57 protein-coding genes and 1 tRNA gene are annotated in these 55,417 nt (G+C 69.4%); 30 read left to right on the top strand and 28 right to left on the bottom strand.

The genetic code is table 11. The features are described 5' to 3' along the window. Positions 1-80: 80 nt before the first annotated feature. Positions 81-770, top strand: a complete 690-nt coding sequence (locus ACBY01_RS06590; protein WP_416459998.1) for an NnrU family protein — start codon at positions 81-83, stop codon at positions 768-770. Positions 771-839: 69 nt separating this feature from the next. Here the strand turns inward: ACBY01_RS06590 and ACBY01_RS06585 are convergent, their stop codons facing one another. The 4 genes from ACBY01_RS06585 to ACBY01_RS06570 all read right to left on the bottom strand — a co-directional run bounded on the left by ACBY01_RS06585 (position 840) and on the right by ACBY01_RS06570 (position 6,746). Then, positions 840-1,292, bottom strand: coding sequence for a hypothetical protein (locus tag ACBY01_RS06585; protein WP_416459997.1), 453 nt, complete (start codon positions 1,290-1,292; stop codon positions 840-842). A 121-nt stretch (positions 1,293-1,413) separates the two neighbouring features. Beyond that, positions 1,414-2,613 carry an NnrS family protein gene (locus ACBY01_RS06580; RefSeq protein ID WP_416459996.1) on the bottom strand — a complete coding sequence of 400 codons (1,200 nt, stop codon included), beginning with the start codon at positions 2,611-2,613 and terminating at the stop codon, positions 1,414-1,416. Between the two features lie 69 nt (positions 2,614-2,682). Then, on the bottom strand, positions 2,683-4,959 hold the full coding sequence (locus ACBY01_RS06575) for a nitric-oxide reductase large subunit (protein WP_416459995.1): 2,277 nt from the start codon (positions 4,957-4,959) through the stop codon (positions 2,683-2,685). Positions 4,960-5,126: 167 nt separating this feature from the next. Continuing rightward, entirely contained in the window at positions 5,127-6,746 is a 1,620-nt protein-coding gene (locus ACBY01_RS06570) for an NAD(P)/FAD-dependent oxidoreductase (RefSeq protein ID WP_416459994.1), read from the bottom strand. A gap of 115 nt (positions 6,747-6,861) precedes the next feature. Here ACBY01_RS06570 and ACBY01_RS06565 point away from each other — a divergent pair, with 115 nt between their 5' ends. From ACBY01_RS06565 to ACBY01_RS06530, 8 genes are all read left to right on the top strand, one after another. After that, positions 6,862-7,539 (top strand): HAD family hydrolase, encoded by a 678-nt coding sequence (locus tag ACBY01_RS06565; protein ID WP_416459993.1) that lies wholly within the window; start codon positions 6,862-6,864, stop codon positions 7,537-7,539. Between the two features lie 268 nt (positions 7,540-7,807). Continuing rightward, complete coding sequence (locus ACBY01_RS06560) at positions 7,808-10,792, top strand: TonB-dependent receptor (protein WP_416459991.1); 2,985 nt, start codon at positions 7,808-7,810, stop codon at positions 10,790-10,792. A gap of 54 nt (positions 10,793-10,846) precedes the next feature. Beyond that, the gene (locus tag ACBY01_RS06555) at positions 10,847-11,839 is read left to right on the top strand and encodes a phospholipase C/P1 nuclease family protein (RefSeq protein ID WP_416459990.1); all 993 of its coding nucleotides are present in this window, start codon (positions 10,847-10,849) and stop codon (positions 11,837-11,839) included. 93 nt (positions 11,840-11,932) lie between these two features. Then, complete coding sequence (locus tag ACBY01_RS06550) at positions 11,933-13,159, top strand: multidrug effflux MFS transporter (protein ID WP_416459988.1); 1,227 nt, start codon at positions 11,933-11,935, stop codon at positions 13,157-13,159. A 90-nt stretch (positions 13,160-13,249) separates the two neighbouring features. Continuing rightward, positions 13,250-13,666, top strand: a complete 417-nt coding sequence (locus ACBY01_RS06545; protein ID WP_416459986.1) for a cupin domain-containing protein — start codon at positions 13,250-13,252, stop codon at positions 13,664-13,666. After that, on the top strand, positions 13,663-14,634 hold the full coding sequence (locus ACBY01_RS06540) for an SDR family oxidoreductase (RefSeq protein ID WP_416459985.1): 972 nt from the start codon (positions 13,663-13,665) through the stop codon (positions 14,632-14,634). The genes ACBY01_RS06545 and ACBY01_RS06540 overlap by 4 nt, the downstream gene beginning before the upstream one ends. Further along, positions 14,631-14,975, top strand: a complete 345-nt coding sequence (locus tag ACBY01_RS06535) for a hypothetical protein (RefSeq protein WP_416459984.1) — start codon at positions 14,631-14,633, stop codon at positions 14,973-14,975. Before ACBY01_RS06540 ends, ACBY01_RS06535 begins: the two co-directional genes overlap by 4 nt. Positions 14,976-15,371: 396 nt before the next feature. Then, entirely contained in the window at positions 15,372-16,184 is an 813-nt protein-coding gene (locus ACBY01_RS06530) for an SPFH domain-containing protein (protein WP_416459983.1), read from the top strand. Positions 16,185-16,240: 56 nt separating this feature from the next. Here ACBY01_RS06530 and dnaN read toward each other — a convergent pair whose 3' ends face one another. Both dnaN and ACBY01_RS06520 read right to left on the bottom strand, forming a co-directional pair. Then, positions 16,241-17,359 carry a DNA polymerase III subunit beta gene (gene dnaN, locus ACBY01_RS06525; protein WP_416459982.1) on the bottom strand — a complete coding sequence of 373 codons (1,119 nt, stop codon included), beginning with the start codon at positions 17,357-17,359 and terminating at the stop codon, positions 16,241-16,243. 185 nt (positions 17,360-17,544) lie between these two features. After that, entirely contained in the window at positions 17,545-18,201 is a 657-nt protein-coding gene (locus ACBY01_RS06520; protein WP_416459981.1) for an outer membrane protein, read from the bottom strand. A 133-nt stretch (positions 18,202-18,334) separates the two neighbouring features. Between ACBY01_RS06520 and ACBY01_RS06515 the strand changes: the two genes are divergently transcribed. The 4 genes from ACBY01_RS06515 (at position 18,335) to ACBY01_RS06500 (ending at position 21,536) form a co-directional block, all read left to right on the top strand. Continuing rightward, entirely contained in the window at positions 18,335-19,006 is a 672-nt protein-coding gene (locus ACBY01_RS06515) for a histidine phosphatase family protein (RefSeq protein ID WP_416459980.1), read from the top strand. Then, on the top strand, positions 19,003-19,494 hold the full coding sequence (locus tag ACBY01_RS06510; RefSeq protein WP_416459979.1) for a hypothetical protein: 492 nt from the start codon (positions 19,003-19,005) through the stop codon (positions 19,492-19,494). Before ACBY01_RS06515 ends, ACBY01_RS06510 begins: the two co-directional genes overlap by 4 nt. 66 nt (positions 19,495-19,560) lie before the next feature. After that, positions 19,561-20,775, top strand: a complete 1,215-nt coding sequence (gene rlmN / locus ACBY01_RS06505) for a dual-specificity RNA methyltransferase RlmN (protein WP_416459978.1) — start codon at positions 19,561-19,563, stop codon at positions 20,773-20,775. Between the two features lie 5 nt (positions 20,776-20,780). Beyond that, positions 20,781-21,536: a TSUP family transporter gene (locus ACBY01_RS06500; RefSeq protein WP_416459977.1), complete on the top strand. Its 756-nt coding sequence runs from the start codon at positions 20,781-20,783 to the stop codon at positions 21,534-21,536. 3 nt (positions 21,537-21,539) lie between these two features. Here ACBY01_RS06500 and ACBY01_RS06495 read toward each other — a convergent pair whose 3' ends face one another. Both ACBY01_RS06495 and ACBY01_RS06490 read right to left on the bottom strand, forming a co-directional pair. After that, positions 21,540-22,202 (bottom strand): hypothetical protein, encoded by a 663-nt coding sequence (locus tag ACBY01_RS06495; protein ID WP_416459976.1) that lies wholly within the window; start codon positions 22,200-22,202, stop codon positions 21,540-21,542. 42 nt (positions 22,203-22,244) lie between these two features. Further along, positions 22,245-22,856: a flavin reductase family protein gene (locus ACBY01_RS06490; RefSeq protein WP_416459975.1), complete on the bottom strand. Its 612-nt coding sequence runs from the start codon at positions 22,854-22,856 to the stop codon at positions 22,245-22,247. 59 nt (positions 22,857-22,915) lie between these two features. Between ACBY01_RS06490 and ACBY01_RS06485 the strand changes: the two genes are divergently transcribed. After that, the gene (locus ACBY01_RS06485) at positions 22,916-23,629 is read left to right on the top strand and encodes a cytochrome b/b6 domain-containing protein (protein ID WP_416459974.1); all 714 of its coding nucleotides are present in this window, start codon (positions 22,916-22,918) and stop codon (positions 23,627-23,629) included. After that, a complete protein-coding gene (locus ACBY01_RS06480; protein ID WP_416459973.1) occupies positions 23,626-24,387 on the top strand; it encodes a molybdopterin-dependent oxidoreductase in 762 nt (253 codons plus the stop codon). Before ACBY01_RS06485 ends, ACBY01_RS06480 begins: the two co-directional genes overlap by 4 nt. On the opposite strand, the gene ACBY01_RS06475 is transcribed toward ACBY01_RS06480, so the two are convergent. From ACBY01_RS06475 to ftsE, 4 genes are read right to left on the bottom strand one after another with little or no spacing between them, the layout of a single operon-like run. Then, the gene (locus ACBY01_RS06475) at positions 24,363-25,091 is read right to left on the bottom strand and encodes a lysophospholipid acyltransferase family protein (RefSeq protein WP_416459972.1); all 729 of its coding nucleotides are present in this window, start codon (positions 25,089-25,091) and stop codon (positions 24,363-24,365) included. The two genes, ACBY01_RS06480 and ACBY01_RS06475, sit on opposite strands and share 25 nt — an antisense overlap. After that, positions 25,088-25,627: a YdcF family protein gene (locus ACBY01_RS06470; protein ID WP_416459970.1), complete on the bottom strand. Its 540-nt coding sequence runs from the start codon at positions 25,625-25,627 to the stop codon at positions 25,088-25,090. Before ACBY01_RS06470 ends, ACBY01_RS06475 begins: the two co-directional genes overlap by 4 nt. Beyond that, positions 25,624-26,505, bottom strand: coding sequence for a cell division protein FtsX (locus ACBY01_RS06465; RefSeq protein WP_416459969.1), 882 nt, complete (start codon positions 26,503-26,505; stop codon positions 25,624-25,626). The genes ACBY01_RS06470 and ACBY01_RS06465 overlap by 4 nt, the downstream gene beginning before the upstream one ends. Beyond that, positions 26,505-27,215 carry a cell division ATP-binding protein FtsE gene (gene ftsE / locus ACBY01_RS06460; protein ID WP_416459968.1) on the bottom strand — a complete coding sequence of 237 codons (711 nt, stop codon included), beginning with the start codon at positions 27,213-27,215 and terminating at the stop codon, positions 26,505-26,507. The genes ACBY01_RS06465 and ftsE overlap by 1 nt, the downstream gene beginning before the upstream one ends. A gap of 172 nt (positions 27,216-27,387) precedes the next feature. Between ftsE and ACBY01_RS06455 the strand changes: the two genes are divergently transcribed. Further along, positions 27,388-28,176, top strand: a complete 789-nt coding sequence (locus ACBY01_RS06455) for an MJ0042-type zinc finger domain-containing protein (protein WP_416459967.1) — start codon at positions 27,388-27,390, stop codon at positions 28,174-28,176. A 38-nt stretch (positions 28,177-28,214) separates the two neighbouring features. Here the strand turns inward: ACBY01_RS06455 and ACBY01_RS06450 are convergent, their stop codons facing one another. Beyond that, on the bottom strand, positions 28,215-29,588 hold the full coding sequence (locus ACBY01_RS06450; protein WP_416459966.1) for an MATE family efflux transporter: 1,374 nt from the start codon (positions 29,586-29,588) through the stop codon (positions 28,215-28,217). Between the two features lie 135 nt (positions 29,589-29,723). On the opposite strand from ACBY01_RS06450, the gene ACBY01_RS06445 reads away from it, so the two are divergent. After that, positions 29,724-29,810, top strand: a tRNA-Leu gene (locus ACBY01_RS06445). A 215-nt stretch (positions 29,811-30,025) separates the two neighbouring features. On the opposite strand, the gene ACBY01_RS06440 is transcribed toward ACBY01_RS06445, so the two are convergent. From ACBY01_RS06440 to crtY, 4 genes are read right to left on the bottom strand one after another with little or no spacing between them, the layout of a single operon-like run. Further along, on the bottom strand, positions 30,026-30,985 hold the full coding sequence (locus tag ACBY01_RS06440) for a phytoene/squalene synthase family protein (protein WP_416459965.1): 960 nt from the start codon (positions 30,983-30,985) through the stop codon (positions 30,026-30,028). A 2-nt stretch (positions 30,986-30,987) separates the two neighbouring features. Further along, on the bottom strand, positions 30,988-31,569 hold the full coding sequence (locus ACBY01_RS06435; RefSeq protein ID WP_416459964.1) for an LOG family protein: 582 nt from the start codon (positions 31,567-31,569) through the stop codon (positions 30,988-30,990). A gap of 25 nt (positions 31,570-31,594) precedes the next feature. Beyond that, positions 31,595-33,073, bottom strand: coding sequence for a phytoene desaturase (locus ACBY01_RS06430; protein WP_416459963.1), 1,479 nt, complete (start codon positions 33,071-33,073; stop codon positions 31,595-31,597). Continuing rightward, positions 33,070-34,251, bottom strand: coding sequence for a lycopene beta-cyclase CrtY (gene crtY, locus ACBY01_RS06425; protein ID WP_416459962.1), 1,182 nt, complete (start codon positions 34,249-34,251; stop codon positions 33,070-33,072). Before crtY ends, ACBY01_RS06430 begins: the two co-directional genes overlap by 4 nt. Positions 34,252-34,502: 251 nt before the next feature. Here crtY and ACBY01_RS06420 point away from each other — a divergent pair, with 251 nt between their 5' ends. The 3 genes from ACBY01_RS06420 to ACBY01_RS06410 all read left to right on the top strand — a co-directional run bounded on the left by ACBY01_RS06420 (position 34,503) and on the right by ACBY01_RS06410 (position 36,622). After that, complete coding sequence (locus tag ACBY01_RS06420) at positions 34,503-35,321, top strand: sterol desaturase family protein (protein WP_416459960.1); 819 nt, start codon at positions 34,503-34,505, stop codon at positions 35,319-35,321. After that, positions 35,254-35,676, top strand: coding sequence for a DUF2141 domain-containing protein (locus tag ACBY01_RS06415; protein ID WP_416460048.1), 423 nt, complete (start codon positions 35,254-35,256; stop codon positions 35,674-35,676). The genes ACBY01_RS06420 and ACBY01_RS06415 overlap by 68 nt, the downstream gene beginning before the upstream one ends. 70 nt (positions 35,677-35,746) lie before the next feature. Next, positions 35,747-36,622, top strand: a complete 876-nt coding sequence (locus ACBY01_RS06410; RefSeq protein WP_416459959.1) for a MipA/OmpV family protein — start codon at positions 35,747-35,749, stop codon at positions 36,620-36,622. A gap of 57 nt (positions 36,623-36,679) precedes the next feature. Here ACBY01_RS06410 and nth read toward each other — a convergent pair whose 3' ends face one another. The 3 genes from nth to ACBY01_RS06395 form a co-directional block, all read right to left on the bottom strand. After that, a complete protein-coding gene (gene nth, locus ACBY01_RS06405; protein WP_416459958.1) occupies positions 36,680-37,345 on the bottom strand; it encodes an endonuclease III in 666 nt (221 codons plus the stop codon). Beyond that, entirely contained in the window at positions 37,342-38,070 is a 729-nt protein-coding gene (gene dapB, locus ACBY01_RS06400; RefSeq protein WP_416459957.1) for a 4-hydroxy-tetrahydrodipicolinate reductase, read from the bottom strand. Before dapB ends, nth begins: the two co-directional genes overlap by 4 nt. Positions 38,071-38,194: 124 nt before the next feature. Then, a complete protein-coding gene (locus ACBY01_RS06395; protein WP_416459956.1) occupies positions 38,195-38,524 on the bottom strand; it encodes a hypothetical protein in 330 nt (109 codons plus the stop codon). Between the two features lie 179 nt (positions 38,525-38,703). Between ACBY01_RS06395 and ACBY01_RS06390 the strand changes: the two genes are divergently transcribed. Further along, positions 38,704-39,036 (top strand): hypothetical protein, encoded by a 333-nt coding sequence (locus ACBY01_RS06390; protein ID WP_416459955.1) that lies wholly within the window; start codon positions 38,704-38,706, stop codon positions 39,034-39,036. Between the two features lie 125 nt (positions 39,037-39,161). Here the strand turns inward: ACBY01_RS06390 and ACBY01_RS06385 are convergent, their stop codons facing one another. Both ACBY01_RS06385 and ACBY01_RS06380 read right to left on the bottom strand, forming a co-directional pair. Next, positions 39,162-39,407 (bottom strand): hypothetical protein, encoded by a 246-nt coding sequence (locus tag ACBY01_RS06385; RefSeq protein WP_416459954.1) that lies wholly within the window; start codon positions 39,405-39,407, stop codon positions 39,162-39,164. A gap of 171 nt (positions 39,408-39,578) precedes the next feature. After that, a complete protein-coding gene (locus ACBY01_RS06380; protein ID WP_416459953.1) occupies positions 39,579-40,364 on the bottom strand; it encodes a metallophosphoesterase family protein in 786 nt (261 codons plus the stop codon). Between ACBY01_RS06380 and ACBY01_RS06375 the strand changes: the two genes are divergently transcribed. Further along, positions 40,269-41,486, top strand: coding sequence for a M48 family metalloprotease (locus tag ACBY01_RS06375; protein WP_416459952.1), 1,218 nt, complete (start codon positions 40,269-40,271; stop codon positions 41,484-41,486). The two genes, ACBY01_RS06380 and ACBY01_RS06375, sit on opposite strands and share 96 nt — an antisense overlap. Before the next feature lie 80 nt (positions 41,487-41,566). On the opposite strand, the gene ACBY01_RS06370 is transcribed toward ACBY01_RS06375, so the two are convergent. From ACBY01_RS06370 to lepB, 5 genes are all read right to left on the bottom strand, one after another. Continuing rightward, positions 41,567-41,824 carry a hypothetical protein gene (locus ACBY01_RS06370; protein WP_416459951.1) on the bottom strand — a complete coding sequence of 86 codons (258 nt, stop codon included), beginning with the start codon at positions 41,822-41,824 and terminating at the stop codon, positions 41,567-41,569. 506 nt (positions 41,825-42,330) lie between these two features. Continuing rightward, complete coding sequence (locus tag ACBY01_RS06365) at positions 42,331-42,579, bottom strand: hypothetical protein (protein ID WP_416459950.1); 249 nt, start codon at positions 42,577-42,579, stop codon at positions 42,331-42,333. A 258-nt stretch (positions 42,580-42,837) separates the two neighbouring features. Continuing rightward, positions 42,838-43,740 carry a GTPase Era gene (era, locus tag ACBY01_RS06360; protein ID WP_416459949.1) on the bottom strand — a complete coding sequence of 301 codons (903 nt, stop codon included), beginning with the start codon at positions 43,738-43,740 and terminating at the stop codon, positions 42,838-42,840. Positions 43,741-43,946: 206 nt separating this feature from the next. Beyond that, positions 43,947-44,660 (bottom strand): ribonuclease III, encoded by a 714-nt coding sequence (gene rnc, locus ACBY01_RS06355; protein WP_416460047.1) that lies wholly within the window; start codon positions 44,658-44,660, stop codon positions 43,947-43,949. Next, positions 44,615-45,421 (bottom strand): signal peptidase I, encoded by an 807-nt coding sequence (lepB, locus tag ACBY01_RS06350; RefSeq protein ID WP_416459948.1) that lies wholly within the window; start codon positions 45,419-45,421, stop codon positions 44,615-44,617. Before lepB ends, rnc begins: the two co-directional genes overlap by 46 nt. A 124-nt stretch (positions 45,422-45,545) precedes the next feature. Between lepB and pgi the strand changes: the two genes are divergently transcribed. Then, entirely contained in the window at positions 45,546-47,045 is a 1,500-nt protein-coding gene (pgi, locus tag ACBY01_RS06345) for a glucose-6-phosphate isomerase (RefSeq protein WP_416459947.1), read from the top strand. Positions 47,046-47,151: 106 nt separating this feature from the next. Beyond that, positions 47,152-48,501, top strand: coding sequence for a glutathione-disulfide reductase (gene gor, locus ACBY01_RS06340; RefSeq protein ID WP_416459946.1), 1,350 nt, complete (start codon positions 47,152-47,154; stop codon positions 48,499-48,501). 139 nt (positions 48,502-48,640) lie between these two features. On the opposite strand, the gene ACBY01_RS06335 is transcribed toward gor, so the two are convergent. Then, positions 48,641-49,927: a dicarboxylate/amino acid:cation symporter gene (locus tag ACBY01_RS06335; RefSeq protein ID WP_416459945.1), complete on the bottom strand. Its 1,287-nt coding sequence runs from the start codon at positions 49,925-49,927 to the stop codon at positions 48,641-48,643. Between the two features lie 71 nt (positions 49,928-49,998). Between ACBY01_RS06335 and glmM the strand changes: the two genes are divergently transcribed. The 6 genes from glmM to ACBY01_RS06305 all read left to right on the top strand — a co-directional run bounded on the left by glmM (position 49,999) and on the right by ACBY01_RS06305 (position 55,140). Then, positions 49,999-51,339 (top strand): phosphoglucosamine mutase, encoded by a 1,341-nt coding sequence (glmM, locus tag ACBY01_RS06330; protein WP_416459944.1) that lies wholly within the window; start codon positions 49,999-50,001, stop codon positions 51,337-51,339. Further along, positions 51,339-51,563, top strand: coding sequence for a DUF1272 domain-containing protein (locus ACBY01_RS06325; RefSeq protein WP_416459943.1), 225 nt, complete (start codon positions 51,339-51,341; stop codon positions 51,561-51,563). Before glmM ends, ACBY01_RS06325 begins: the two co-directional genes overlap by 1 nt. Then, complete coding sequence (thiD, locus tag ACBY01_RS06320; RefSeq protein ID WP_416459942.1) at positions 51,560-52,750, top strand: bifunctional hydroxymethylpyrimidine kinase/phosphomethylpyrimidine kinase; 1,191 nt, start codon at positions 51,560-51,562, stop codon at positions 52,748-52,750. Before ACBY01_RS06325 ends, thiD begins: the two co-directional genes overlap by 4 nt. Continuing rightward, positions 52,743-53,351, top strand: a complete 609-nt coding sequence (locus ACBY01_RS06315) for a ribonuclease HII (RefSeq protein WP_416459941.1) — start codon at positions 52,743-52,745, stop codon at positions 53,349-53,351. The genes thiD and ACBY01_RS06315 overlap by 8 nt, the downstream gene beginning before the upstream one ends. A gap of 183 nt (positions 53,352-53,534) precedes the next feature. Beyond that, entirely contained in the window at positions 53,535-54,665 is a 1,131-nt protein-coding gene (locus tag ACBY01_RS06310; protein ID WP_416459940.1) for a site-specific DNA-methyltransferase, read from the top strand. 268 nt (positions 54,666-54,933) lie between these two features. Continuing rightward, on the top strand, positions 54,934-55,140 hold the full coding sequence (locus tag ACBY01_RS06305; RefSeq protein ID WP_416459939.1) for a hypothetical protein: 207 nt from the start codon (positions 54,934-54,936) through the stop codon (positions 55,138-55,140). Positions 55,141-55,417 lie beyond the last annotated feature (277 nt).

Here is a 55,417-nt window from a genome sequence, read left to right as displayed (position 1 = left end):
GCCGCCGGCACAGATGGATGAGGTCCCTAGGGGCTCTACCGGAGGCGAGCGGGAGCGCCGAACGCGGCATAGCCGGCGCCATGACCGAGTTCTTCGCCGCGCTCGCGCTGTTCCTGCTCAGCCACAGCATCCCCGCCCGCCCCGCGACTCGCGCGCGCCTGGTCGGCGCGGTCGGGCTGCGCGGCTATCTGATCGGCTATTCGATCCTGTCGCTGGGGTTGCTCGCATGGCTGATCGGGGCGGCGACGCGGGCGCCGTTCGTGCCGCTATGGGACCTCACGCTTGAGCAGTATTACGTGCCGGTCGTGCTGATGCTGCCGGCGTTCCTGCTGTTCGTGGGTGGGGCGATCGCCGCCAATCCGCTGTCGATCCGCTTCCGCGGTGCCCGCTTCGACCCCAAGCGGCCGGGGATCGTCGCGATCACCCGCCACCCGATCCTGTGGGGGTTCGTCCTGTGGGCGGCGAGCCACGTCGTGCCCAACGGCGATCTGGTGTCGGTGATCCTGTTCGGCGGCTTCGCCCTGTTCGCGCTGCTCGCCATGCCGCTGATCGACCGCCGCAAGCGCCGCGCGCTCGGCCCCGAGTGGTCGGTGCTGGCCGCGCGCACCTCCCGCCTGCCCTTCGCCGCGCTGCTCGCCGGCCGCACCCGGCTGCGCTGGCGCCGCGGCGACCTGCTCGCGACGCTGGCGCTGGGCTGCGGCCTCTACGCGGCGATGTTGTGGCTCCACCCGCTGCTGATCGGCCCCGACCCGACGATCGTGTTCGGGTGAGGCAGCGTACAGGTCGCAGGTTAACGCTCGCCGACGATCCTGAGCCGGCGGATCGCTAGCGCCGCGGGCTCAAGCGCATAGGTGGCCGACGCAGTCGCCGCACAGCGTCAGGAGCGGCGCGTCGCCTTCCGGATCCTTTTCCCAGACGACGGCATGACAGATCCCCGCCTCCTTCATGGCGTGGAGCGTCCTCACATAGTGCCCGAAGGTTTGCGCCTCTCCCAAGCCCACGAAGAGGATCGGCCCGTCGCGCGTCATGTTGCCGCTCGCCACAGCAGTCTCGTCTGCGAAGCGCCGGAGGTCCGGCACGGCGCGGCCGGAACGCTCCCAACCGCCGTCAGCCAGGATCGGCCGGTCGCCCGGCGGCGGGACGGAGAATCCTACACTCTCGATGCGCAGCGACAATGCCGGACGGGCTCCAGCGGCGGGCGCCGGCATATGGGCGAAGAGAAAGACCGCATTTGCCGCGAGCAACACGCCCGCGGCCACCAGGAGCACGGTACGCCGCGAGCGGTGGATCATCGCTCCATGCTACAGCTTCGGCGCGTCCGACAATCGGGTGCGTTCGCTGCTGATCGCGCGGCGTTTACGACGCCGTCCCCTCTGGGAACCACCGGCGCGGAGGCGGCAGCGAGCCGCCGCCCTACGGCTTGCCGTCCGGCCGTGCGCCGAGCAGCTTGGGCGCATAGGCGACGGCGAACAGCAGGAAGGCGCCGCCCCACAGCGTGCCCGCCACCTCGATGCTGCGCTGGTAGTCGATCGGCAGCGCCGGCGCCGCCACGCGCAGCGCCGCGCCCAGCGTCACCAGCCCGTAGATCGCCCTGGTCCAGCCGTCGGCGCGCAGCGCGCGGCCGGTATGGCCCAGCGTCGCGCGGGTCATCACCGCCAGCGTCATCGACGCCATCGATCCGGCGCCGAGCGCGTGCAGCGCCGCCGACGCCGGGATGCACCAGACGAAGGCGCTGGCGCCGAGCAGCAGCAGCCCGAGCGGCAGCCACGCGTAGGACAGGTGCAGGATGAAGACGAGTGGGTCGCGGAGCGTCCGCAGCCCCGACCAGCGCGCCAGCCGCACGGTCTGGAGCAGCCCCGCCGCGATCAGCAGCACCGCGACCAGCGGCGCCTCGGGCAACGCGACCCAGCCGAGCAGCGCGACGCCGGTCGCCACGAGCGTCGCGATGTCGAACCGGTCCGGCTGCGCGGGGAGCCCCTGCTGCCGCCCCTGCTTGGCCAGCCAGTTGCGAGTGAAGGAGGGGATGATGCGGCCGCCGATCAGCGTCACCAGCTGCAGCACCACCGCGAAGCCCAGCCGCCAGCCGAAGCCCGTCGGCACCGCGGCGCCCAGCGCCTCGGCATGGTCGAGCGCGCTCGCCAGCGTGAACAGCGCGACCGCGACGACGATCGGCAGGTTGCGGTTCTTGGCGGCGAGCACCTCGCGCGCGGCGACGAAGGTCAGCGTGGCGAGGAAGCCGATGTCGAGCAGCAGCGCCGGGACGATGCCCGTGTGCGCGGAGAACAGCACCGCCAGCCTTCCCGCGAGCCACAGCCCGGCGAGCGCCGCCAGCCGCGCGCCGGCGATCGGCAGCCGTCCGGTCCAGTTCGGGATGGCGGTCATCAGGAAGCCGGCGACGATCGCGCCGAGATAGCCGAACAGCATCTCGTGCCGGTGCCAGGCGAGCGGATCGAAGCGCGTCGGCAGCTCGACCGCGCCCGAAAGCGCGGCCACCCACAGCAGCACCACCACCAGCGCCCACACCGCGCCCCCGAAGAAAAACGGTCGGAAGCCCCCGCGCAATAGTGGCGGGAGCCGCATCAGCCGGTCGTGGCGGGCGTTCTCGGCTCTCATCGTCTCAATCCCGTTCGCAAGAAGAAGGAAGGCCGGCCCGCTTCCGTCACGAGCCGGCCCCGTGGTGCCTTATTCGGCAGGCACCAGTGCCGGCTCGTCGCCGGTGGCGCGGCGCGCACGCCCGCCGACCAGCAGTCGGGTGAGGAACCACCCCAGCAGCAGCGCGCCGCAGCTGAACACGATGTCGCCAGGCACGCGCATCCACACCAGCGTCTCCATGACCGGGCTGTGGATCACCTCGGGCGAGCGCGCGTACCAGAAGCCGTGGGTCACGCTCTGATAGGCCTGGTACAGGCCGGCGGGCACGAGGCTCAGGAACACCATCCCCGCCAGGCCCAGGTTGAGCGCGACGAAGGTCGGCCGCAGCAGCGTGTCCGACCAGGATGCGCCGCGGTAGCTGGTGCGCAGGCAGAACAGCATCAGCCCGATGCCGAGCAGGCCGTACACCCCGAACAGCGCGGCATGGCCGTGGCTGGCGGTGAGGTTGAGCCCCTGGACGTAGTAGAGCGAGATCGGCGGGTTGACCGCGAAGCCGAGCACGCCCGCGCCGACCAGGTTCCAGAAGGACACGCCCACGAAGAACAGGATCGGCCATTTGTAGGTCTGCACCCACGGCGCCGCCCGCGTCGCGCGATAGTTGTGCAGCGCCTCGACGCCGAGCAGTGCCAGCGGCACGACCTCCAGCGCGGAGAACATCGCACCCCAGGCGATGATCGGGGTGGTGGTGCCCGAGAAGTAGAGGTGGTGCAGCGTGCCGAGGATGCCGCCGGTCAGGAACACCGCGGTCGAGAAGACCACCGCCGTGTTCGCCGCCCGTGCGCGCACCAGCCCCAGCCCCGAGAAGATCAGCGCGATCACCGCGGTCGCGAACACCTCGAAGAAGCCCTCGACCCACAGGTGGACGACCCACCAGCGGAAATACTCGATCATCGAGAGCGGGCTGTGGCGGCCCCAGGTGAGCGCGGCGCCGAAGAACAGGCCGATGCAGACGGTGGACACGAACACCATGCCGATCAGCCCGCGGCTTTCGGACGCGGTCTTGAGCGCGGGCCACAGAGCGCGCCCGACCAGGGTCAGCCAGATCATCAGCCCGGCGAACAGCAGGATCGCCCAGAAGCGGCCCAGGTCGACGAACTCATAGCCCATGTGGCCGAACCAGAAGTTGGTGGCGTGGCCGAGCTTCTGCTGCACCGCCAGCCATTCGCCGACGAACGAGCCGACGACGACGACGAGCAGCGCCACCCACAGCACGTTGACGCCCAGCCGCTGGTACTTGGGCTCATGCCCCGACAGCATCGGCGCGACGTAGAGCCCGGTCGCCAGCCACGCGGTGGCGATCCAGAAGATCGCGAGCTGGGTGTGCCAGGTGCGGGTCAGCGAATAAGGGATGATGTCGGAGATGGCGATGCCATAGAAATCCTGGCCCTCGACCGCATAATGGGCGGTGATCGCGCCCATCAGGATCTGGCCCAGGAACAGCGCGACCACCGTCACGAAATATTTGGTGGTGGCACGCATCGACGGCGTCGCGCGCATCTTGAGCAGCGGATCGCCCGCGGGCGCCTCGACATGCTCGTCCTCGCCCTTGCGCGCCTGGTACCAGGTGAGCCAGCCGACGCCGGCGATCAGGAACAGCACGCTCGCGACAGACCACATGCCCAACGACGCCGACGGGGTGTTGCCGACCAGCGGATCGTGCGGCCAGTTGTTGGTGTAGCTGATCGTGTCGTCGGGACGGGTCGTGACGCTGGTCCACGCCGTCCAGAAGAAGAAGGCGCCGAGCTCGGCGCGGTCGGTGGGGTTCACCAGCGATCGTTCGGGGATCGCGTACTGGACGCGCAGCGGCCGCAGTTCCGGATCGCTGCTGAACAGCCGCGCATAATGGTCGGCGGTGCGTGCCATCGCCTGCGCGCGCGCGTCGGAGACGGTGATCGTCCGGGTCGCGGGATCGTAGCGGTTGGTGCGCAGCTCGGTCCGGAGACGCTCCTTCAGCCCGGCCTGATCCTCGGCCGACAGCTGGTCGAAGCGCGTGGCGCCGCGCTCGCCGGCCCAGATGTCGAGCAGCGCGAGCGACTCGCGGTGCAGCCAGTCGGCACCCCAATCGGGCGCCACATAGCCGCCATGGCCCCAGACCGACCCGAGCTGCATGCCGCCCAGCGTCTGCCACACCTCGCGACCGGTATCGATGTCGGCGCGGGTGTAGACGGTTTTGCCCGATTCCGTGACGATCGTCTCGGGCACCGGCGGTGCCTTGACGTAGATTTCCCGGCCGAGAAAGCCGAGGACTGCGAAGGACGCGACGAAGATCGCCCCCAGCCACAGCCATAGTCTCTTGGAAGATAACATTGGTCCCCCCTTCAGGTCCCAGTGGATTGAGGAGGACTCGTGCCTAGGCCCGGGCGGGGGCGACCGGAATTTGGGGGACCGACCTAGGGGCTGCACCGGAGTTGCCGCGGACGGCGAACAGGCGTTGGGGAACGTCCCCGCCTGCGCGTCGCCGCGACCGGGGCGTTTCAGCCGCCGGCGACGATGCTGTGCGCCACCGCCTCGGCGACCTTGATGCCGTCGACCGCCGCCGACAGGATGCCGCCGGCATAGCCCGCACCCTCGCCCGCGGGGAACAGCCCGACGGTGTTGACGCTCTGCAGGTCCTCGCCGCGCGGGAAGCGCACCGGGGAGGAGGTGCGGGTCTCGACCCCGGTCATCACCACGTCGGGATGGTCGTAGCCGCGGATCTGGCGGCCGAAGACCGGCAGCGCCTCGCGCATCGCCGCCACCGCGAAGTCGGGCAGGCACTCGGCCAGGTCGGTCGGCTGCACGCCGGGGCGATAGGACGGCACCACCGATCCGAGCGTGGTCGAGGGGCGCCTGGCGAGGAAATCGCCCAGCCGCTGCGCCGGCGCCTTGTAGTTCGATCCGCCGGCGACGAAGGCGCGTTCCTCCCAGTGGCGCTGGAGCGCGAGCCCGGCGAGCGGATCGCCGGGGAAATCGCGCGCCGGATCGATCGCGACGACGAAGCCCGAGTTCGCGTTACGCTCGTTGCGCGAATATTGGCTCATGCCGTTGGTCGCGACGCGGCCCTCCTCGGACGTGGCGGCCACCACCGTGCCGCCGGGGCACATGCAGAAGCTGTAGACGGTGCGCCCGTTCGAGCAGTGGTGCGAGATGTGGTATTCGGCGGCACCCAGGATGGGGTTGCCGGCATCCTGGCCGAACCGCGCGCGGTCGATCCACGACTGCGGATGCTCGATCCGCACGCCGATCGAGAAGGGCTTGGCCTCTGCCTGCACGCCGGCCTCGTGCAGCATCGCGAAGGTGTCGCGCGCGCTGTGCCCGACTGCGAGCACGACATGGTCGGCGGCGAGATAGCCGCCCCCGTTCAGATGCAGCCCGCGGATCCGCCGCTCGCCGCTGCCGTCGGTGGCGACGTCGAGCCCGTCGACGCGGGTCGAGAAGCGGTATTCGCCGCCCAGTTCCTCGATCGTCGCGCGCATGCTCTCGACCATCGTCACCAGCCGGAAGGTGCCGATATGGGGATGCGCCTCGGTGAGGATCTCGGGCGGGGCGCCGGCCTTCACGAACTCGGTCAGCACCTTGCGGTTGAGGTGGCGCGGGTCCTTGATGCGGCTGTAGAGCTTGCCGTCGGAAAAGGTGCCGGCGCCGCCCTCGCCGAACTGGACGTTGGATTCGGGGTCGAGGACGCTGCGCCGCCACAGCCCCCAGGTATCCTTGGTCCGCTCGCGCACCACCTTGCCGCGTTCGAGCACGATCGGGCGGAACCCCGCCTGGGCGAGGATCAGCGCGGCGAACAGCCCGCACGGCCCTGCGCCGATCACGACGGGGCGCGACGCGTCCGCCGGAGCGGTCGCGACGGCGCGATAGCGGGTGTCGGGGGTCTGCCCGACGTCGCGGTCGCGCCGGAACCGCGCGAGCACGGCGGATTCGTTCTTCACCGCGACGTCGAGCGAATAGACCAGCTCGATGCGGCTGTGGTCGCGCGCGTCGTGCCCGCGCCGCGCCACCGAATAGCGGATCAGGTCGCGCGGCGTGATGCGCAGCCGTTTGACGATCGCCGCCGGCAGCGCCTCGTCGGCGTGGTGGAGCGGCAGTTTCAGGTCGGTGATCCGGATCATGGCGGCGCTGTACATCGGGATCGCCGCGCTTGCTAACCGGCCGTGGCGTCGGAGGGGCCAATCGCGCCGCCATGCGTTGCACCCGGCATCCGCCCCAGCAAAAGGACCTTCGCCCTTGGCCATACGCGCCGTGCTCTTCGACATCGACGGAACGCTCGTCGACAGCAACGACCTGCATGTGATCGCGTGGGAGGAGGCGTTCGCGGGCGCCGACGTCCGCCTCGATCGCGACACCATCCGCGGCCACATCGGCAAGGGCGCGGACATGCTGATCCCGTCGCTGCTCCCCACCGCCGACGCCGACACCTGCCGCGCGCTCGGCGAGCGCTGCGGCGCGGTGTTCAAGGCGCGGTTCCTCGACCAGGTCGCGCCCTTCCCCGGCGCCCGCGACCTCCTCGCCCGCACCCGGGAGTCGGGCCGCGCGGTGGTGCTCGCGTCCTCCGCATCGGCGAGCGAGCTCGACCATTATCTCGACCTGCTCGACGCGCACGATCTCGTCTCGGCCACCACCAGCGCCGACGATGTGGAGAACACCAAGCCCGCCCCCGACATCTTTGCCGCCGCGCTCCGCAAGCTGGCCCCGCTGTCGGCCGACGAGGTGCTGGTGGTCGGCGACACGCCCTACGACGTCGAGGCGGCGGCCAAATGCGGCATCGCCACCGTCGCCGTCCGCTCGGGCGGCTTCCCCGATGCGGTGCTGCGCGACGCGGGCGCGGTCGCGATCTACGACGACGTCGCGGCGCTTCTGGCCGATTTCGACGAGTCCCCGATCGCCGGCGACGTTCGGGCCTGAGGCGCTTTTCTTGGCTCGACGGCGGGACTCACGATTTTTTGGACGGCGGCAGAACAGGCGGCGCGCGCTGCAAGCACAGACAAATTGCCGTAGCAACTCCAAAGCTTAGGGAAACATGACAAGTTTATTGCATCGTTCTTTGCATTAATATTACATTTGACAACTTGTTTTCCAATGGCGAGAGGCGCCGCGTCTTCGGGGCGGCGTCTTCTTGGATGACCCCCGCGACATCGGATCTGGCGGTGCGACCGCCACATGGGGGATTGTCATGTCGAAGGTTGAACACGGCGCCGTGTCGCGCCGCCTGAAGTGCTGCCTGCTCGCCACCGCCGGGCTCTACGCCGCCGCCGCCGGCAGCGCCCAAGCCCAGGAAGCGACGGCGCCCGAGGCGCCCGTGACCGCAGAGGAACCGGCAGGCGGGGACGACGCAATCGTCGTCACCGGCTACCGCCGCTCGATCGAGGAAAGCCTCGAGCAGAAGCGCTCGGCCAACGCCTTCGTCGACGTCATCACCGCCGAGGACATCGGCAAGTTCCCCGACAAGAACGTCGCCGACGCGCTCCAGCGCGTGCCCGGCGTGGTCATCACCCGCGACGGCGGCGAGGGCAGCCGGGTCAGCATCCGCGGGCTCCAGCCGGGCCTGACCCAGACGCTGCTCAACGGCAACTTCCTCGCCGGTGCCGACAGTGGCGATCCGCAGCGCTCGTTCAACTATGTGATGCTGCCGTCGAACTTCATCGCCAGCACCGAAGTCTACAAGTCGTCCGAGGCGCGGCTGGAGGAAGGCGGCGTCGGCGGCACCATCATCCTCAACACGCGCCGTCCGTTCGACGTGCCGTCGCTGTCCGGCTTCCTGTCGGCCGAGGGCACCTATGCCGACACCACGGAGAAGGTCGAACCGCAGGTCGGCGGCCAGATCTCGTGGAAGAACGACGAGGAGACGTTCGGCGTGCTCGTCGGCGGCGTCTACCAGAAGCGCACCAACCGCGAGATGCGCGCCACCGCCGGCACCTGGCGCTGGTGGAGCGACCGCGACGCGGCGGGCAAGGTCGTCACGCCCGCCACCGACGTGAACGGCAATCCGTACGACAACGACGCGGCCGTTTCCTACTGGACCGGCGGCGGCCAGAGCACGATCGATGGCACGCATTATTCGGGCTATTGGGCACCGCAATCGGTGCGCGCGGAGATCTTCAACCAGGAGCGCGAGCGCTACGGCATTCAGGCGACCGCGCAGATGCGTCCGTTCGACAATCTGACGGTCACCAGCAACTTCTTCCGCTTCGAATACAGCAGCGACTTTATCCACAACCAGCTGACCATCCCCGAATGGGGCTATGGCAAGTTCTTTAGCGACGCGATCTTCGACGAGAGCGGCACGGTGATGCGCTCGGCGACCTTCACGGTGCCGACAGCAGGCACCGGCTGCCTCGCCAACACGCCGCCCTGCACGATGGAGACGCCGCGCCTCACCGGCCAGTACAGCCGCGAAAAGCAGCGCTCGACCACCTTCGAAACCGAGGCGCGCTACGAGCAGGACCGCTTCGCCGCCGTCGTGAAGGTCGGCAAGACCAAGGCCGTGGGCGGCCCGTCGATGCGCTTCAACGTCGCCGCCAAGCCGCGCCTGACCATCCCCGGCCAGGAGCGCAACGGCAACTTCCTGAGCAAGTGGGACTTCACCCGCGGCGGGCTGAACGTCGAGTTCTCGCCGGAGCTTCAGGACAACATCCGGAACGGCATCGCCCAGATCGACGTCGGCGGCACCAACTCCAGCTTCACCAACAGCGAGATCGGCCAGCGCTACGTCCAGCTCGACCTGACGCGCAGCTTCGACGACAGCCTGCTCACGTCGATCCAGTTCGGCGGCAAGTGGCGCGAGCTGGCGGTGCACCGCGAGACCGGACGCAACGAATGGTATGCCGATCCGGCGACGCTGCGCCGCTATCAGGACACACCGGGCGGCGCGGTCGCCCGGCCGGAGTTCTTCTACGACCAGCCGATGGGCAACATCGGCGGCGGCTTCGACGCGAACCTGTTCCCCGGCATCGATTTCGAACGCTACCTCGACTACATCAACACGACCTACGGTCCTTCGGTGCGCGTCGACGAGCCGAATAACGTCTACGACATCCGCGAGCGGGTCTGGGCCGGCTACGCCCAGCTCAACTTCGAGAGCGGCGGGTTCCGCGGCAACCTGGGCCTGCGCGTGGTCAGCACCAAGCAGTCGGGCGTCACCTCGGACCGGCTTCAGTTCCTCAACGACTATTGCGTCGACGGGCCCGGCGGCGCGTTCGATCCCAAGCGGCCGATCGGCCCGGACGGCAATTGCCAGGTGCGCCCGCTCAACGAGCGCGAGACGATCGTCAACATCCGCCTCGACGAGGAGAAGCAGTACACCAACTGGCTCCCCAGCCTGAACGCCTCCTACGAGATCACCCCCGACCTGCTGCTGCGCGGCGCGGTCGCCAAGGTGATCGCACGCCCGTCGATCTCCGACCTCGGCCGCGCGCGCTCGCTGACCTATCGCTCGGCGGCCTATGCGTTCGATCGCGACCAGTTCGGCGAGTTCGAAGGCTGGTCGGGCAGCGGCGGCAACGGCGAGCTCAACCCCTTCTCCGCCTGGCAGTACGACCTCGGCCTCGAATGGTATATCCAGCGCGGGTCGGTGATCGGCGCGACGCTGTTCCGCAAGGACGTGTCCGACTTCATCGTGCCGCTGGTGCTCGACGTGACGCGCGAGGTGAACGGCAAGCAGGAGCTGATCCAGCCCTATTCCACCATCGCCAACGGATCGAGCGCGGTGTCGCAGGGCGTCGAGCTCTACGCCCAGCACACGCTGCCCTTCGGGCTCGGGGCGCAGGTGAACTTCACCTACAACGACACCTCGACCGCGACGATCACCCTCGATGGCGAGAAGGTCGGCAGCTCCGCGCTGGTCGGCAGCGCCAAGACGCAGGTCAACGCCTCGATCTTCTACGAGAACGACCGGCTGCTGCTGCGCGGCTCGTACAACCGCCGCGGCGAAGTGGTCGGCGGGCTGGAATCGGGGATGAACGTCTACACCGATCCCTATGAGCAGATCGACCTCAACGCCTCCTATGAACTGATGGAGGGGCTGATGCTGACCGCGTCGGTGATCAACCTCACCAAGTCGGAGGAGCGCCGCCACGTCGGCAACGACACCAAGGATCGCTTCTCCTACGGCGGCTACACCGGGCGCCGCGCCTATGTCGGCGTGTCGTTCAACTTCTGATCGATCGGGCTCCGGCGGCCGCGCCGCCGGAGCCCCTTCTCCCCAAGCAAATCGATGATGATGCGCACGACGATGCTGCTGGGCCTCTCCCTGCTGGCGCTGGCAATTCCGCAGCCGGCGTTCGCCTGGGGGCAGCGCGGGCATGAGGCGATCGATCGCGCCGCGCTGGCGACGCTCCCCGCCGACGGCCCCCGCTTCCTCCAGCGCTACGCCGACTATATCGGCGAATCCGCGACGATGCCCGACGGCTGGCGCGGCTCGTCCGAGCCCTTCTCCAAGATCGAGGAGGACCCGAACCACACCTGGTTCGTCGAGCGGCTCGCCTTCCTGAACCCCGTGCCGCGCTCGCGCTACGCCTTCGTCCTGGCGCTCTACCGCGAGCATCTGCGCGTCGCGAAGCGCGATGCCAAGGCGGCGGAGCGGCTCAACGTGCGCTGGACGGGCACGCTGCCCTTCGCGGTGATGGAAGGCTATGGCCGGCTGGTCGCGGGCATGCGGACGCTGCGCGCGAAACAGGCCCGCGGCGAACCGACCGCGCATGTCGAGCAGAGCCTCGCCTTCGACGTCGCGCGCATGGCGCACTACATCGGCGACGGCGCGCAGCCCCACCACGCCAGCATCCATTGCGAAGGCTGGTTCGGCGCGAATCCCAAGGGCTATGCCCGGGACGGATCGATCCACGGCCGCTTCGAATCGGACTATGTCGAGGCGATCGGGCTGACGCCGGCCGACCTGATCGGCCGCATCGGCGCGCCGGAGCATCAGAGCGGCGACCTGTTCGACGCCGTGCTCGACTTCCTCGGGAGCAGCGCGCGCGACGTCGAGACGATCTTCGTCCTCGACAAGCGGGGCGCCCTCGCCGACCCCGCCGACGTCGAGGGCCGCGCCTTCGTCCACAAGCGCGCCGCCGCGGGTGCGGCGATGCTGCGCGACCTGCTGACGCGCGCGTGGAAGGAAAGCGCCGCGCCGGGCAAGGGCGAGCGGCGCCCGCAGGATCCGTCGCACCCCGCCTTCGATCCCGAAACCGGCACCGCGCCGGCTGCGTGAGGGGGCCCCGCGATGCGGCGGATGACGCTACGTCTTTGCCGCGACGGGCGCTGTCGGCTTGTGATGCGGGCACGGGTCGCCGATAGGCGGGGCATGACCGCTCATCCCGCACCCTCCGGCATGCACCCGCGCGAGTTCGTCGCGTTCATCGCCGCCGTGATGGCGGTGAACGCGCTCGGCGTCGACCTGATGCTGCCGGCGCTGGCCGACATCGGCCGCGAGCTGCGCGTGGTCGAGGCGAACCACCGCCAATGGGTGGTGACCGTCTACATGCTCGGCTTCGCGACCGGCCAGCTGGTCTACGGTCCGCTCGCCGATCGCTTCGGTCGCCGGCCGGTGCTGATCGGCACGCTCGCCGGATTCGTCGCCGCCAGCATCTTCGCGGCGAGCGCCGCCACCTTCGCCGCGCTGCTCGGCGCGCGGCTGCTGCAGGGGCTGATGTCGGCCTCGACCCGGGTGCTGGCGGTGGCGATCGTCCGCGACGGCGCCTCCGGCCGGCAGATGGCGCGCACCATGTCGGTGGCACAGATGATCTTCTTCATCGTCCCCATCCTGGCGCCGACGCTGGGCCAGGCGCTGCTCGCCTTCGGGCCGTGGCGGTTCATCTTCTACGCGCTGGGCGGCTTCGCCAGCATCGTGCTCGCCTGGACGCTGGTCCGCGTGCCCGAGACGCTTCCCGTCGCGCGACGCCGGCCGATCTCGCTCGCGACGCTGCGGCAGAGCTATGGCCTCACGCTCACCAACCGCTATTCGATCGGCTATGCGGTGGCGGCATCGATGACCTTCGGCGGCATCATCGCCTTCGTCTCGTCCGCGCAGCAGATCTTCGTCGACGAATTCGGCGCCGGTGATCGCTTCACGCTGCTGTTCGCGATCTGCGCCGGGGCGATGGGACTGGCCTCGTTCGCGAACAGCCGGCTGGTCGAGCGGCTGGGGACGCGGCTGATCTCGCAATCGGCGGTGCTCGCATTGATCGCGCTGTCGGTCGTCCACCTGGCGATCATCCTGGCCGGGCGGGAGACGCTGGCGAGCTACATCGTCTTCCAGGCGCTGAGCATGACCTGCATCGGCCTGTGCGGCTCCAACTTCGGCGCGATGGCGATGGAGCCGGTCGGGCACATCGCGGGCACCGCCTCGTCGGTGCAGGGCTTCGTCACCAGCATCGGCGCGGTGCTGGTCGGCTCGGCGATCGGCCAGTCCTATGCCGGAACCACGCTGCCGCTGGCGATCGGCTATCTGGGCATCGGCATCGGCGCGCTCGTCCTCGTCTACGTCATCGAGGGCGGCCAGCTGTTCCGCGCGCGCATGGGGCCCGCCTAGCCCCGCGCGGTCGCCGCAAAGCGCAGCCGAAGCGGAACGCCTGCCGCCCTTCGTTCGTCCGGGTTCCAGCAATGGCGGCAGGAGCAGGACGTGGCGATCTTCAACAAGGACATGGTCGAACTGGCGGGCAAGAACACGCTCTGGCAGAAGGAGGTCTATCGCGACCCCAAGGTCCAGATCGTGCTGATGAGCATCCCCGCCGGCGAGGAGATCGGCCTGGAGACGCACCCGGCGGACCAGACCACCTTCATCGTCTCGGGCGAGGCGCGGGTCGTGGTGGACGGCCATTCGACCAAGGCCGGTCCCAACCACCTCGTCGTGGTGCCCAAAGGCGCCGAGCACAACATCGTCAACAAGGGAACCGGCGCGCTCAAGCTCTTCTCGGTTTATGCGCCCCCCGCCGAACCCGAAGGCGCGGCCTTCAAGACCAAGGCCGAGGCCGAGGAGGCCGAAAAGGGGCTGCTTGCCAAGGCGGCGGACAAGGTGAAGGAGGCGATCGGCCGATGACCCGCCGTGCCCTGCGCGTCGTCGTCACCGGCGCTTCGAGCGGCATCGGCGCCGCGACCGCCATCGCCTTCGCCCGGCAGGGCGCCCGGCTGGTGCTGGGCGCCCGCGGCGAGGCGGGTTTGGAGGACACCGCCCAGCGCTGCCGCGGCGCCGGCGGCAGCGCCGAGGTGCTGGCGGTCGACGTCACCGACGCGGCCGCGGTCGCCGACTTCGCCGCGACGGCCCGCGACCGGCTCGGCGGGATCGACCTGTGGTTCAGCTGCGTCGGTGCCGGGGTGGTCGGCAAATATGCCGACGTGCCGATCGCCGACCACCGGCGCGTGATCGAGACCAACCTCGTCAGCCACATGAACGAGGCGCATGCGGTGCTGCCGATCTTCCTGGCGCAGGACCGCGGCACCTGGGTCAACATGATCTCGGTCGGCGGCTTCTTCGCGACGCCGTTCGCCGCCGCCTATGCGGCGAGCAAGTTCGGCTTGCGCGGGTTCAGCGAGGCGCTGCGCGGCGAGCTGTCGAAGAAGCCGGGCATCCACGTCTGCGACGTCTACCCGACCTTCGTCGACACGCCCGGCATCGACCATGCCGGCAACTACACCGGCGCGCGGCTGTCGCTGCCGCCGGGGTCGCTCGCCCCGGAAACGGTGGCGAAGGCGGTGGTGCGGCTCGCCCGCCGGCCGCGCCCCACGACCGTGCTCGGCGCCCCGGCGCTCGCGCTCAAGCTCGGCCAGTTCGCCGTACCCAACCTGGGCGCCGCGATGATGAACGGCTTCATGGAGCGCTGGTCGGCCAAGGCCGATCCCGGCGAGGATACCCGCGGCACGCTGTTCGACCCGCCCGCGGCGCCCAGCGGCACCGACGGCGGCCGGCGCCATCCCGAACAGCGCCGCGCCGCAGCCGCCACGGCGGCCGGTGCCGCCGCGATCGGGGTCGCGGCGCTCGGCGCGTGGCTCTGGCGGCGGAGGCGGTGAGCGCACCGCCGATCACGCCGGACGGGCGCTACCTCGTCGTGCGCGGCCGGCTGTGGCGCCGTGCCAACCCCGCGCTCCCCGAAGCGGAGCGGCAGGCGCTGGTCGACCGGCTGATGGACGCCCGCCGCGCGGTCGGGCGCGCGCAAAAGGACGACGATGCCGCCGCAGTCTCGGCAGCCCGCGCGCAGGTCGACGCGGCGAAGGTCGCGCTGGGCGAGCGCGGCCCGGTTTGGTGGGACGACGGCAGCGGCGACCTGAACCGCCGCCTCGTCCGCAACACGCCATATGCCGAATGGTACCGGACCTGCGGGGACGCGATGGGCGAGACGCTTACGCGATGATGCGAGATTGCACCCGACAAAACCAAGTGAAACGTTCGCCGGCCAACGGCGAGATATCAGATGGTCAGCGCCAAATCTCGTTTCACCGCGACACCCTCCGTCGCGTTGCTCGGAGTCGTTGCCGAAGATCAGCCAGATCGAAGGAGGTGCTTGACACGCAGGCTGGGCGGGCCCGACATGGTTGCGGGGTTCGACTCCCCATCAGGGGCATCTTCTCGAACGCGACACTGAAAGGTGCGGTCAGCACAGATGAGAACTGCCCTAGCTGTCGGGAGCAAGTGCCTGCGAAGCACTCCAACTAAAGCTTTCCGGCGCCAGCCCTCGGGCAACCGTGTCGTGGCTCTGCGAGCTTCGGGCTCCCGCCGCGGCGCCGTGGCGCCGGAAAGTGAGTGATCGATGGCCGAAACGCTTCTTCTGTTCGCAATTCTCGTGGCGGTCGCGACGGCGACTCTCTGGTTGGGGCGTGCCGTCACGATAATCTATCCGCCGATGGTGGGACTGCTCTACCGAGACGGGCGGCTCCAACGAGAGTTGCCACCCGGCCGCCACACGCGGTTCGATCCGTTGAACCGCACCAGGGTAGTCGAGGTCTCGATGGTCGAACGGCCGATCAACCTGCCGGAGGTGACGGTCCTCTCGAAGGATCAGTTCGCCTTCCGCCTTTCGCTGTCGCCGATCCTCACGGTGACGGATGCTCGCGCCTACACGGAATCTCAGGCGACCTTCGACGTGGATCCGTTGAATCGGCTTTTCGCAGCGTCCGGGATTCACCCGGCGGTACAGCCGTCTCTTTCGGCGGCAGCGCTGGACGCCTCAGGTTCGCGCACCCTGGCGGAGATTCTGGGCTCTCCCGCGGCTCTGACGGCGGACATCCATGCGCGGATCGAGAACGCCGTGCCCGGTGCCGTTTTCGTCAAGGTGTTGCTGACCGCCGTGAACCTGCCGCCGGAAACCCGGAAGATGTTCACCGACGTCGAGCGCTCGAAAATGGAGGCGCAGAGTGCGGTCGAACGGGCGCGGGGGGAGCAGGCCGCGCTTCGCGTGCTGAGCAACGCTGCCCGGCTCGTCAGCGACAATCCTGCGTTGGCCAACCTGCGACTCCTGCAGGCGATAGAAGCAACGAAAGGATCGACGACCATCATCCTCGGCGACAGCGTCGTCGCGCCAGCCGGACTTGCGACGAAGCGGACGCCTCCCGCCGCAAGCTAGACCGTCCACGATCCGCTTCCGCCTTAGCCGCCGGACCGTTCCCGGTCCGGCGTCCGTCACACCCGCATCGGCATCAGCACGTAAAGCGCGGGCGACTTGTCGTTCTCGCGGATCAGCGTCGGTGCGGCGGCGTCGGCCAGATGCACTTCGCAAAGGTCGCCCTCGATCTGGCCCAGGATGTCGAGCAGGTAGCGGCTGTTGAAGCCGATCTCGAACGGCAGCGAGCTGTAGTCGCCGGGCACTTCCTCGGCCGCCGCGCCGTTCTCCGGGCTGGTCACCGACAGGGTGATCTTGTCGCGATCGACCGCCATCTTGACCGCACGGGTCTTTTCGGTGGCGATGGTGGAGACGCGGTCGACGCCCTCCATGAAGCTCTTGGGATCGAGCTTGAGCAGCTTGTCGTTCGCGGTCGGGATGACGCGCGAATAATCGGGGAAGGTGCCGTCGATCAGCTTTGAGGTCAGGATCGCCTGGCCCAGGTCGAAGCGGATCTTCGAGCCCGAGAGCGAGACGCCGACCGAGCCGTCGACCTCGTCGAGCAGCTTGCGCAGCTCGCCCACGCATTTGCGCGGCACGATCACGTCGGGCATCTTCTCGGCACCCTCGGGGCGCGGCAGCGTCACGCGCGCCAGCCGGTGGCCGTCGGTCGCCGCCGCCTTGAGCACCGGCTCGCCGTTCGAATCCTCCGCCACGTGCAGGAAGATGCCGTTCAGATAGTAGCGCGTCTCCTCGGTCGAGATCGCGAAGCGCGTCTTGTCGATGATCTGCTTGAGCATCTCCGCCGGCAGCTCGAACTGGGTCGGCAGCTCGCCCTCGGCGATCACCGGGAAGTCGTCGCGCGGCAGCGTCGCCAGGTTGAAGCGCGCGCGCCCCGCCACGATCGTCAGCCGCCCTTCGGAGGCCGACAGCTGCACCTGCGCCCCCTCGGGAAGCTTGCGCGCGATGTCGAACAGCGTGTGCGCCGACACCGTGATCGCGCCAGGCTGGTCGACCGCCGCCGCCACCGTCTCGTCGATCTGCAGGTCGAGGTCGGTCGCCATCAGCCGCATCGAGCCGCTCTCGGCCGCCTCGATCAGCACGTTCGACAGGATGGGAATCGTGTTCCGCCGCTCGACGACGGACTGGACGTGGCTCAGCCCCTTCAACAGGGTCGCGCGTTCGATCGTCGCCTTCATCTTCTCAAACCCCCGGGCGCCCGCCCTCGTCCTGGCCACCCGAAGGGGTGGGATTGGTCCATCGCGCCACCTCTAGCGCGCAAAAAAGGGCCGGAGCAAGCTGCTCCGACCCTCCTTGTTCCGATTGATCGCGTGGGCGACGGGCGCGACGGGCATCCCGCCGACGCTATCCGGCGGAAGAACGCTTAGAAGCGCATGCCCACGCCGACGGCGACCTGGTGACGATCGGTGTCGACGTCGAAGCTGCCGCTGTCCGTGCCGTCGCCGAAGCGGAAGTCGGCGCTGGAATAGTTGGAGTAGCGATACTCGAGCTTGGCATAGGTGTTGGTGCCGATCGCCTGCTCGACGCCCGCACCGATGCGGTAGCCGTCCAGCTCGTAGTTCTGGTCGACGTCGACGTCGCCGTCATAGCCCACCACGTTGAGCTTGGCGTTGGTGTAGCCGCCCTTGGCGTAGACCAGCGTCGACGGGGTCGCCATCACGCCCGCGCGGACACCCAGATAGATGTCGCGGCCGGGGCTGACGCGGCCATAGCCGAAGTAGTTCGGGTCGCTGCGGTTGGCCTTCACCTTGCCGGTCGAGTCGGTCAGCTCGGCCTCGACGCCCACCAGCGCGCCGCCCAGGGCGACGTCGTAGCCGGCATCGACACCGTAGAGGAAGCCGTCGACCGTCTGGTTGTCGCCGTCGATGTCCGAATCCTCGCTGCTGCCGGGACGGACGCCGTCATAGCCGCCGACGATGCCGACGCGCGGGCCGGTGAAGGTCGGGTTGACGTCCTGCGCGAACGCCGGGGCGGCGAAGGCGGTGGAAGCGGCCAGCAGGCCGAGAGCGGCATAACGCATAACAAACTCCTACATTGTTGCCCGGATACGCGGGCACAGCGCTCAAATAGGCAGCGCGTCTGTCGGTTGCATGAACCGCAGCTAAACCGGGATTTTCGTTGCATTCGCGCAACAGGGGCTTGAAAGCAGGACGATGGCGAACAAGGCAGCGCACCCCACATCCCGCCTAGGCCGCGACTTCATCGCGCGGCATGGCGAGACGGTCTACAACGTCGCCCAGCGGATGCAGGGCGACCACCCGCACACCCCGCTGACCCGCGCCGGCTTCGCCCAGGCCGATGCGATGGGGGCGGCGCTGCGCGATCTGCTCGGCCCCCGCCCCAGGCTCACGCTGTGGGCGTCGACCGCCGGACGCGCGCTCCAGACGCTGGCGATCATCGCCGAGCATCTCGAGCTCGACTGGCACCAGGCGCGCACCGACGCGCGGCTGATCGAGATCGGCATGGGCGCGTGGACCGGCCGCTACTATCGCGACGTGGCGCTCGAATCGGCGGACTTCATGGACCCGGCGTACAACCTCTACCGCCGGCCGCCGCCGGGCGGCGAATGGTACGACGCGATCGCGACGCGGGTGTCGGGCTGGCTCGCCGATACCGATGACGATCCCGGCGACCGGCTGGTCATCATGCACGGCATGTCGAGCCGCATCCTGCGCGGGGTGATGACCGGCATGGACGTGCTGCCGCAGTTCGCCGCCCCCGTCGCTCCCGATCTGCCGCAGGGCTCGGTCGTGAAGATCGAGCACGGCCTCGAGACGGTGGTGCACACCGGCCAGGGCGGCGCATCGGGCGCGGCGCCGGCGTGATCGCGGTGCTGCTCGCCGCGGCAGCGCTCGCGCAGGCGGCACCGGCGGCACCGACGACCGGCCCCAAGCGGACGCTCGGCATCTTCGAGCGCTGGGGCGCCTTCGCCGACATGTCGCCGCGTCGCTGCTACGCGATCGCCAAGCCGATCTCGCGCCGCACCGCGCTCTATCCCTTCGCCAGCGTCGCGAGCTGGCCCGGCGCGCACGTCCGCAACCAGCTCCACCTGCGGCTGAGCCGGAAGCGGTCGCCGAGCGCCAAGGTGACGCTGTCGATCGGCGACCGCCGCTTCCCGCTGCGCGCCGGCGACCTCGACGCCTGGGCGCCCGACGCCGACGCCGACCGCGCGATCGTGACGGCGATGCGCTCGGCACGCAGCATGAGCGTCGAGAGCGTGACGGCGGGCGGCCGTCCCTTCGCCGACGTCTATGCGCTGAGCGGCGCCGCGACCGCGATCGACGCCGCCGCGCTCGCCTGCCTGCGCGGCTGAGGCCGCCGCCGCTGCCGCCGTCGCCGGGCATGGAAATGCCGCGGATTTTCGACTATATGCGCGGCCATGCTGACAGTGTCGACGCCGCCGATGCCCATTCCGGGGCACATCGATCCCGTGCCCGTGCCCCGCACGACGGCCAAGGCGCCGCGCCCCGACGGCCGAGTCGATCTGGTCGGGCTGTCGAAGCCGGAGATCCGCGAGGCGCTGGAAAGCGCCGGGCTGGAACCCAAGCAGGCCAAGCTGCGCGCCAAGCAGCTGTGGCACTGGATCTACAACCGCGGCGCCACCGAGTTCTCGGCAATGACCGACATCGCCAAGGCGCAGCACCCGTGGCTGGCCGAGCGCTTCGTCGTCGGCCGGCCCGAGGTGGTCGAGGCGCAGGTGTCGAACGACGGCACGCGCAAGTGGCTGCTGCGCTCGCCCGACGGGCAGGATTACGAGATGGTGTTCATCCCGGACGCCGACCGCGGCACCTTGTGCGTCTCCAGCCAGGTGGGCTGCACGCTCAACTGCCGCTTCTGCCACACCGGCACGATGCGGCTGGTGCGCAACCTGACCGCCGGGGAGATCGTCGGCCAGGTGATGCTCGCGCGCGACGGGCTCGGCGAATGGCCGTCGAGCCCGGAAGGGCGCATGCTCACCAACATCGTGATGATGGGCATGGGCGAGCCGCTGTATAACTTCGACGAGGTCAAGGCCGGGTTGCAGATCGTCATGGACGGCGACGGCCTGGCGCTGTCGAAGCGGCGAATCACCCTCTCCACTTCAGGCGTGGTGCCGATGATGGCGCGCGCGGGTGAGGAGATCGGCGTCAACCTGGCGGTGTCGCTCCACGCGGTGACCAAGGACGTTCGCGACGAGATCGTGCCGCTCAACAAGAAATATGGCATCGAGGAGCTGCTGCAGGCCTGCGCCGACTACCCCGGCGCCAACAACGCGCGCCGCATCACCTTCGAATATGTGATGCTCAAGGACAAGAACGACAGCGACGCCGACGCGCACGAGCTCGTCCGCCTGCTGCGCAAGTACCAGCTGCCGGCCAAGGTCAACCTGATCCCGTTCAACCCCTGGCCCGGCGCGCCGTACGAATGCTCGACGCCCGACCGGGTGAAGGCGTTCTCCGACATCGTGTTCGAGGGCGGCATTTCCGCCCCCGTCCGCCGCCCGCGCGGCCGCGACATCGATGCGGCCTGCGGCCAGCTCAAGACCGCCGCCGAGAAGAAGAGCCGCGCGCAGATGGATCGCGAGGCGGAGGAGAAGATGGCAGCGCTGGGCTGACCGGCGTGGACTGGGGGGCGATCGCGCTGGCCGCAGGCGCGGGCTGCGTCGGCGGCGCGATGAACGCGCTGGCCGGCGGCGGCGCCTTTGCGACGATGCCGGTGCTGGTCGGCGTCGGTCTGCCCTCGACCATCGCGAACGCGACCAGCAACGTCGCGATGCAGCCCGCCGCGATGGCGAGCGCCTGGACCTTCCGGCGCGGACTGGCGCCGCTGGGCGGTGTGCCGATCCGCCTGCTCAACGCGGTCAACTTCTTCGCCGCGCTCGCCGGCAGCTACCTGCTGGTGGTGACGCCGCCGACCGCGTTCGACGTGATCGTGCCCTGGCTGCTGCTGTTCGCCTTCGCCGCGATCGCGGCGGGGCAGCGCGGTGCGGCCTGGCTGCGCGCGCGGGTGACGATCGGCGCCACCACGCTGGTCGCCGCGCAGCTGCTGCTCGGCATCTACGGCGGCTATTTCGGCGGCGGCATCGGCATGATGATGACCGCGGTCTACGGCCTGCTGGTCGGCACCGACCCCAAGCACATGGCGGCGCCGCGCACGCTGATCCTCGCCACCGCCAACTTCGCCGCGGCGATCGTGTTCGCCGCGTTCGGCATGGTGGCGTGGTGGGCGTGCGTGCCGATGCTGCTGGGCGGCATCGTCGGCGGCTGGGGCGGCGCCTGGCTCGGCGAGCGGCTGTCGGCACGCACCATCCGGCTGTGGACGCTCGCCGTCACCGGCGTGACGACGGTCGCGTTCTTCCTGCGCGCCTACGGCTGATCATCACGGTCGGCGCATCGCCCGTTCGATCGCCGGTCGATCGAACGCATGTTCGCCGTAGCGGCCGCCACGCTCCACCCAGTGGAGAAACAGGTGCGCCGACCAGCTGTTGGGATTGGGATCCAGCCGCCCGTGCAGCCGATGGGTTCCCTGGTAGAGAACGCCATCGCCGGGTGCCATCGCGACCGAGGCATAGCGTCGCCCGCCGAAGTCCTCCGTGACCTCTCCGGTAGGGCCCTCACCCGCCTCGGCCGCGACGGACAACGCCCACGGCCGGTCCTCGCCATAGGCGACGGTCAGCGAAAGGCTGTGTTCGCAGGACGGCCGGTCGTAATGCACACGGCAGATATCGCCCTGCTGATAGGCGCGGAAATAGGCGTAGGTCGGCAGCAGATCGCGCCCTGTCGCCTGCGCCATGCGCGGCGTGAGCCCCCACAGGAAGGCGAGCATCGGGGCGTACTGGTAGCCGTAGAGCTCGATGGCGCGCCCGCGCAGCAGCGGCCCTTCTGCTACGAACGACTGCAACGGCCTGCCCGCCGCATCCAGATCGGCCCGCATCCGCATGTAGAACGTGTCGAGTATCTCGCGCGGGAAGAGGCCGCGGAGCGGGACATAACCGTCCCGCCAGTACCGCTGCGACTCGGAGCTCTGATCCTGTTGGGTCATGACACCAGGATACGGAGCATGCCGCTTTCGCGCGAGCGACTTCTATCCCGGCCGGCGCATCCGGAACAGCGCATCCTCTGTGATCTCGAAGTAATCCGCCGGACCACCGCCGCGCACGATCGGGCGGGCGCGGGCGGTCTGATAGGTGCCGTCCTCCAGCAGCGCGCGGTCGATGTGGATGCCGACCGCCTCGCCCAGCACCAGCCATTGGTCGAGCGCACGATGCTCCTTGGTCTCCAGCCGGACGATCTGGGTCACCTTGCATTCGAACTGCACCGGGCTGCCCGCCACCCGCGGCGGCGCCACCAGGCGCGAAGGCAGCGCGTCGAGCCCGGCGAGCGCGAACTCGTCGGCGTCGGTCGCCGCCGAACTGGCGTTCATCGCCTCCGCCTGCGCCCGCGTCGCGAGGTTCCAGACGAACTCGCCCGTCGCCTCGCAATTGGCGAGACTGTCCTTGCGCCCCTGCGATGCGAAGCCGATCAGCGGCGGCTGGTAGTTGAACGCGTTGAAAAAGCTGTAGGGCGCCAGGTTGCGGCGGCCCTCGGCGCCCAGCGTGCTGATCCAGCCGATCGGCCGGGGTGCCACGATGGCGTTGAATGGATCGTGCGGCAGGCCGTGGCCGGCGGCGGGTTCGTAGAAGTGGAAGTCGGTCATTCCGCCCCAACGCGCGACGGGGCTACCGGGCGGCAGCCATCGCGCCTATCTTGCCTCCGGTGAGTCCCCCGCCGCCCCGCAGCGTCTATCGCCATCGCCCGCTCACCCGGCTGTGGCACTGGATCAACGCCGTTGCGATCTTCGTGATGATCGGCAGCGGGCTGACGATCCTCAACGCCCATCCGCACCTCTATTGGGGCGAGTACGGCGCGAACTTCGACACGCCGTGGATCAGCTTTTCGCGCTTTCCCGGCTGGCTGACGATCCCGTCGACCTACAATCTCGCGCTCGCTCGGCGCTGGCACCTGTTCTTCGCGCTGGTGCTGGGGTTCGGGCTGCTGCTGTTCCTGCTCGGCAGCCTCGTCAACCGCCACATCGCGCGCGACCTGACGATCCGCCGGGGCGAGCTGGCCCCGCGGCACCTGTGGGCGGATTTCCGCGCGCACCTCGCCTTCCGCTTCCACGATCCGGAGGCGCCGCGCGACTACAACAGCTTCCAGAAGCTGAGCTACGTCGCGATGCTGTTCGGGGTGCTGCCGCTGGTGATCCTCACCGGCATCACCCTGTCGCCCGGCATGAACGCGGCCTGGCCCTGGCTGCTCGACCTGTTCGGCGGCCGCGCCTCGGCCCGCTCGATCCACTTCCTCGCCGCGGCCGCGATCGTCGTGTTCACGGTCATCCATCTCGTGCTGGTGATCCTCGCCGGGCCGATCAACGAGGTGCGCTCGATGCTCACGGGCTGGTGGCGCGTACCCGAGGAGGAACAGCGATGAGCCGAATCCTCACCCGCCGCCGCATCCTCGCCGGCATCACCGCGGGCGCCGCGGGGCTCGTCACCGGCTGCGACCGGCTCGGCCAGTCCCCCGCGGTGCGCGACGTGCTGTTCCGCGGCGAGGACGCGCAGCGCTGGCTCCAACGCGGGCTGAGCGCGCGCAACGCGCTCGCCCGCGAATACCGCCCGGACCAGCGCTCGCCGGTGTTCCGCTCCAACGGCACCGCGCGCCCCGGCGGCGACGCCTATGCCGCCCATGCCGCCGCCGGTTTCGCCGACTGGCGACTCACCATCGACGGGCTGGTCGCACGGCCGCTGTCGCTGTCGCTCGCGCAGATCCGATCGATGCCCGGCCGCACCCAGATCACCCGCCACGACTGCGTCGAGGGGTGGAGCGCGATCGGCAAATGGGCGGGGCCGCGGCTGTCGCGGCTGCTCGATCTGGCCGGCCTGCGCGACGGTGCCCGCTATCTGGTGTTCCACTGCGCCGACCGGATCGGCGGGCAGCCCTATTACGAGTCGATCGACCTGGTCGACGCCTTCCACCCGCAGACGATCCTCGCCTGGGCGCTGAACGACCGGCTGCTGCCGATCCCCAACGGCGCGCCGCTGCGCCTGCGGGTGGAGCGCCAGCTCGGCTACAAGCACGCCAAATACGTCGAGCGGATCGAGGCGGTCGCCAGCCTCGACGGCATCGCCGGCGGCAAGGGCGGGCTGTGGGAGGACCTCGCCGACTACGACTGGTACGCGGGGATCTGAACCGTTTCGTCCGCGGCGGCGGGCTCCAGCGCGTTGATCCCGGCATGGACCCGCGCCTCGATCTCGGCGCGGGGCAGCCCGGGCGGGATCGGCGCGCCGAAGCGCAGCGTGATCGTGCCCGGCCGGCGTACCCCCTTGCGCGGCCACAGCCGGCCGCTGTCGAGCGCAACCGGCACCACCGGCATGCCGAGCGCCTTGTAGAGCCCGGCGAAGCCCGAGCGCAGCGGCGGCGTTTCCCCAGGCAGCACCCGCGTCCCTTCGGGAAAGATCAGCACCGCGCGGCCGGTGGTGCGCGCCGCCTTCGCCTCGCGCAGCATCGCGCGCAGCGCCTCGGCGCCCGCCGCGCGGTCGATACCGATGCTGCCGTAACGCCGCGCCGCCCAGCCCCACAGCGGGATGCGGGTGAGCTCGCGCTTCATCACGATCATCGGCGCGCCGATCCGCCAGGCGAGCTCCAGCGTCTCGAACATCGCCTGGTGCTTGGCGGCGAACAGGATCGGCCCCGCGGGCACCTCCCCCTCGACGCGCACGTGCACGTCCAGCAGCAGCCGTGCGAGCACGCCCTGGACGCGCGCCCACAGCTCGGCATGGCGTCGCAGCGCGTCGGGGCCGGCGAGCGCGACCAGCGGCACCGACACCACGATCGCCACGGTGAACGCGTAGAAGACGCAGTTGAACGCGAGCGTCCGCAGCCAGAGGATCATCCGCCGATCCCCAGCCACAGCACCACCCGGCGCACCAGATATTTGTTGTACTCGTCGAACAGGATGCCGAAGCGTGGCGTGCCAGGGACCGGATCGGCGATCACTTCCACCCCGCCGTCGAGCGCGTGGCGCAGCTCGAGCGCGGCGCGGGCCATATGCCAGTCGGACGTCACCAGCCGCACCGTGCGATAGCCGTGCGTCTGGACCCATTCGGCGGTCTCGTCGGCGTTGGAGCGGGTGTCGACCGCCTCGTGCCCCAGGTCGACGCAGCAGGCGATGACCTCGGCCGGGACCTTGTAAGCGGCGGCGAGCTCGCCCGGGCGCACGTCGGGGTCGACGCCGGTGACCAGCATGCGCTTGGCCTTGCCGCTCCGCAGCAGCGTCAGGCCACGGTCGATGCGGCCGGGGCCGCCGGTCGGCACCACCACCGCGTCGGTGACCAGCGCGTCGGGCGCCGGGCTCGGCAGCGAGACGGTGAACAGCGCAAAGCCGAGCACCCAGGCGATCACCACCACCGAGGCGAGCCGCCGGATCACAGCACCTTGCCCAGCGCGCGCAGCACCGCGCCGCGCGCCGCGACCATCGCCAGCAGCATGAACGCGATCGGCGTCGCGACGATCAGCAGCCAGTCGAGCGTGGAGAGCCCCAGTCCGGCGAGCACCTGCGATTCGAGCGCGCCGAGCTGGACCCCGACCAGCAGCACCACCGCCAGCCCGCCGAGCGTGCCGATCAGCCCGCCGGTCAGCGTGTCGACGGCGATCCGGTGCTGGAACAGCCGGGCGATCTGGACGTCGGTGGCGCCGAGCATGTGGAGGATGTCGATCGTTCCGCGGTGCGTGTCCAGCCCCGCGCGCGCCGCGAGCAGCACCACCGCCGCGGTCGCGGTCGCCATCACCGCGACCAGCCCGAACGCCACCCAGCCGAGCGTGCGCAGGAAACCGCGTACCGGTGCCAGCCAGCTCGCATGCCAGTCGACCCGCACCGCCGGGCTGGCGGCGCGGGCGATGCGCGTCACCGCCGCGACCGCGGCGTCGTCGCTCTGGTTGAGGTCGACGTCGATCATCGCCGGGATCGGCAGGTCGGCATCGAGCCCCGCCTCGCCCAGCCACGGCCGCATCAGCTCGGCAAGCTGCGCGCGGTCGACCTCGGCGGCGCGCGCCACCAGCGGCGAGCGGCGCAGCCCGGCGAGCAACCCCGCCACCGCGGCGTCGCGGCGGGCGGCATCGGCCTCCACCACCTGCACCGTCAGCCGGCCGGCGAGCTGGCGGTCGAGCGTCGCGCCGGCACCCGCCACCGCGAGGCCCATCGCCGCGGCGAGCACGGTCAGGAAGATCATGATCGCCATGATCCACACCATTGTGCGGCGCCCCTGCCGATCGCCCAGCAGCCGCCGGTCGCTCGCGCGCATCGCCATCAGCGCGTCCTTCCCGACGCGGGCGGGAAGCGCATCTGCCCGGTCGGGTCGGCGAGCCGCCCCTTTTCGAGCCGCATCATCCGCGCATCGGGGATGCGCTGAAGCAATTCGTAGTCGTGGGTCGCGACCACCACCGTCGTGCCGAGCCGGTTGAGCGATTCGAACAGGTGCAGCAGCCGTTCGGCCATGTCGGGATCGACGTTCCCGGTCGGCTCGTCGGCGACCAGGATCTCGGGCCGGGCGATCACCGCGCGGGCAATGGCGATGCGCTGCTGCTCGCCGCCGGACAGAGTCGGGGGCGGCGCGTCGGCGCGGTCGGACAGCCCCACCCAGGCGAGCATCTCGTTCACCGGCACCGCGACGTCGCTCTCGGACACGCCGGCGACGCGCAGCGGCAGCGCGATATTGTCGTAGGCGGAGAGGTGCGGGACCAGCCGGAAATCCTGGAACACCACGCCGATGCGCCGACGGAAGCCGGGGAGGCGCGCACGCGGCAGCAGCACCGCATCCTCGCCGAACAGCCGGATCACGCCGCGGCTGGGCCGCTGCGCGAGGTAGAGCAGCTTGAGCAGCGAGGTCTTGCCCGCGCCCGACGGGCCGGTGAGAAAATAGAAGGAGCCCGCGCTCAGCGCGAAGCTCACGTCGGACAGCGTCTCTGCGCCGTTGCCGTAGCGAAGGCCGACATTCTCGAATTGTACGATATTGGCCATCGCCGGCGCCGGCCACCCCGTTTGAAGCTTCGCGCCGCCGCCATCGCACAGCCGCCGGACCTGCTCAAGCGGGCGACGTACCGGAAGCCGCGCCAAGCCCGGCCAGCACCCTTGCCAGCACCGCTCCCCCCATGCTTAGGATCGCCATGCCCCAATCGGAATTGCCGCGTCGATGATCCTCGAGTGCACCCAGTGCCACATGCGTTACATGGTGCCCGACCAGGCGATCGGGCCCGAGGGGCGCACCGTGCGCTGCGCGAGCTGCAAGCACAGCTGGTTCCAGCGGCCCGCGCTGCTCGACCTGGGCGGCAGCGATACGCCCGCCGTCGCGGCCGAGACCCCGACGACGGAAGCGGCGGCACCGCCCCCCGCCGACCCCGCACCCGCGCCCGCGCCCGCACCGGTGGCGGCGCCTGGCCCCGTCGCGGCGCCCACCCCGCCGTCGCACCACTATGTCGATCCCGAGGCGGAGCGCGCCGCGCGCGGCGAACCGCGCCGCTACGACGCCTTCGCGCCGCGCCCACCGTTCCGTCCGCGCCGCAACCCGATCCGCAGCTGGACCGCCGCCGCGATCGCGGCCAGCGTCGCGATGCTCGTCGGCATCGCCGCGATCCTCTATCTCGGCGCGCCCAGCATCGCCGCGAAGGTGGGGCTGCCGATCGGCCGGATCGACACGCCGCTGCTGTTCGCCGACAAGCAGATCGAGCGCCGCAACCTGTCGAGCGGCAACGAGCTGTTCGCAATCTCCGGCAAGGTCGTGAATCCGACCGGCGAGCGCCAGCGCGTCCCCGACATCCGCGTCGACCTGAAGGACCAGAGCGAGCGCGTCGTCTACAGCTGGACGATCACGCCCTCACAGCGCGAGCTGGGCCCGAGCGGCAGCATGATGTTCAACTCCGCCAAGCTGGACGTGCCCGCCAATTCCAAGATGCTAGAACTGAGCTTCGTCAACGGGTTCTGAACGGGCCGCCGCTCGCCTGACGAACGGCGCCCGCTCCGCTATCCCATCCGCCGCGCGAGCCAAGCCAGTCGCGCGGCGTGGAGCAGCGCTGCCACCACCATCCCGATCCCCGATGCCCAGGCGAGCGCCAGCGGTCCGACACCGGCGCCGACCAGCAGCCAGCCGACGCCGCCGGTGACGACGAAGAAGGCGACGATGCTGTTGCCCCCCGCCACCACCTGGTCGCCGAGCGCGCGCAGGGCATAGACCAGCACCACCTGCACCCCGTCGAATAGGATGAAGGGTGCCCAGCACAGCAGCATCGCCGCGGCGAGCCGGTGGACCTCGTCGGTCGCGGGGAACAACCCGGTGATCCAGCCGGCCGATCCCAGCAGGCCCAGCGCGAGGAGGCCGGTCGCGCCGGCGCCAAGCCCGGCCGCGAGCACGCCGCGGGCGACCGCGCGGCGCGGCAGCCCCTGCCCCACCGCATTGCCCGCGCGCACCCCGGCGGCGGACCCGAGTCCGAGCGCGATCGCGAAGGTGACGTTGTGGATCGAAAAGACGATCTGGAACGCATGCGCGGCCGCGCCGCCCAGCTGGGTCGAAAGGCCGATCAGCACCGCGAAGCCGACGAGCTCGAGCCCCGAGGCCACCGCCGGCACCAGCCCGAAGCCGAGCAGCGCGCGCACGCCCTGCCAGCTCGGCGCCGCTGCGCCCCGCCAGCGGCCGACGTGGCGCACGGCGGCGTCGGGCAGCCCCAGCACCCCCAGCAGCAGCGCGACCGCTCCGATCGCCGAGGCGATCGCGGTCGCCAGCGCCGCACCGACCGCGCCGAGCGCCGGCAGCCCGAGGTGCCCGGCGACCAGCGCCCAGGCGAGCAACGCGTTGATCGGCAGCAAGCCCAGATTGACCGCGGCCACCCGCCGCGGCCGGCTGATCCCTTCGAGGAAGAAGCCGGCGGCGATGCTCAGCAGCTGGAACGGGTAGGCGAAGGCCATCGTCCGCACCACCGCCGCGGCGGCGGGGACGAGATCGGGCGCGACGCCGAGCAGCCGCAGCAGCGGCGCGGCGAAGGCGAACAGGATGCCGCCGCTCGCCAGCCCCAGCAGCACCGCGGCGACCAGCCCCTCGTGCAGCACGCGGCCGGTGGCGGGCAGGTCGCGGGCGCCGTCGGCACGCGACGCGAACACCAGCACGCCCGACAGCCAGCCGAGCACGACGACGATGCCGACGAAGGTCAGCGACCGGCTCGCCCCCAGCGCCGCGACCTCGCGCGTGCCCGCCATGCCGACCATCACCACGTCGGTGACGTGGAGCAGCGTCCAGTTGAGGCTGGTGAGCATCACCGGCCAGGCGAGCCCCAGCAGCCGCCGCACTTCCGCGCGGGGCGAGGGAATCTGGGCGGGGGAGGCGATCGACGACACGGGAAACACTCGAAAAAAGCGGCGAGGCAGGGCTCTAGCCGGCACTTTGGTCGCACGAAAGTCGCGAAGCCGGTTGCATGGGGGTGAATCGGCTGCTAGGGGCGCTCGCCTACCAGCCGGGGGTTACCCCCACGGTGTTCACGTGCGGTCGTGGCGGAACTGGTAGACGCGCAACGTTGAGGTCGTTGTGGCCGAAAGGCCGTGGAAGTTCGAGTCTTCTCGACCGCACCAGAACGGCTCCGGTTCCCGAGCATCGGGAACCGGAGAGCCGCTTCTCTCCCCTTCCCACACCATCGTTATCCTGACGGAAGCCAGGATCCATTGCCGCAGCGGCTGGAGTCGCGCCCGTAGCGTGTCTGGATGCCAGCCTTCGCTGGCATGACGATTCCGGTTGGCCTCAATCGCCGATCCACCTCGGCTGCTCGAATCAGGAGAGAAGCGAACCCTCACCCGTGGCGGGGCCGCGTCCACAGATCGGGATCGCGCGCCGTGCGCGGATAGCGCGTCGCGCGCGCCTGCGCCGCCACCAGCGCCCTGCCGATCGCGGCGAGCTTCTGCCCCTTCGACGTGGTGACGCGGTGGTCCCAGGCATGCTCGCCGCGCGCAACGACGGCGCGGCCGATGCCGCCGTAGATGTCGGCGGCGGCCAGTACCGCCCAGGCGGCGCGGAACGGCAGCGCCGGGGTGCCCTCGCGCGCGCTCGCCTCATAGCGTTCGGCGGTGTCGACCAGCCGCCTGGCGAGCACCGTGATGCGGTGGCGGAAGGGCGGCTTCATATGCTCGCCCGGCGGCACGTCCATCTCGACCAGCCATTCGATCGGCAGGTAGCAGCGCTCGGCCGCGGCATCCTCGCACAGGTCGCGCGCGATGTTGGAGAGCTGGAACGCGATGCCTAGGTCGCAGGCGCGGTCGAGCGTGTCCTCGTCCGCCGGATCGACCCCCATCACCACCGCCATCAGGCAACCGATCGCCCCGGCGACATGGTAGCAATAGCGGTAGAGGTTGTCCTCACTGCGCGGGCGCCAGTCCTCGGCATCGAGCGCGAAGCCCGCCACCACGTCGCGCACCAGCGCGTGCGGCAGCCGCGCTTCGGCCGCGACCAGCCGCAGCGCGTCGAACGCCGGATCGCCGACCCATTCGCCCGCCAGTGCCGCCTCGGTCCCGGCGGCGATCCGCGCCAGCCGCTCGGGCGCGTCGGCGACCGCGGTCATGCCGTGGCCCAGGTCCTGCCCGTCGGCCAGGTCGTCGCACGCGCGCGCCCAGGCATAGAGCAGCCAGGCACGCTCGCGCGTCGGGCGGTCGAACAACCGGCTCGCCGCCGCGAAGCTCTTCGATCCGCCGGCGATCGTCTCACCGGCGGTCGCGACGATCGCGGCGCGGCTCGGTCGCTCAGCGTGCGACGCCACGCTTAGAGCTCGCTGCTCGACATGGAGAAGATCGGGCGCGCGACCTGGTGGTTCGCCATGCGATCGAGCAGCGCGCCGAGCTGGTCGTCGATCAGCAGGATGTCGCGGTGCATGGGCCGCAGGAAGCCGACCTCGGCCATCTTGTCGACGAACGCGATCAGCCCGTCGTAATAGCCGGCCACGTTGAGCAGCCCGACGGGCTTGCGGTGATAGCCGAGCTGCGCCCAGCTCATCGCCTCCCACAGCTCGTCCATCGTGCCGGTGCCGCCGGGAATGGTGACGAACCCGTCGGACAGGTCGGTGAACGCCTGCTTGCGCTGGTGCATCGTCTCGACGACGTGGAGCTCGGTGCAGCCGCGGTGCGCGACCTCGGCGTTGACGAGCGCCGTCGGGATCACGCCGATCACCTCGCCGCCCGCCGCCAGCGCGCCGTCGGCGACCGCGCCCATCAGCCCCAGCCGCCCGCCGCCGTAGACGACGCCGATGCCGCGTTCGGCGAGCGTCCGCCCGACGCCGCGCGCGCATTCGATATAGACCGGGTCCGACGGGGTCGCCGAACCGCAATAGATCGCCAGTCGCTTCACGGAATCTGTCCTTGAGAGATCGGCCTCAGCGGCCGCGGTCGAGCATCAGCCGGGCGGTCGCCTTCGCGCTCGCCACGACTCCGGGGATGCCGGCGCCGGGGTGGGTGCCCGCGCCCACGAAATAGAGGTTCGGGATATGGTCGTCGCGGTTGTGCGCGCGAAAATAGGCGCTCTGCGTCAGAGTCGGCTCCAGCGAGAAGGCCGAGCCGAGATGCGCGTTGAGGTCGTTCGCGAAATCGGGCGGCGCATAGCTGAACTTGGTGACGATCCGCTCGTGGATGTCGGGGATCAGCCGGCGGCCGACCTCGTCCAGGATCCGCTTCTCGTACATCGGGCCGATCGTCGCCCAGTCGATCGGCAGCTTGCCCATGTGCGGCACCGGCGCCAGCGCGTAGAACGTCGAATGCCCCTCGGGCGCAAGGCTCGGATCGGTGACGGTCGGGTGGTGGAGGTAGAGCGAGAAATCCTCCGACAGCACGCCGTGATCGTAGATGTCGGACAGCAGCCCCTGATAGCGCGGGCCGAACAGGATCATGTGGTGCGGAATGCCCGGCCACGTGCCCTTGATGCCGAAATGCACCAGGAACAGCGAGGGCGAGAAGCGCTTCTTCTCCAGCCGGGCGGTGGTGCGCCTGGCGCTGCGGGAGTTGCGCAGCAATTCCTTGTAGCTGTGCATCAGGTCGGCGTTGCTCGCCACCGCGTCGGCGGCGATGCGCTTGCCGCTGCGCGTGACGACGCCGGTGGCGTGATCGCCCAGCGTCTCGATCTCGGTCACCGGATCGCCCAGGATCAGCGTGCCGCCCAGCCGCTCGAACAGCGCGACCATGCCCGACACCAGCTGGCCGGTGCCGCCCTTGGCGAACCAGACGCCGCCGTCGCGCTCCAGCTTGTGGATCAGCGCATAGATCGCGCTGGTGGAGGTGGGGTTGCCGCCGACCAGCAGCGTGTGGAAGCTCAGCGCCTGGCGCAGCTTCTCGTTCTTCACGAAGCCGGACACCACGTCGTAGACCGAACGCCACGCCTGATACTTCGCGAGCGACGGCGCGGCCTTGAGCATCGAGCGGAAGTCGAGGAACGACTCCGTGCCGAGCTTCACATAGCCTTCCTCGTACACGCCCTTCGAATATTCGAGGAAGCGCGCGTAGCCGTCGACGTCCTGCGGATCGAGCTTCGCGATCTCCGCGCGGAGCGACGTGTCGTCGTTCGAATAGTCGAAGTTGGTGCCGTCGGCCCAGTTGAGCCGGTAGAAGGGGCTGACCGGCTCCAGCGTGACGTCCCACGCCATCTCGTGCCCCGACAGCGTCCACAGCTCGCGCAGCGCCTCGGGATCGGTGATGACGGTCGGGCCGCCGTCGAACACGAAGCCGTCGCGCTCGTAGACATATGCGCGGCCGCCGGCCTTTTCGCGGCCCTCGATCAGCGTCGTCTCGACCCCGGCCGATTGCAAGCGGATGGCGAGCGCCAAGCCGCCGAAGCCCGCGCCGATCACCGTTGCCGTTCTCAAATCCGTTTCTCCCGGCCGCCGGCCTGCATGTCCCAAATCGCCCGTATCGCGCGTGCCACCGGGACCGGCGGCTTGCCGGCAAGCACGCGCAGCTTGTCCGCACCGTTCGACCGACCGGCATAGAAGCGCCCGATCAGCCGCGCGTCCAGACGGTAGAAACGCTCGAGCACGCGATAGCGCGCCTCGGGCTTCGCTGCCCTGAACAACAGTGCGGAAAGCATGCGGTAGAATCCCCGCTCGCGCCATGTCGTGCGCGCGAGCGCGTGCGTCAACTCGTCGAGCGCCGGGGCCGACAGATCGGACGCCGCGGCGATCCGCCCGGCGGTGCGCACCGCATCGGGCAGCGAATAGCCGGTGAGCGGGTGGAACAGCCCGGCGCGCATCCCCGCCTTCGCGACCGACGGACCCGACTGCCAATAGCCGTCGAAGTCGCCGCCCATCGCCACCGGCAGCACGCCGCACTCCTCGCGCGCGACCTCGGCGATCCGCCAGCCCTGCGCCTCGGCATAGGCGCGGATGCGCTGGCGCAGCGCGGGAACGTCGAGCTCGGGACCGTCGCTGTAATAGGTGTCCTCGACGAACATCCGGTCGGGGGCGAGCGGCAGGCAGTAGACGAAGCGATAGCCGTCGAGCTGCGCGACCCGCGCGTCCATCACCATCGGCCGCTCACGCCCGTGCGGCCGATCGAGCACCAGCTCCTGGCCGACGAACTTCTGCCAGCCGCAGTCGAGCAGCGACAGGTCGGCCGGGCCGCGGCAGTCGATCACGCCCTTGGCCTCGATCCGCTCGCCGTCGTCGAGCACCGCCGCGGTCGCGCTCGCCGCGAGCACGCGGCGGCCGGTCAGCAGCGACTCGGCCGGCAGCCGTGCGCGCAGCACCGCATCGAGCCGCTCGGACTCGATGCTGTGGTAGCGCGCGTCGAGGGTGCGCGCATGGCCGGGGAAGGCCACGTCGTAGCCATTCCAGGCATGGCCGACGACGGGCTCGACGATCCAGCGGTCCTGCGGCGCGACGTCGCTGTCGAAGAAGGACCAGAGATGGTTGCCGCCGAACCGCTCGCCCGCGTCGACCAGCCGCAACGTCAACTCCGGCCGCCGCTCGGCGAGCGCCAGCGCGATCAGCCCCCCGGCAAGCCCCCCGCCCAGGATCGCCAGGTCGCAATGATGGTGGATCGGCATCCCCCTCGCCTAGCCGAGCTTCCGCCGGGGTGAAAGGGCGCGAGCCGCGGCGGTTGCGTGCCGTGGCGCCCGCCATTCTCGACGCGGCGCGCCCGCATGTAACCCCTTCCGTCATCCCAGCGCAGGCTGGGATCTCCCGCGGCTCCTGCGGCGCGCGCCCGCCCGAGACCCCAGCCTGCGCCGGGGTGACGCGTGGGGGGCGACCGCGAGAACAGTTCAAACCGGCGGCAAACCCGCCTAAGGCTGAATACATGTCGGTTGCGCTCGCCATCCTCCTGTCCGCGCTTGCGATGACGGCGATCGTCGGCGTGCGCTACCTGCTCGCCTCGGGCGGGTTCGCGCTGGCGACGCGGTTGCGCCAGCCGGGCCTCTATCAGGGACTCGACCGGCAGATCGTCCGCGAGATCCGCTGGAGCCTGATCTCGGCCGCGATCTACGGCATTCCCGCCGGAATCGTCGCCTGGGGATGGCAGAACCGCGGCTGGACGCGAATCTACGCCGACGTTCACGATCGGCCGCTGTGGTGGCTGCCGCTGTCGGTGCTGGTTTATCTGTTCCTGCACGACACCTGGTTCTACTGGAGCCACCGCTGGATGCACCGGCCGCGCGTGTTCCGCGTCGCCCATGCGGTCCACCACGCCAGCCGTCCGCCGACCGCCTGGGCAGCGATGGCATTCCACCCGATCGAGGCGCTGACCGGCGCCTTCGTCATTCCGCTGCTGGTGTTCCTGATCCCGATCCACATCGGCGCGCTGGCGGTGGTGCTGACGGTGATGACGGTGATGGGCGTCACCAACCACATGGGGTGGGAGGTGTTTCCCCGCGCGCTGTGGGCCGGGCCGCTGGGCGGCTGGCTGATCACCGCCAGCCACCATCAGCGCCACCACCAGCGCTACGGCTGCAATTTCGGCCTGTATTTCCGCTTCTGGGACCGGCTATGCGGCACCGACGACGGACTGGGCAGCTTCGGGGGAAGGCCACATGCACGCACGCGCGACAGCGATGCGGTTGGGCGCGGGCGCAGTGGCGCTGGTGCTGCTGACGGGAGCGACGCCGACCACGGCGCTTGAGGTCACGCTGACCGACCTGCGCTCCACCAAGGGGCTGATCCGGCTGTGCCTCACCGCCGATCCCGCCAACTTCCCCGGCTGCGTCGACGACGCGCGCGCGGTCACCCGCTCGGTGCCCGCCGGCGAACGCACCGTCCGGATCGAGGGGCTCCCCCCCGGCGGCTATGCGCTGTCGGCGATCCACGACGAGAACGGCAACGGCAAGCTCGACACGCTTGCCGGAATTCCGCGCGAGGGCTTCGGTTTTTCGCAGAATCCGCGGATCGGTTTCGGCCCGCCGCGCTTCGCCGCCGCGCGCTTCGCACTGGCAGGTGATGCCGATCGGCAACAGGTGCGGATGCGTTATTTGTTTTGAGGCGAACCGCGGGAGCCAAGCCCGGATCGCGGCGTTACGCTTCAGCAACATTCCATAAAGGCAAACGTCCTTGCGCACGTTCTTCCGCACCGCTTCCGCCGCCCTCGCCCTTTCCATCGCCGCCGTCGGCGCCGCTCCGGCGCTGGCGCAGGATGGCGGCGATCCGTCCACCATCCGCAACACCGACGACGGCGGCGATTTCGTCCTCGTCGGCCTCGGCGCGGCGCTCCTGCCGGATTACGAGGGTTCCGACGACTACAGCGTGTCGCCCGTTCCCGGCGCGATCGGCCGGGTTTCGGGGTTCAATTTCATGCTCGCGGGCAACCGGCTGAGCGTGGACCTGGTGCCCGACAACTACGGCCCGGGCATCGATTTCCAGGCCGGCCCCGTCGCCGTGCTCAACCTCAACCGCGCCAGCACCAAGGGTATCGACGACGATCGCATCAAGGCGCTGGGCAAGCGCGACGCGGCGATCGAGCTCGGCGGCTATCTGGGCATCGCCAAGACCGGCGTCCTCACCAGCGAGTTCGACCGCGTTTCCGCCTCGGTCAGCTACCGCACGGGGGTGAGCGGCGCGCATTCGGCGGGCATCTTCACGCCCACCGTCAGCTACATGACGCCGCTCAGCACCACCTCGGTCGTGAGCGTCTTCGCCTCCGCCGAGCGTGCCGAGCGCGGCTATGCGCGCAGCTATTTCGGCATCACCCCCGAGCAGAGCCTGGACAGCGGCCTGCCCGTCTACAACGCGCGTGGCGGGTGGAAGAACTGGACGCTGGGTGCCGTCGGCGCGAAGTCGCTGACCGGCGACCTGCGCCACGGTCTCCAGGCGTTCGGCGGCGTCGTCTATCGCCGCATGCTCAACGATTTCGCCGACAGCCCCGTCACCAGGATCGCGGGCGACCGCGACCAGTGGCTGGGTACGCTGGGCCTGGCGTACAGCTTCTAAACGGCTTGGGAGAGCCCCGGCTGCCGGCTTCGCGCCGGCAGCTGCGAGGGGCTCCCTCTAGGCCGCCGTCGCGGCCTTCGCGCGTTTGGGCGCCGGCGTTTTGGGCTTGAAGGCGCACAGGTCCGCAACGATGCAGTGCCAGCATTCGGGCGTCCGCGCCTTGCAGACGTAGCGGCCGTGCAGGATCAGCCAGTGGTGCGCGTGCAGCCGGAACGGCTGCGGCGTCACCCGGTCGAGTACCTTTTCCACCGCCAGCGGCGTCTTGCCGCGGGCCAACCCGGTGCGGTTGCCCACGCGGAAGATGTGGGTGTCGACCGCAAAGGTCTCCGCGCCGAACGCGACGTTCATCACGACATTGGCGGTCTTGCGTCCGACGCCCGGCAGCTTTTCCAGCGCGTCCCGGTCCGCCGGAACCTGCCCGCCATGATCGGCGATCAGGGCGTGCGACAGCGCGATCACGTTCTTCGCCTTGGTGTTGAACAGGCCGATCGTCTTGATGTGCTGCTTCAGCCCGTCTTCGCCGAGCGCGACCATCTTTTCCGGCGTGTCGACCTCCGCGAACAGCCGGCGGGTCGCCTTGTTGACGCCGGCGTCGGTCGCTTGGGCGGAGAGCGCCACCGCCACCAGCAGCGTATAGTCGTTGACCGATTCGAGCTCGGTCTCGGGATGGGGGTTCGCCTCTGCCAGCCGCGCGTAGAAGTCGACGACATCGGCGCGCTTCAAAGCCCCAGCACCGCGTCCATGCCGTAGCGGCCGGGCGCCTGGCCGACGAGCCACTGCGCCGCCCGGATCGCGCCGCGCGCGAAGATCGCGCGATCGTCGGCACGGTGGCCGAGTTCGATTCGCTCGCCCTCGCCTGCGAAGATCACCTGATGGTCGCCGACGATGCGGCCGCCGCGAATGGCCGCGAAGCCGATCGTTCCCGCCGCCCGCGCGCCGACGAGCCCCGCACGTCCGACGACCGCCACATCGGACATCGCCGCGCCCATGCCGGCGGCCGCCGATTCGCCCAGCATCAGCGCCGTGCCCGACGGGGCGTCGACCTTGCTGCGATGGTGCGCCTCGACGATCTCGCAGTCCCAATCGGGGCCGAGCCGCTCGGCCGCCTCGCGCACGAGTCGCGACAGCAGGGCGATGCCGAGCGACGTGTTGCCAGTCTGGAGAACCGCGATGTCGCCGGCCGCCTCGTCGATACGCGCGTGCTGGGCGCGCGACAGGCCGGTCGTGCCGATCAGGATCGGCGTGCCCGCGGCGCGCGCGGCCGCCAGATGCGAATCGACCGCCACCGCTGCCGAGAAGTCGACCAGCACGTCGCAGCGCTGCGCGAGCGCGACCGGATCCTCGGCCGCGTCGGTGCCGCCGGCGTAGGTGGCGCCGAACTCGGGAATCGCGGCCGCGATCGCCTGTCCCATGCGGCCCAGCCGCCCGTAGATACCGATGTTTGCCATTCGCTCCGCCCAGATCCCGCCTCTGCCCGATACCAGCCGGGCACAGAGCGCCACATGATCGCGTGAGGGCGGCTAATGGCAGAAAGCCGCGGCTGCCGGCAAGCCAGAGCGGCGGCGAATCGGATCAGGCGGCGATGTGCGCGACCGGTGCCTCGGCGTATTTCGCGTCGGTGGCGTCGAACTCGGGAAAGGGGGTGAACAGCCGCGAGGTGAGCGCGACGTTGTTCAGCCCGGCGAGCTTGAACGTTCCCAGCTTGGCGACCTTGGGCGCGCCGCCGGCACGTTCGACCGTCACCGCGTCGACGTGCAGGTCGCCGTGCTTGGTCCACAGCATGTGCGGCGCGAGCAGCATGTCCATGTTGTTGTACACCACCGACACGCAGATGCGCTGCATCATCGCGAAGCGCAGAATGTCGCTGGTGCTGGCGCGGAGGTCTTCTTCGGTATCGCTCACGGGGGTGGAACGGGCTCGCTCAAGCGTTTGTTGCATCGCAGCAAGCAGCTAGTCGCAGCCCGCCGTCGCTTCAAGCCGGTTTATAGACGTTCGGTACCGCACGCTCATTCAGTGGGATACTATTCGCGCCGATCCGCTGAACGGGTGCGACGAAGCGGCTTGTGCCAAGCGTCGAACCCGTGTCTGGCCGACGGATGCGCTTCGCCCATTATTACCACGACATCATCCTGTGGATCGGGGACGGCACCGGGCTGCCCGATTCGATCCTGCATATCCACGCGGGCCTGGCCGTGCTGCTGCTGGTGCGACTGGTCAGCGGCCGCTCGCTGGGCAGCTTCATCCCATTCGCATTCGTGGTGGCTGCGGAAGCCGCGAACGAGATCCTCGACTATATGGTCTACGGCTGGCGCCCCGCCGACACCTATTCGGACATCGCCAACACGCTGTTCTGGCCGCTGGTGCTCAGCCTTGCGGTTCGGCTGCGACCGATGGCGATTCGCGACCGTCGGTAGTCCGGCCGCGGCGCGTCGCGAACGCGGCGCGCCCTCGGCCTTTGCAACCCGGAAAAGCTGCCAACCGTCCAGGCAAAAAAAATGGCGGCCCGAGGACCGCCATTTTCTCGACTGATCGCGACAGCTCAGTTGCTGTCGGGCGCGTCGTCGTCGTTGTCGGCAACCACCACGATGCCGGCGATGATCGCGGCAGCGGCGAGAACGCCGATCACGATGCCGCCACCGGCCAGCTCGTTGGCGTTCTTGGCCGAGGTCGAGGTCTTCGCGGTCGAAGCCTTCGCGACCGAAAGCGACGTCGCCGGATTCGCCATCGCCGGAGCAGCCATCAGAGACGATGCAGCCACGGCAACAAGCAGCTTGCTCAAACGCATAACTTCTGCTCCCTTGTTAAACTCGAACGGTCGGCCTGATAGCAACGGCCGTCGCCGTAGACAAGCGCTTTGACGCGGTGCGTCATCAGCTTTTCGACGAAGTGTTGCCTGGCTGCATCTTGGAAGCTGCACCGACTTCAACAGGTTACCGTTTGATGAACCGAGGCGTGATCATGCCGCCACAGCATCGCACGGCCGATGTTCCTGCAGCACCCACCGGTCGCCGCCTTCGAATCCCATCGCCGTGAGCGTGCCGAACCGATAGGCACCGGTATCGAGGCCAATGCGATGCGGCATCTGCACCACCTCTTCGACGATGGTGTGCCCATGCACCACCACCTTGTCGCAGGCAGGCCCCGGCTGAAGGAATTCCTCGCGGATCCAACGCAGGTCGCTCGGCCGCTGCGCGTCGAGCGCCACGCCCGGCCGGACGCCGGCATGGACGAACACGTAATCGCCTTCGACGATCATGTTCTCGAATGATCCGAGGAAGCTACGATGCGAGGCCGGCACTGCCGCATCGAGCAGTTCAGCAAGCTCGTCAAACCCGGCGACGGCATAGGCCTCTGGAGAAATGCCGTAGCTGAGGATCGTCTCCGCACCGCCGATCCGATTGAAGAACCGAAGCGCCTTGCCATCCCCCCCGAGGGTAGTGAGGAACACTTCCTCATGGTTGCCGAGCAGGAAGCGTGTCTGCGGCCGTTCATCGCGAAGTGCAATCAGCCGGTCGATCACCTGCGCCGACTGCGGTCCGCGATCGATGACATCGCCCAGAAAGATCAGTTCGCCCTGCAGGCCGCCCCGCGCCGCCTCGTCCGCCCGTATTTGGTCGAGCAGACCCTCAAGAAGGTCGAGGCGGCCGTGGATGTCGCCGATCGCATAGAGCCGGCGGCCCTCGGGCACCTGCGGCGAGCGCGCGGCATTCTTCGATCGCCGAGAGAAGAGTTTCGCAATCATCGGGAGAGCGGTACGCCACCTGCCATGAACATGGAATGTCGACAAATGGTGCATCGCCACCGCGTTGCAAGCGCCGGGCGCAAGCGCCGGCCCTTCGCACGCCTGCACCGCAGCCGGAGCCTTCGGACGATCCTGGCTGCACTAGCGCTGGTCACGGCCGCCGCCCCGGCCTCGGCCGACGAGGCGACGTTCGAAGCGATTCGCAAAGTCGACACCGCGCTCGGGCGGATCGGCTATCGCCTCGCCAGCGCCAACGCACCGCTATGCGATCGGCTGGAGCCCGGACTTGGACTGCTCCTCCACACGCCGACTCAATATTCGAAGGCGCTGCGCGAGGAAGCGATCCGGTATTTTCGCTTCGACGGTCCCGTGGGCGTCGAAGCGGTGATTCCCGACGCACCGGCGGCGCGTGCCGGCATCCAGGCCAACGACACGCTGCTCGCCATCGGACCCCAACGATTCGCCTCGGTCGATTCCGCGGCGGAGGCGAACACCGCCGCCGCGATTAAGGTGGCGGCGCAGGTCGCCGCCTTGCCCCCGGCCCAAACGGTCGAGTTGCGTGGCCGTCGAGATGGCGCGGATTTCGTTCGCAGCGTCACGCCGGTACCTGCCTGCCGCACGCGGTTCGAGGTCGCGATCGGATCCCAGTTCACCGCCAAGGCCGATGGCGAGATGGTGCAGATCGGCAGCCGCTTCTTCGAGGAATATCCCGAGGAGCTGGTCGCGGCGGCGGTCGCGCACGAACTTTCCCACAACATTCTCAATCACCGCCGGCGATTGGAAGCCCAAGGTGTCGAGTATGGCATGATGTCGGGGTTCGGTCGCAACGTCCGCTATTTCCGTCAGACCGAACTGGAAGCCGATATCCTGTCGGTGTCGCTGCTCGCCAACGCCGGCTACGACCCCAATGTCGCGGTGCGGTTCTGGCGCCGCTTCGGCCCTAGCTATGCCGGCGGCATCCTCCGCAGTCGTTCGCATCCGGCGTGGCAGGATCGTCTGGCGACGATCGAGAAGGCGATCGCCGACTTGGGAACGGCACGCCCGGCGCGGCCAGCGATTCTGGACGAGCGCAACCGTCCACTCGACGGCAGTTGGCAGCGTCTTCTCGTCAAGCGGCGCTAATGCCCATTCGGCATGGCGCCGCTCAAACGAAAGCGGGCGCCCCTATCGGAGCGCCCGCCTTACAGTTCCGGATTGGCCGATCAGTTGCTGTCGGGCGTATCGTCGTCGTCACCATCGACCGCAATCACGATGCCGCCGATCACGATCGCAGCAGCCAGCACGGCCGGCAGGATGCCGACGCCGGCAAGATTGCTGCCCTTCGATGCAGTGTCGGCGCGGACGCTCTTGGCGACCGACAGCTTGCTTGCCGCAGCCGCCGGAGCGGCCTGTGCAACGACCGGCATTGCGCTGAGGCCCAGAGCCGCAACGGTGGCGAGAAACATCTTCGTCGAGCGCATATTGCCCTCCTCATTGTTGAGCCGACCACGGCTCCCCGAATCGCTAGTGCGGGACACTCACGGCCACGGGCATTACGCCACATCTTGCCGGCGGGTTCCATGGCGGAGATTCAAGAGCCGCCTCATGTTGCCGCACTGCAACACCACCTCGGCCCGGTAGGACGACCGATGCAATCCTAGTGTCCGTATGTCTTGATTCCCCGGCGCCGAAGGCGCTGCCGGCGGCGGCGTTGCAACGCGACCAGGCTCCAGATCGAGCCGATTACTGCGGTCGCGGCGATGAGCCCGAGGGCGATGAGAATGCGCGTTTCCATGTCACCGTTCAACGTAGACGAACCGATCCCGCTCGCGCGTTCATGGATGCCCCCATGCGACGACCGGCTTGGCTGCTATGCGGAAATCTGTGACGTTTTTCAAATGGCTACGAACAAAAAAGGAGGGCCTTTCGGCCCTCCTTCTCCGTTTCGGACGAAAGACCTACCTCGTAGGCCCACCGCCGACAGCGATTAGTTGCTGTCGGGGAAGTCGTCGTCGTCGCTCTCGTTGACGATCGCGATGATGCCGATCGCCGCGATGCCTGCAACGAGGACGAGCGGCAGCGTGCCGACGCCGGCGAGGTCGCTGGACTTGTCGCTCGAGGTCGAAGCGCGGGCGCTCTTGGCGACCGACAGGCTTGCAGCCGGATTCGCCGACGCGGCGACCGGAGCCGCGACCAGCGTGGTCGCAGCAATGGCAGTGAGGAACTTACCGATCATAGATTAATCTCCCTTCGAAGAGGCGGCCGCCCTATATCATGGCGAGCAAAGTTTGAAGTGTTTGCGGCAGCAAGCGCTAATTTCGCTGCCAGCCGCGCACACAGCTATTCTGTTGCAGCGATGCGGCAAGGGCGCCCAACTTGTAAAACTCGCCGGAGCGGATCGAGTTGCGCCCCGGGACGAGAATCTTCGTCGCGGCGACGGAGCCTCCAGCAAAGCGACGATGCCCGACCGCGAAGGCTGCGGACACCCGCCCCGCTACTCGACCCAGTCGAGACCGATGTCGCGGTAGAGCGTGCGGTCTTCCTCCCAGTCCGGCTTGACCTTCACATGGAGGTAGAGGTGGACGCGCACGCCCATCAGCGTCTGGAGTTCGGCGCGCGCCCTGGCGCCGATTTCCTTGATCCGCGTACCGCCCTTGCCGAGTACGATCGCACGCTGGCTTTCGCGCCCGACCAGGATCTGCTGGTGGATCTCGACCGATCCGTCCTCGCGCTCCTTGTAGAGCTCAGTGTCGACCGCGCTCGCATAGGGCAACTCGGCGTGGAGCTGGTGGTAGAGCTGCTCGCGGGTCACCTCGGCAGCGAGCATCCGGTCGGTGGCGTCCGACACCTGATCCTCGGGGAAGTGCCACGGCCCCTCGGGCATGCGCGCCGCGAGCGCCGTCTTGAGCTCGGCCACGCCGTCGCCGGTCTGCGCGCTCACGAAGAAGGTCTCGTCGAAACCGAGCTGCTCGTTCAGGCGCGCGGCGTGGGTGAGCAGCCGCGGCTTGTCGGCGATGTCGACCTTGTTGAGGATCAGGAGCTTGGGCTCGCGGCGATGCGCGAGCCGCTCGGCGATGTCGGTGACCTTGGATCCCAGCCCACCCTTGCCGTCGACCACGAAGGCGATCGCATCGGCCCCCTCGGCGCCTTCCCACGCGGCGGCGACCATCGCCCGGTCGAGGCGACGGCGCGGGTCGAAGATGCCGGGCGTGTCGACCAGCAGCAGCTGCGAATCGCCCTCGATCGCGATCCCCATCAGCCGGGTGCGCGTGGTCTGCGCCTTGGCGCTGGTGATCGCGACCTTCTGGCCGACCATCGCGTTGACCAGCGTCGACTTGCCCGCATTCGGGGCGCCGACAACGGCGACGAGACCACAGCGTTGGTTGGATGGGATCATGTGCAAGCCTGACGAAAGAGAAGGAAATTGGGGGTGCGGCATGTGCCGGTCAAACGGCTGCCTAGAGCAGGTGCATGTTCAGTAGAACCGTTCGTGCGGAGTGGCGGCTGCGCTTGTCGACGACCCGTACCGAAGCATTCTTCGATACGCCAATTCGACTTCGCTCAATGGCACCTCAGGACGGACGGATTACCTACCAACATCGATTACCGCTCCAGCTCGCGCAGCAGCGCCTTGGCGGCGGCGGTTTCCGCCTCCTGCTTGGAGGTGCCCTGCGCGGTCGCCTCGGCGAGCTTGCCGATCGCGACCTTGACGGTGAAGCGGGGGGCATGGCCGGGACCGGAACGGTCGACCACGGTGTATTCGGGCGCGCGCCGGTCGTGCGCGGCGGCCCATTCCTGCAGCGCCGACTTGGGATGCTTGGGCGCACGCAGCTGGGTCTCGATGCGATCGGCCCAGGCGCGGCGAACGAAGCCGCGCGTCGCGTCCAGCCCGCTCTCCAGATAGAAGGCGCCGATCAGCGCCTCCATCACGTCGCCCAGCACGTTGTCGCTCTGCGCAGCGCCGTCGTCGCGCGCCTGCTTGCCCAGCTTGAGATACGACACCACGCCCAGTTCCCGCGCGAGTTCGGCGCACACCGCGCCGGTCACCAGCGCGTTGATGCGGCGCGACAGCTTGCCCTCCGGCTCGTCGGGAAAGCGCTCGAACAGCCATTCCGCCATCAGCAGCCCCAGCACGCGGTCGCCGAGGAACTCGAGCCGCTCGTAGCTTTCGCCGGCGTGGCTGCCGTGGGTCAGCGCCCGCTCGAACCGGGGGAGCGGCAGCGTATCGCGGCCGAAGGTCGCCGCGATCCAGCGGCCGAGCGGAACGGTGCTCAGAAGCCTTCCCCGATGCGCTCGAACCGCGCCGCGCTCACCCAGGTCCAGGGGAGCAGCCACTGGGCGCTGCCGTCGGTCGACCAGAAGGTGACCACCGCCTTGCCCTCCAGATTCTCCATCGGCACGAAGCCGATGCCCTGGTTCGGCATCGCCGGAAAGCGGCTGTCGGCGCTGTCGTCGCGGTTGTCGCCCATCAGGAACACGTGCCCGGCGGGAACGGTGTAGACGCCGGTGTCGTCGGCGGCCGTGGTGCCCTGATCGAGCACGCGGTAGCGCTTGCCGTTGGGCAGCGTCTCTTCGAACTGCTGATAGCGGCAGATCGGCTTGCCTTCCGCATCGTCGTCCTGGAACTGGAACGGACAGCCGAAGTTCGGCGTCACCGGAACCACGAAGTCGCCGATGCGCTGCTTGGCGATCGGCTTGCCGTTCAGGAACAGCTGGCCGCGCTGCATCTGCACCCGGTCGCCGGGCAGGCCGATGACGCGCTTGATCCAATTGTCCTCGGCCGTCGGCGGCGCCTTGAACACCACCACATCGCCGCGATCGGGGGTGCTCGGGAAGATGCGCCCCGGAATCAGCGGCAGGCTCCACGGCAGGCTGTGCCGCGAATAGCCGTAGTTCCACTTGGTGATGAACAGATAGTCGCCGATCAGCAGCCGCGGGAGCATCGACCCCGACGGGATGTTGAACGGCGAGAAGAAGAAGCTGCGGATCACGAACACGAAGATCGCGAGCTTCACGAAGAACAGCACCGTCTCGCGCAGTTCGGAGCGCGGGCGACGGGCGGCGGAGTTGCTGGCCATGCGCCTGCTGTGCGGGCGCCGCTTCCCCGCGTCAAGCCGGGGCGTATCGGCGCCGGTGGGGAGTAGCCGAGCGCCCTGTGCCGCGCTAGGTCGCGGCACGAACACGGCTTGAAGGAGATTACGCATGACGGACACCGCCTGGCAGGCCGTGGAGGCGCTCGCGCCCAAGCCGCTGACCGAGCTGTTCGAGGCCGAGCCGAACCGGCTCGACGCGCTGACGCTCGACGTCGCGGGGATCCACTTCGACTGGTCGAAAACCCATCTCGACACAGCCGCGCTCAAGGCGTTCGCCGAGCTCGCCGAGCAGGCGGGGCTGATCGCACGGCGCGACGCGCTGTTCGCGGGCGACACGGTCAACGTCACCGAGGGACGCGCCGCCGAGCACACCACCCAGCGCGGCGAGGGCAATCCCGACAGCGTCGCCGAGGCACGCGGCTTCCACGCCCGCACCCGCGCGCTGATCGATGCGATCGAGGCGGAGGCGCTGGGGCCGATCCGCCATGTGCTGCACATCGGCATCGGCGGCTCGGCGCTGGGCCCCGACCTGCTGGTCGACGCGCTCGGCCGCGACTCGGACCGCTACGACGTGGCGATCGTCTCCAACGTCGACGGCGTCGCGCTGGAGGAAGCGATCGAGGATTTCGATCCGACCGCCACGCTGCTGGTGATCGCATCGAAGACCTTCACCACCACCGAGACGATGCTCAACGCCGAGAGCGCGATCGGCTGGATGACCGAGAACGGCGTCGAGGACCCCTATGGCCGCGTGATCGCGCTGACGGCCAATCCCGAGCAGGCGATCGCCTGGGGCGTGGACGAAACCCGCGTCCTGCCCTTCTCCGAAAGCGTCGGCGGCCGCTATTCGCTGTGGTCGTCGATCGGCTTCCCCGCTGCCATCGGCCTCGGCTGGGACGTATTCGAGGAGCTGCTGGAAGGCGCGGCCGAGATGGACCGCCATTTCCGCCTCTCGGAACCGCTGCGCAACGCGCCGGTGCTCGCCGCCTTCGCCGACCTCTACTATACGCAGGTGCGCAAGGCGGAGACGCGCGCGACCTTCGCCTATGACGAGCGGCTGCGGCTGCTGCCGGCCTATCTTCAGCAGCTGGAGATGGAGTCGAACGGCAAGCGCGTGACCGCCGACGGCACGCCCGTCACCCGCGCGACTGCACCGATCACCTGGGGCGGCGTCGGCACCGACGCGCAGCACGCGGTGTTCCAGCTGCTCCACCAGGGGACGCATCTGGTGCCGGTCGAGTTCGTGGCGGCGATCGAGCCGGGCGACGTGCTGAACGAGGCGCACCACCGCCAGCTGCTGCTCAACGCGCTGGCGCAGGGCGCGGCGCTGATGGCGGGGCGCGGCAACGACGACGCGGCACGCGCCTATCCCGGCGACCGTCCGTCCTCGACGCTGCTGCTCGATCGGGTCGACGCCCGCACGCTGGGCGCGCTGATCGCCTTCTACGAGCACCGCACCTTCGTGAACGCGGCGCTGCTGGGCATCAATCCGTTCGACCAGTTCGGCGTCGAGCTCGGCAAGGAAATGGCCAAGGCCGCCGACAGGGGCGGGCAGGCGTTCGACCCGTCGACCACCGACCTGCTGCGCCGCGCCGGCCTGGCCGGCTGACCTGCGCCGGACCGGCGCGCGGGGGGCCATGCCACTCGCGCGCCGGTCGGGCGTTGAAGAGCCATGCCCGGGATCGCGGGCACAACCATCCCAGCAGGCGAGCATCATGGCAGACTACGACTACGACCTCTTCGTCATCGGCGCCGGTTCGGGCGGCGTGCGCGCGGCGCGCGTGTCGGCCGCGCACGGCGCGCGGGTCGCGATTGCGGAGGAGTATCGCGTCGGCGGCACCTGCGTGATCCGCGGCTGCGTCCCCAAGAAGCTGCTGATCTACGGCGCGCACTTCGCCGAGGACCTGCGTGACGCCAAGCAGTTCGGCTGGGACGTGCCCGACCCGTGCGAGTTCAGCTGGCCGCGGCTGCGCGACAACGTGCTCGCCGAGGTCGACCGGCTCAACAAGGCGTATAGCGCCACGCTGACCAACCACGGCGTCGAGATCCTCGAGGAACGCGCCACCGTCTCCGGCCCGCACGCGGTGACGCTCGCCTCGGGCCGTACCGTCACCGCCGGCAATATCCTGATCGCGGTCGGCGCCCGCCCTGCCGTCCCCGCCTGCCCGGGCCACGAGCTGGGCATCACCTCCAACGAGGCGTTCCATCTCGACAAGGTGCCCGAGCGCATCCTGATCGCGGGCGCCGGCTATATCGCCAACGAGTTCGCGGGCATCTTCAACGAGTTCGGCAGCAAGGTCACGCTCATCAACCGCACCGACGTGATCCTGCGCGGTTATGACGAGACGATCCGCGACCGGCTGCTCCAGATCTCGATGCTCAAGGGCATCGACTTCCGTTTCCACGCCGAGTTCGAGGGGATCGAGAAGAACGAGGACGGCTGCCTGACCGTCAAGATGTCGAACCACGAGCCGATCACCGTCGACTGCGTGATGTTCGCGACCGGCCGGGTCCCCAACACCGACGGCCTGGGGCTGGAGAGCGCAGGTGTCGAGCTCGACGAGAAGGGCGCGATCCAGGTCGACGAGGACAGCAAGTCGAGCTGCGACAGCATCTATGCGGTGGGCGACGTCACCAACCGCATGCAGCTGACCCCGGTGGCGATCCGCGAGGGCCAGGCGTTCGCCGACACCGTCTTCGGCGACAAGCCGCACCGCGTCGATTACGAGAACGTGCCCTCCGCCGTGTTCAGCCATCCGCCGATGGCGGGCGTCGGCATGACCGAGGGCCAGGCCAAGACCAAGCTGGGTTCGGTCAAGGTCTACCAGTCGGACTTCCGCCCGATGAAGAACGTGCTCGCCGGCCGCAACGAGCGCGCGCTCTACAAGATGATCTGCGACAGCGAGACCGAGCGCGTCGTCGGCCTCCACATGATCGGCCCGGAAGCGCCCGAGATCCTGCAGGCCGCCGCGATCGCGGTGAAGGCGGGGCTCACCAAGGATGCGTTCGACCAGACGGTGGCGCTGCACCCGAGCATGGCCGAGGAACTGGTGCTGATGCGCTGAGGCGGGCAATTGCCTGCCATGCTGTCGTATCCCCGCGAAGGCGGGGATCCAGGGCCAAGCAGAGCAAAGCAGGCGAGCATGGAGAAACCCTGGGCTCCCGCCTTCGCGGGAGCACGGGAAGGATGAACTGGTCCGTGCTCTAGCGAACCTGCGCCCCCGCCTCCCCGGCCAGCAGCGCGTCCGACTCGGTCCGCACGGCACCGCCCGCGACGCGTTCCGATACCACGCTGGTCACCGCCAGGTTCATCGTCACGTTGCCGAGCGTGCGGACCAGGTCGGGGAAGGTCTCCACCGCGACGAGCAGCGCGAGCGGTTCGACCGGCACGCCCATCGCGATGCCGATCGGCGCGATCGAGGAGACGAAGCTGATCTGGCCGGGTAGGCTCGCCGCGCCCATCGTCGTGATCGCGCCGGCGGCAATGCCTGCGGCGATCTGCCCCGCACCCAGCTGCACGCCGAAGACGTGTGCGACATAGACCGCGACCGCGACGTTCATTGCCGGGCCGGTGGCGCGGAACAGCGCCACCGCCATCGGCAGCACCACGCCAGAGGTCGCGACGGGCACGCCCGCCTCCTCCGATCCGCGCAGCATCGCCGGCAGCGAGGCGAGCGACGACTGGGTGCTGATCGCCACCGCCTGCGCCGGCGCGGTCGCACGCAGGAAGCGGGCGAGCCCGACGCGGCCACCGATCCGCGCCAGCGGATAGGCGAGCAGCCACACCACCATGCCTACCGCCATCACGATCAGCACATAATGGACCAGCGCCCCGAACGCGGCGGTGCCGGCCCGCGCGCCGACGACATAGCCGAGCGCGAACACGCCGACCGGCCCCAGCCACAGCACCCAGCCGATCACGATCAACATCGTGTCGGCCAGCCCCTGGAACAGCCGCACCAGCAGCTGGCGCGGCTCGCCGGCCAGCCGGGTGAGCGCGAAGGCGAACACGAGCGTGAACAGGATCAGCGGCAGGAACTCGTCCTTGGCGGCCGCCGCTATCGGGTTGGTGGGAACGATCGCGACCAGGAACTCGGTGAACGGCGGCACCTCGGCGACCGGACCGGCCTGGCCGAAGGTCGCGCGCAGCGCACCGGCCGCGGCGTCCGGCAGCGGAAACCAGTCGAGCAGCCCCAGGGTGACGAACGCGCCTAGCGCCGAGGACGTCCACAGGATCGCGACGAACAGCAGGATCGATCGCGTGGCGATCCGTCCGGCGCGGGCGGCCTCCGCGGTCTGGGCGACTCCGGTGACGAGCAGCGCCACCACCAGCGGCACGATCGTCATGCGCAGCGCGTTGAGCCAGGCGGTGCCGACCGGCTCGGCCCAGGCGATCCCCGCGATCGCGCTGGCGGGCGCCTGCGACGCCAGCATCACCCCCAGCCCCAACCCGGCAACCAGCCCCACCAGAATACGCGCCGCTTGCGACATGCTCGCCCTTCGCCAAAACGCGCGCTATCCACGCCGACCGACAGTGGCACAACCTGAAGGCAGCTGAGCCGATGACAAGAAAATATTTTGGCACCGACGGCATCCGTGGCGAGACCAACCGCGGCGCGATGACCGCCGAGATGGCGATGAAGGTCGGCATGGCGGCCGGCGCGCACTTCCGCCGCGGCGACCATCGCCATCGCGTGGTGATCGGCAAGGACACGCGACTGTCGGGCTATATGCTCGAGAACGCGATGGTCGCGGGGTTCACCTCGGTCGGCATGGACGTGGTGCTGGTCGGGCCGATGCCGACGCCGGCGGTGGCGATGCTGACCCATTCGATGCGCGCCGATCTGGGCGTGATGATCTCCGCCAGCCACAACCCCTATACCGACAACGGCATCAAGCTGTTCGGCCCCGACGGGTTCAAGCTTTCCGACGCCGACGAAAAGGCGATCGAGGCGCTGATCGACGGCGATTTCCCGCTGTCGTCCGCAGCCGAGATCGGCCGCGCCCGCCGCGTCGAGGACGCCCGCGGCCGCTACATCCACTTCGCCAAGTCGACCTTTCCCGAGGAACTCCGGCTCGACGGGCTGAAGGTGGTGATCGATTGCGCCAACGGCGCCGCCTATCAGGTCGCGCCCTCCGCATTGTGGGAGCTCGGCGCCGAGGTGATCGCGATCGGCGTCACTCCCAATGGCAAGAACATCAACGACGGCGTCGGCTCGACCGCTCCGGGGCTGCTCAGCGAGACGGTGGTCGCGTCGGGCGCCGCGATCGGCATCGCGCTCGACGGCGACGCCGACCGGCTGATCGTCGTCGACGAGACCGGCCGCGTGGTCGACGGCGACCAGCTGATGGCGACGATCGCCGCCGGCTGGGCGCGCCAGGGCCGGTTGAAGGGCGGCGGGCTGGTCACGACCGTCATGTCCAACCTCGGCCTCGAACGCCACCTCGCCGCCCAGGGGCTGGGGATGGTGCGCACCAAGGTCGGCGACCGCTACGTGCTCGAGAAGATGCGCGCGTCGGGCTACAACGTCGGCGGCGAGCAGTCGGGGCACATCATCCTGTCCGACTATGCGACCACCGGCGACGGGCTGGTCGCCGCCCTCCAGGTGCTGGCCGAGGTCTGCCGCGCCGGCGCACCCGCCAGCGAAGTGCTGCACCGCTTCGATCCGTTGCCGCAGCTGCTGCGCAACGTCCGCTTCTCGGGCGGCAAGCCGCTGGAGGACCCGCGGGTCACGGACACGATCGCCGCGGCCGAAGCCGAACTCGCCGAAAGCGGCCGGCTGGTGATCCGCCCGTCGGGGACCGAGCCGGTGATCCGGGTGATGGCCGAGGGCGACGACCGCGCCCAGGTCGAGGCGGTGGTCGCCCGCATCTGCGACGCCGTGCAGAAGGCGGCCGCCTGATGCTGGAGATGCGCCCCGACTGCGAACGCTGCGGCACCGACCTGCCGGCCGACGAGGGCGGGGCGTTCCTCTGCTCGCTCGAATGCACCTTCTGCGCGGAATGTGCAGACGCCCTCGACGAGCATTGCCCGAACTGCGGCGGCGAACTGCTCGATCGCCCGGCGCGGGTCGGCAAGGCGCTGACGGCCCACCCGGCCTCCACCGAACGGCGGCACCGCGCATGAGCATCCCCCGCATCCTGATCGTCGCCGGCTCCGATTCGGGCGGCGGCGCCGGCATCCAGGCCGACCTCAAGACCGTCACCATGCTCGGCGGTCACGGGCTGACCGCGATCACCGCGATCACCGCCCAGAACACGCTTGGCGTCGATGGCGTCCACCCGATCCCGACCGACATGGTGCTCGCGCAGATCGATTCGGTGGTGTCGGACATCGGTGTCGACGCGGTGAAGATCGGCATGATCGGATCGGCGCGGACCGCGCTCGCGGTCGCCGAACGGCTCGAACAGCTGCCGGGCGTGCCGGTGGTGCTCGATCCGGTCATGGTCGCGAGCAGCGGCGCGCGGCTTGCCGACGCCGCCACCATCGCGGCGTTCGAGCGGCTGATGGACCGCGCGACGCTGGTGACGCCTAACTTCCCGGAGTTGGAAGCGCTCGCCGAGCGCCCGCTACCCGACGTTGAGCCCCGCGCACAGGCGGCGCGCGCGCTTGCCGCCGCACATGGCTGCGCGGTGCTGGTGAAGGGCGGGCACGACGACGGGCCCACCGTGGTCGACCGGCTCTACCCGGCGGACCGCGGCGGACCGCCGGTGGTCGAATGGGCGGACCCGCGCATCGACACCGCCGCGACCCACGGCACCGGCTGCACACTGTCGACCGCGATCGCCAGCGGCCTGGCGGGCGAGTGGAACCTCGCCGAGGCGGTGGCGCGTGCCCGCCGCTTCGTGCGGATCGCGATGCTGGGCGCCGAGCCGCTGGGCGACGGCCACGGCCCGATGGCGCAACAGGGCGTGCGGCTCGACCTCAACGCCAGCCGCTGGTCGCCGATGCTCAACCAGGTGACGGTGCCCGCCACCGACCTTGCCGCAAGCGAGCGCTTCTATCGCCTGCTCGGGCTGCGCCAGATCGTCCGCTCCAGCCGCCGCTACGCGCGGTTCGAGAGCGACGGCGGCGCGACCTTCTCGATCGAGCTGGAGGGGATCGAGCGCCCGACCGTCTATTTCGAGGTCGGCGACCTCGACATCGCGGTGCGCTACCTGCGCCAGCAGGGCGTCACCTTCACCCAGGAGCCAGTCGAGCAGCCCTGGGGCTGGCGCGAGGCGCGGCTGGTCGATCCCGCCGGCAACCCGGTCTGCCTTTATCAGGCTGGCGAGATGCGGCGCTTTCCGCCATGGCGCATCGCCGATGCCTGACTATTCGCACGAACGCCTGCACCCCGGCCCCGTCGCCGGTGTGGACGAGGCGGGCCGCGGCCCGCTCGCCGGCCCGGTTGTCGCCGCGGCGGTGGTGCTCGATCCCGACTGCATCCCCGATGGCATCGACGATTCCAAGGCGCTCACGGCGCTCCGCCGCGAACGGCTGTGCGCGGAGATCCTCGCCTGCGCCAAGGTCGGCATCGGCATCGCCAGCGTCGAGGAGATCGACGACATCAACATCCTGTGGGCGACGATGCTGGCGATGCACCGCGCGGTCGATGCGCTCGGCTTCGCGCCGGGGATGGTGCTGGTCGACGGCAACCGCTGCCCGGACTGGCCGCACCCGTCGCGCGCGCTGGTCGGCGGCGATGCGCTCTGCCTGTCGATCGCCGCCGCCTCGATCGTCGCCAAGCATCATCGCGACGCGATCATGATTGAGGCCGACGCACACCACCCCGGCTATGGCTGGGCCTCCAACAAAGGCTATTCGGCGCGCGTGCACCTCGACGCGCTGAAGGCGCTGGGGCCGACGCCGCTGCACCGCCGCTCGTTCGCGCCGGTCGCGCAGGCCTGGTTGCCGCTGGAAACCGCCGGCTGAGTCCTTTGCGCCACACCCACCAGTGGTGGGGCCCGGCGCCGGACCCAGACTCAACATCTTCCACTTTGCTGCGGCGGTCGCCGATCCCACGGGAATCCGAGTGGAATCGGGTTAACAAATGCCTGCTTGACCCGAGTCCCGCGATCCGCAGGAATGCGGGCAGCAACAAGGGGACGTGAATCGATGGGGGTGCTGGAGAAGGTGCGGGCGCGGACGCCGAAGACGGCGAGCGAACCGCGCGCGGCATTGCCGCTCGACACCATCCTCCAGGGCGACTGCATCGCGCACATGCGCGCGCTGCCGACCGCGTCGGTCGACATGATCTTTGCCGACCCTCCCTACAACCTCCAGCTCGGCGGCGATCTGGCGCGGCCCGACGGCAGCCATGTCGACGCCGTCACCGACGCATGGGACAAGTTCGATTCGTTCGCGAGCTACGACCGCTTCACCCGCGACTGGCTGGCCGAAGCGCGCCGCATCCTGAAGCCGGACGGCACGATCTGGGTGATCGGCAGCTACCACAACATCTTCCGCGTGGGCGCTGCGATCCAGGACCTGGGCTTCTGGATCCTCAACGACATCGTCTGGCGCAAGGCCAACCCGATGCCGAACTTCCGCGGCACCCGCTTCACCAACGCGCACGAGACGCTGATCTGGGCGTCGATGGGCGAGAAGGCGAAGTACACCTTCAACTACCGCAGCATGAAGACGCTCAACGACGAGTTGCAGATGCGCTCCGACTGGGAGTTCCCGATCTGCGGCGGGCAGGAGCGGCTGAAGAAGGACGGGCACAAGGTCCACCCGACCCAGAAGCCCGAGGCGCTGCTCTACCGCGTACTGCTGGCGGCGACGCATCCGGGCGACGTGGTGCTCGACCCGTTCTTCGGCACCGGCACCACCGGCGCCGTCGCCAAGCGGCTGGGCCGACGCTGGATCGGCATCGACCGCGAGGGCGTCTACATCGACGCCGCCACCCAGCGCATCGCCGAGGCGCTGCCGCTCGACGAATCGTCGCTGCGCACGATGCAGGCACCCAAGGGCGCGCCGCGCGTCGCCTTCGGAACGCTGGTGGAAAACGGCATGATCGCGCCGGGGCTGGTGCTGACCGACGCCAAGCGCCGCTTCCAGGCGGTGGTCCGCGCCGACGGATCGCTGGCGATCGGCGCGGAGTCCGGATCGATCCACAAGCTGGGCGCCAGCGTCCAAGGCGCCCCCTCGTGCAACGGTTGGACCTTCTGGCACCACGAGAGCGAAGGGCGCCTCCAGCCGATCGACACGTTGCGCCAGACCTACTTGCTCGCGACGCAGCCGTAGGGCGGCACGTCTCCCGCCAACCATCCCTGCTCCTGCGGAGGCGGGAGATTAGGGCGGCAATGGCGGGTGCCCGTGGCTTGGAGCCGGAGCATATTGCACACCCGCAAACGGGAGCGGCAGCTACGCGCTCGAGAGCCGAGGTTCACGGCGCCTCGCTTGAACGTTCAGATGAGCCATCTATCCAGGCGGCGATGCATGGCGGACCTTGCCTGTCGCCCTCTGACCACCAGGACTGGACGATCCCGGGCTTCTGGTGGACGTAGAAGATATGAAGACGCTCGCGCTGATATTCGGCATCCTGCTCGTGATCGCCACGTTCATCTGGTTCTTCTATCTGGTCCCCCTAGGGTGTGGAATGAACCCGACCGGTTGCCGTGAGCGGTTCGACGTGTTGAGTTTGGTCGGCCTAGTCAACTTCTGGGCGCCGCTGGCTGTAGCGAGCATCGCGATTCTCTACGGTTCCGCGCGCCGCTAATCTGCGGCCAGGCGCTGGTTCGGCCGTTCGAAGGCGGACCGGCCGCTTCGGAGCCTCCTCCGTCGTCCGCTTGCCAAGCTCCGGCTTGATACGCTCGATCTTCACGTTCGTCCGTCTCAGCGAGCCGTCGAGCTTGTCGAGACAGTAGCGGGAGACTTGAACGTCGCCCCTAGGTGTTTGATCCCACGGTTTGATGGTGCGATCCTTTCGTTGGAATGGAAGGAAGCCGTATGGGACAGCTACGTCACGGGAGCGCCACGACCACGCACGCCGTCCG

This window comes from Sphingomonas mangrovi, from assembly GCF_047975845.1.
GTDB lineage: Bacteria > Pseudomonadota > Alphaproteobacteria > Sphingomonadales > Sphingomonadaceae > Sphingomonas.
Note: the sequence above shows the minus strand (reverse complement) of the source record. Positions and strands in the feature narration are given on the sequence as shown.

Coding starts and splice junctions, on each gene's coding strand:
- ACBY01_RS06540 (WP_416459985.1), top strand. CDS start 13,663: ATGACCCGCCGTGCCCTGCGCGTCGTCGTCACCGGCGCTTCGAGCGGC.
- ACBY01_RS06365 (WP_416459950.1), bottom strand. CDS start 42,579: ATGATCGGTAAGTTCCTCACTGCCATTGCTGCGACCACGCTGGTCGCG.
- ACBY01_RS06310 (WP_416459940.1), top strand. CDS start 53,535: ATGGGGGTGCTGGAGAAGGTGCGGGCGCGGACGCCGAAGACGGCGAGC.
- ACBY01_RS06580 (WP_416459996.1), bottom strand. CDS start 2,613: ATGAGAGCCGAGAACGCCCGCCACGACCGGCTGATGCGGCTCCCGCCA.
- ACBY01_RS06590 (WP_416459998.1), top strand. CDS start 81: ATGACCGAGTTCTTCGCCGCGCTCGCGCTGTTCCTGCTCAGCCACAGC.
- ACBY01_RS06385 (WP_416459954.1), bottom strand. CDS start 39,407: ATGCGTTTGAGCAAGCTGCTTGTTGCCGTGGCTGCATCGTCTCTGATG.
- ACBY01_RS06380 (WP_416459953.1), bottom strand. CDS start 40,364: ATGATTGCGAAACTCTTCTCTCGGCGATCGAAGAATGCCGCGCGCTCG.
- ACBY01_RS06315 (WP_416459941.1), top strand. CDS start 52,743: ATGCCTGACTATTCGCACGAACGCCTGCACCCCGGCCCCGTCGCCGGT.
- ACBY01_RS06465 (WP_416459969.1), bottom strand. CDS start 26,505: ATGGCGATGCGCGCGAGCGACCGGCGGCTGCTGGGCGATCGGCAGGGG.
- rlmN (WP_416459978.1), top strand. CDS start 19,561: ATGCTGACAGTGTCGACGCCGCCGATGCCCATTCCGGGGCACATCGAT.
- ACBY01_RS06570 (WP_416459994.1), bottom strand. CDS start 6,746: ATGATCCGGATCACCGACCTGAAACTGCCGCTCCACCACGCCGACGAG.
- ACBY01_RS06420 (WP_416459960.1), top strand. CDS start 34,503: ATGTCGGTTGCGCTCGCCATCCTCCTGTCCGCGCTTGCGATGACGGCG.
- era (WP_416459949.1), bottom strand. CDS start 43,740: ATGATCCCATCCAACCAACGCTGTGGTCTCGTCGCCGTTGTCGGCGCC.
- ACBY01_RS06585 (WP_416459997.1), bottom strand. CDS start 1,292: ATGATCCACCGCTCGCGGCGTACCGTGCTCCTGGTGGCCGCGGGCGTG.
- lepB (WP_416459948.1), bottom strand. CDS start 45,421: ATGGCCAGCAACTCCGCCGCCCGTCGCCCGCGCTCCGAACTGCGCGAG.
- ACBY01_RS06475 (WP_416459972.1), bottom strand. CDS start 25,091: ATGATCCTCTGGCTGCGGACGCTCGCGTTCAACTGCGTCTTCTACGCG.
- ACBY01_RS06495 (WP_416459976.1), bottom strand. CDS start 22,202: ATGACCCAACAGGATCAGAGCTCCGAGTCGCAGCGGTACTGGCGGGAC.
- pgi (WP_416459947.1), top strand. CDS start 45,546: ATGACGGACACCGCCTGGCAGGCCGTGGAGGCGCTCGCGCCCAAGCCG.
- glmM (WP_416459944.1), top strand. CDS start 49,999: ATGACAAGAAAATATTTTGGCACCGACGGCATCCGTGGCGAGACCAAC.
- ACBY01_RS06515 (WP_416459980.1), top strand. CDS start 18,335: ATGGCGAACAAGGCAGCGCACCCCACATCCCGCCTAGGCCGCGACTTC.
- ACBY01_RS06555 (WP_416459990.1), top strand. CDS start 10,847: ATGATGATGCGCACGACGATGCTGCTGGGCCTCTCCCTGCTGGCGCTG.
- ACBY01_RS06305 (WP_416459939.1), top strand. CDS start 54,934: ATGAAGACGCTCGCGCTGATATTCGGCATCCTGCTCGTGATCGCCACG.
- gor (WP_416459946.1), top strand. CDS start 47,152: ATGGCAGACTACGACTACGACCTCTTCGTCATCGGCGCCGGTTCGGGC.
- ACBY01_RS06560 (WP_416459991.1), top strand. CDS start 7,808: ATGTCGAAGGTTGAACACGGCGCCGTGTCGCGCCGCCTGAAGTGCTGC.
- thiD (WP_416459942.1), top strand. CDS start 51,560: ATGAGCATCCCCCGCATCCTGATCGTCGCCGGCTCCGATTCGGGCGGC.
- ACBY01_RS06325 (WP_416459943.1), top strand. CDS start 51,339: ATGCTGGAGATGCGCCCCGACTGCGAACGCTGCGGCACCGACCTGCCG.
- ACBY01_RS06550 (WP_416459988.1), top strand. CDS start 11,933: ATGACCGCTCATCCCGCACCCTCCGGCATGCACCCGCGCGAGTTCGTC.
- ACBY01_RS06575 (WP_416459995.1), bottom strand. CDS start 4,959: ATGTTATCTTCCAAGAGACTATGGCTGTGGCTGGGGGCGATCTTCGTC.
- dnaN (WP_416459982.1), bottom strand. CDS start 17,359: ATGAAGGCGACGATCGAACGCGCGACCCTGTTGAAGGGGCTGAGCCAC.
- ACBY01_RS06335 (WP_416459945.1), bottom strand. CDS start 49,927: ATGTCGCAAGCGGCGCGTATTCTGGTGGGGCTGGTTGCCGGGTTGGGG.
- ACBY01_RS06530 (WP_416459983.1), top strand. CDS start 15,372: ATGGCCGAAACGCTTCTTCTGTTCGCAATTCTCGTGGCGGTCGCGACG.
- ACBY01_RS06520 (WP_416459981.1), bottom strand. CDS start 18,201: ATGCGTTATGCCGCTCTCGGCCTGCTGGCCGCTTCCACCGCCTTCGCC.
- ACBY01_RS06415 (WP_416460048.1), top strand. CDS start 35,254: ATGCGGTTGGGCGCGGGCGCAGTGGCGCTGGTGCTGCTGACGGGAGCG.
- ACBY01_RS06490 (WP_416459975.1), bottom strand. CDS start 22,856: ATGACCGACTTCCACTTCTACGAACCCGCCGCCGGCCACGGCCTGCCG.
- dapB (WP_416459957.1), bottom strand. CDS start 38,070: ATGGCAAACATCGGTATCTACGGGCGGCTGGGCCGCATGGGACAGGCG.
- ACBY01_RS06370 (WP_416459951.1), bottom strand. CDS start 41,824: ATGCGCTCGACGAAGATGTTTCTCGCCACCGTTGCGGCTCTGGGCCTC.
- ACBY01_RS06455 (WP_416459967.1), top strand. CDS start 27,388: ATGATCCTCGAGTGCACCCAGTGCCACATGCGTTACATGGTGCCCGAC.
- crtY (WP_416459962.1), bottom strand. CDS start 34,251: ATGCCGATCCACCATCATTGCGACCTGGCGATCCTGGGCGGGGGGCTT.
- ACBY01_RS06480 (WP_416459973.1), top strand. CDS start 23,626: ATGAGCCGAATCCTCACCCGCCGCCGCATCCTCGCCGGCATCACCGCG.
- ftsE (WP_416459968.1), bottom strand. CDS start 27,215: ATGGCCAATATCGTACAATTCGAGAATGTCGGCCTTCGCTACGGCAAC.